Source organism: Pseudomonas sp. MG-9, assembly GCF_018729515.1.
Classification (GTDB): Bacteria; Pseudomonadota; Gammaproteobacteria; order Pseudomonadales; family Pseudomonadaceae; genus Aquipseudomonas; species Aquipseudomonas serboccidentalis.
Genome location: NZ_JAHHZH010000006.1, coordinates 56,900 through 114,260 on the forward strand (window position 1 = coordinate 56,900; position 57,361 = coordinate 114,260).

The following is a 57,361-nucleotide window of genomic DNA, read 5'->3' on the forward strand; positions in this document are numbered from 1 at the left end:
GCTCGCCTTGACCATTTCCTGGCAGTCATCGAAGTTGCCTTCGATGGCGATGTTGTGGATGTTCTCGCCGAGAATGGTGGTCATCTGCCGACGCTGCACCTCGGACACACGGTTGTGCGGGTGCAGGATGAAGATGTCGACGTTTTCGCAATGCTTGCAGCCTTCGATGGCGGCCGAACCGGTGTCACCGGAGGTGGCGCCGACGATCACCACGCGCTCGCCGCGCTTTTCCAGCACGTAGTCGAGCAGACGACCGAGCAATTGCAGGGCGAAGTCCTTGAACGCCAGAGTCGGGCCGTGGAACAGCTCCATGACCCATTCATTGCCATTCAACTGACGCAGCGGCGCAACGGCGCTGTGCGAGAACACGCCGTAGGTTTCTTCGAGGATCTTTTTGAAATCGGCGTCAGGAATGCTGCCGGTGACAAACGGGCGCATGACGCGGAAAGCCAGCTCGTGATACGGCAGGCCGGCCCAGGAAGCGATTTCTTCCTGGGTGAAACGTGGCAGGTTTTCCGGGACGTACAAACCGCCGTCGGTGGCGAGACCGGCCAGCAGGACATCTTCGAAATTCAGGGCCGGTGCCTGGCCGCGGGTACTGATATAACGCATGAGGGCAAACCTTCGGTTTGAGCTACAAGCTGTGAGCTACAAGCTACAAGTGAAAAGCGGCTCTGCTTTTACTTGCAGCTTGAAGCTGGAAACTTGCCGCTGCTGTTAATTCAAGTGTTCGACGCGGATCCGCACAACCGGACCATTGACGCCGGCCAGTGCTTCGAGGGCGGTGATCGCATCGTTGATGCGCTGCTCGACCACGCGATGGGTCAGCAGGATCATCGGCACCAGGCCGTCGTGCTCTTCGACTTCCTTCTGCATGATCGACTCGATGTTGATGCCACGCTCCGAGAGGATGCTCGCCACCTGAGCCAGTACGCCCGGATGGTCCTTGGCCTGAATGCGCAGGTAGTAGGCGCTTTCGCAGGCTTCGATCGGCAGGATCGGATGGGCCGACAGCGAGTCGGGCTGGAAGGCCAGGTGCGGCACGCGGTTTTCCGGGTCGGAAGTCATCGCGCGAACCACGTCCACCAGGTCGGCGATCACCGACGAGGCGGTCGGCTCCATGCCGGCGCCGGCGCCGTAGAACAGCGTCGAACCCGCGGCGTCACCGTTGACCATCACCGCGTTCATCACGCCGTTGACGTTGGCGATCAGACGATCGGCCGGAATCAGCGTCGGGTGTACGCGCAATTCGATACCGGCCGCAGTGCTGCGGGCCACACCGAGGTGCTTGATGCGGTAGCCCAGCGCTTCGGCGTAGTTCACGTCGGCGGTAGTCAGTTTGGTGATGCCTTCGGTGTAAGCCTTGTCGAATTGCAGCGGAATGCCGAACGCGATCGAAGCCAGAATCGTCAGCTTGTGCGCCGCGTCGATGCCTTCGACGTCGAAGGTCGGATCGGCTTCGGCGTAGCCCAGCGCCTGCGCTTCGGCCAGCACGTCTTCGAAGGTGCGACCCTTCTCGCGCATTTCGGTGAGAATGAAGTTACCGGTGCCGTTGATGATCCCGGCGACCCAGTTGATGCGGTTGGCGGACAGGCCTTCACGGATCGCCTTGATCACCGGAATGCCGCCGGCCACAGCCGCTTCGAATGCCACGATCACGCCTTTCTCGCGTGCCTTGGCGAAAATCTCATTACCGTGAACGGCAATCAGTGCCTTGTTCGCGGTGACCACATGCTTGCCATTCTCGATGGCCTTGAGTACCAGCTCGCGGGCAACGGTGTAGCCGCCCATCAGCTCTATGACGATGTCGATCTCAGGGTTCGTGGCCACTTCGAAGACATCGTTGGTAATCGCAATACCGGTCGTCTGGAACTGAGGCTTTGGCGTGCGCATGGCAATTTGTGCCACTTCGATCCCACGCCCGGCACGACGAGCAATTTCCTCGGCGTTGCGCTGAAGTACGTTGAAGGTACCGCCACCGACGGTCCCTAACCCACAGATGCCTACTTTGACCGGATTCACTGTGAACTCCCCATGAAACGGCCGACGCAAGGTCGGCCGGAAAACAACCGCGTGCTCGCGGCTCTCTATTAATGGCCCGGCGATGTTGCTGCCGGACCATGATCGTCAAGGCTGACCGTGACGATGCGAATTACTTGGCGCCCAGTGCCAGTTTGGCGACTTGTGGCGCCGGCTGGTAGCCCGGAATGACTTGTCCGTCGGCCAAAACGATGGCCGGTGTGCCGTTCACGCCGATCGACTGACCGAGGGCGAACTGTTTGGAAACCGGGTTCGCGCACTTGGCGGCCTTGATTTCCTTGCCATCGACCATCTTGTCCATGGCGGCTTTCTTGTCGGTCGAGCACCACACGGCTTGCAGTTGCTCGTCACCCGGCGAACCGAGGCCCTGACGCGGGAACGCAACATAACGCACTTCGATGCCACGCTTGTTCAGCTCAGGCACTTCGGCGTGCAGCTTGTGGCAGTACGGGCAGGTGGTGTCGGTGAACACGGTGATGTGCGATTTGGTCTCGCCCACGGCCGGATAGACCACGGTTTCGGCCACCGGAATGGCGTTGATCAGTTTGGAGATGCCAAGGCGCTCGGTCTTCTCGGTCAGGTTGACCGGTTTGCCGTCCTTGAGCTGGAACAGGTAACCCTGAACGATGTACTGGCCGTCGGCGCTGGCGTACAGCACACGGCTGCCCTTGAGCTTGACTTCATACATGCCCGGCAACGGGCTGGCGCTGATGCTTTCTACCGGAACCTCGAGTTCGAGTTTTTCCAGGCTTTGACGAATGGCTTTGTCGGCCGCGTCATCGGCGACGGCAAAGGTGCTGACCAACGCAATGGCTGCGGCGGCGAAAATCTGGGTCAGACGCATGAGAACTCCTGAAGACGGACAAATGAAACGGTCAGAACGCCCGTGCCGGAACACCGGGTCATAACCGTCCATCGTGCAAACCGGCAAAGCCTAACACATAAGGCCCGCAGGGCCGAATGCGCCTGACACAAGACAGGTAGGAGCTGCCGAAGGCTGCGATCCTTTGACTTTTTTTTGAAATCACAAGCACGATCAAAAGATCGCAGCCTTCGGCAGCTCCTACAGGGATTTGGTTCAGCCTCTAGGGTGGTGTTTGGCATGCAGGTCCTGCAACCGTGCCCGCGCCACATGGGTGTAGATCTGCGTGGTCGACAAATCACTGTGCCCAAGCAGCATCTGCACCACCCGCAAATCCGCGCCGTGGTTGAGCAGGTGCGTGGCAAACGCATGGCGCAAAGTGTGCGGCGACAGCGTTTTGCCGATCCCGGCGACCTTGGCCCAATGCTTGATGCGGTGCCAGAAGGTCTGGCGGGTCATCTGTTCACCGCGCTGGCTGGGGAACAGCACATCACTGGGACGCCCGCCCAGCAGCTCGCTGCGGCCATCGCGCATATAGCGCTCGACCCAGACAATCGCTTCCTCGCCCATCGGCACCAGCCGTTCCTTGCTGCCCTTGCCCATCACCCGCAGCACACCCTGACGCAGGTTGACCTGCTCCAGCGTCAGGCTCACCAGTTCGGTCACCCGCAGACCACAGGCGTACAGCACTTCAAGCATGGCGCGATCACGCTGGCCGATGGTTTCGCTCAGATCCGGTGCCTTGAGCAGCGCCTCGACGTCAGCTTCCGACAGGGATTTGGGCAGCGGCCGACCCAATTGCGGCATGTCGACGCGCAAAGTCGGATCGACCGTAATCAGCTTTTCCCGCAACAGATAGCGATAAAAGCCACGCACGCCCGAGAGAAATCGGGCGGTGGAGCGCGGTTTGTAGTTCTGTTCCAGACGCCAGGCCAGATGGTCGAGGATCAACTCGCGACCGGCATTGATCAACTCCAGGTTCTTGTCCTGCAGCCAGCCGTTGAACAGCGCCAGGTCGCTGCGGTAGGCACCGCGGGTGTTGTCGGACAGGCCTTTTTCCAGCCACAGGGCGTCGAGGAATTGATCAATCAGCGGATGGTCGATGGCAGGCATGGGCGCTCAAGACACGCAGCCTCAGGGACGGCGCGCAAATGTAGAGTGAACTGTAGGAATGGACGCTAGTCTTTCATAGCCCGCAATTTCAAGGAACAGGGAGCATCAATGAACGAGCAGCAAATTCTCTTGGCATTTGGCGGGATCGGTGCCGCGGCGCTGGGTTGCCAATGGCTGGCGTGGCGCTTGAAGCTGCCGGCGATTCTGTTTCTGTTGCTGACCGGGATTCTCGCCGGCCCGATTCTGGGCTGGCTTGATCCGCAGGAAATGTTCGGCCCGCTGCTGATGCCGCTGGTCTCGCTGGCGGTGGCGTTGATCCTGTTCGAGGGCAGCCTGACCCTGCATCTGTCCGAGTGGCGCGAGATCGGCAGCGTCGTGCATCGCCTGGTAACCCTCGGCGCCCTCGTCACATGGGTGGTAATCGCCGTCGCAACGCATTTCTTGCTCGGCTTCGACTGGCTGCTCGCGATCCTCTTCGGCAGCCTGACGCTGGTGACCGGCCCGACCGTGATCGTGCCGATGCTGCGGGTGGTGCGGCCGAAAGCGTCGATTGCCAACATTCTGCGCTGGGAAGGCATCGTCATCGACCCGATCGGTGCCCTGCTCGCGGTGGTGGTCTACAGCTTCATCATCGCCAGCGGCGAGGGCCACGGGCTCAAGCAAAGTCTACTGACCTTCGGTGGCGTGATTCTCTGCGGCAGCGTGTTCGGCATCGTCGGTGGCTGGGTACTGGGCACCATCATCCGCCGCCAGTGGTTGCCGGAATACCTGCACAACCTCGCCTCGCTGGCGGCAGTGCTGGGGATTTTCATTGCGTCCAACGAGGTGATGCACGAGTCCGGCCTGCTCGCGGTGACGCTGATGGGCATGTGGCTGGCGAACATGAAGGGCGTGGATGTACGGCACATTCTGCACTTCAAGGAAAACCTCAGCGTGCTGCTGATTTCCGGGCTGTTCATTCTGCTCGCGGCGCGCCTGGATCTGAATGCGCTGATCGGCCTCGGGCCACTGGTGCTGATTCTGTTGTTGGTGATTCAACTGATCGCCCGCCCGCTGAACGTCTTGCTGAGTACCGCCGGCTCCAGTCTGAGCTGGCGTGAGCGCGCCTTGTTGTGCTGGATCGCCCCGCGCGGGATCGTGGCGGCAGCGGTGTCGGCGATTTTCGCGATTCGCCTGGATGAGGCCGGGCACGAAGGCGCCCTGCTGCTGGTGCCACTGACGTTCGCAGTGATCATCGGCACGGTGGTTCTGCAGAGCGCAACCGCTCGGCCACTGGCCCGCCTGCTGAACGTGGCGGAACCGGCGCCCAGCGGCTTCCTGATCGTCGGCGCCAACGGCCCGGCGCGGGCGCTGGGCAAATCACTGCAACAACTGGGCAGCCGGGTGCTGCTGACCGATTCGAGCTGGGAGAACATCCGCGCCGCGCGCATGGAAGGTTTGCCGACGTATTTCGGCAACCCGGCCTCGCAACATGCGGATGCGCATCTGGACCTGGTCGGGCTGGGGCACCTGCTGGCACTGTCGCCGTCGGGCGAACTCAATACGCTGGCGGCGATGCGCTTTCGCCACGACTTCGGTCATCAGCGCCTGTTTGGTCTGGCCAGCGGGCATGAAAGCCGTCGAAGCGACAAGCACCGCGCGAGCCTTGAGCACCGGGGCAATCAGCTGGGCAGCGATGCTCTCACCTACGCGAAACTGGCCAGCCAGATGGGCCAGGGCGCCGAGTTGTACAGTACGACGCTGACGGACGGGTTCGGTTGGGATGATTACCGCGCGCTACATGGCAATCGCGCCACGTTGCTGTTCATGCGTGATGACAGCGGCTGGGTGCATGTGGTGACGCCGGAGACTACGGTGAAACCGGGATCGGGGTGGACGCTGCTGGCGTTGATTCAGCCTGAGATCAGCGGCGTTTGATCTGGTGCCTTCGCGGGCAGGCTCGCTCCCACAGGTTCTGTGCCGGACACAAATTTGTGTTCACCCAGATCACTGTAGGAGCGAGCCTGCTCGCGAATGGCGCGACTCGGCCCTGAATCAGACTGCAAACCCTGGCAACACCGGCACCGGTCGTTTGTCATCATCAATCGCCACAAAGCTGAACTGTCCGTGGATCGCCTTCTCGCGACCGTCACAGCTCATGCTCTCGACGAACACCTCCACCTCGACCTTGAGGCTGGTGTTACCCACCTTGATCACCCTGCCCACCAGTTCGACGATGGAGCCGGCCGGGATCGCGTGATTGAAGTCGATGCGGTCGGTGGACACCGTCACCAGCGGCAGGCGACAGAAACGTGTTGCAGTGATGAACGACACTTCGTCCATCCACGCCAGCGCGGTGCCGCCGAACAAGGTGTTGTGGTGGTTGGTGGTCGGCGGGAAGACGGCTTTGGTCACGCGGGTCACCGAGAGTTCGGTGCGGCGTTCGATTTCCTGGTCACGGGTGGTCATGAAGAATGGCTCTGATTTCTGGCTGCCGAAACACATGCAGGATCAAAAGATCGCAGCCTTCGGCAGCTCCTACAGGTTGAAGGCGGTAAATGGCAGGCAACAAAAAAGCAGCCCGTAGGCTGCTTTTTTCTGCATCGGAAGCTGGACTTAAGCCAGTTTTTCCTTGATGCGAGCTGCTTTACCCGACAGGTCGCGCAGGTAGTACAGCTTGGCTTTACGTACGTCACCGCGACGTTTAACAGCCATGCTGTCGATCTGCGGGGAGTAGGTCTGGAAAGTACGTTCTACGCCAACACCGTTGGAGATTTTACGAACGGTGAACGCACTGTTCACGCCGCGGTTACGCTTGGCGATTACAACGCCTTCGAACGCTTGCAGACGGGAACGATCGCCTTCCTTCACTTTCACCTGAACGACAATGGTGTCGCCCGGGGCAAAGGTAGGGATTTCTTTGGTCATCTGCTCTGCTTCGAGTGCAAGGATGATTTTGTTGGTCATGCTGTGCTCCTAAGGTAAATCAACTGATCTACCATCGATACGTTGTTAACTATCGTCCCGCTCGCGGATGTATTCCTCGAGCAGCTTCTTCTCTTCTCCAGAAAGCGAGCGGCTTTCCAGAAGATCGGCGCGTCGTTCATAGGTCCGACCAAGGGACTGCTGTAAACGCCAACGCCGGATATGCGCGTGATTGCCACTTAGCAACACGTCGGGAACACGCTGATCCGCATACACCTCAGGTCGGGTGTAGTGCGGGCAATCCAGCAGACCATCCGTAAAGGAATCTTCCTCAGCGGAATCCGCATGCCCTAAAGCTCCAGGCAGCAGTCGTGTAACCGCATCGATCATGACCATGGCCGGCAGCTCGCCGCCAGACAGTACATAGTCACCAATCGACCACTCTTCATCGACATGAGCCTCAATAAAGCGCTCGTCAATGCCTTCATAGCGGCCGGCAATCAGGATCAATGCATCCGATTTTGCCAACTCGCGTACCGCCGACTGAGTCAGTTGACGGCCTTGGGGGGACAGGTAAATCACCTTCGCCGCCTCCCCGGCTGCTGCCTTGGCCTGAACCAGAGCATCTTCCAGGGGCTTGATCTTCATCACCATGCCCGGACCACCGCCAAACGGGCGATCGTCCACAGTGTGATGCCGATCCGTCGTGTAATCCCGCGGATTCCAACAGGTCAGCTGCAACAGCCCCTGTTTGACCGCACGACTGGTAATGCCGTACTCACTGATGGCCGAGAACATCTCGGGGAACAGCGTAATGACGTCTACGCGCAGGCTGGCCATTGCTTAGAAGTCCGCGTCCCATTCCACCCTCATCACGCCTGCATCCAGGTCAATTGCCAGCACGCATTGCTCTGTGTAGGGCAACAACCGCTCGCGATCATCCAGGCTGCCCGCGCAGGGCTTGACCACCAATACATCGTTCGCGCCGGTCTCCAACAGGTGATCAACCTTGCCGAACAATTGCTCGTCCTGGTTGATGACGCTCAGACCCTGCAACTGGTACCAGTAGTACTCGTCGCCTGTCAGGTTGGGCAAAAGGCTTCGCGAGATGCAAATCTCATAACCGCTCAGAAGACGGGCTTCATCGCGATCATCGAGGCCTTTGAGCTTGGCAACCAGATCCTTTTGAGTGGATCGGCCGCTGACCAGCTCGACCTGTTTCACCACGCCTTCGCGCCGAAGCGTCCAGTTGCGGTAGTCCAACAGGTTTTCAATCGGATCGGTAAAGGAAAAGACCTTCACCTCGCCGCGAACGCCGTGAACCGAAAAAATCTTGCCGACAACGATCAGGTCATCAGCTTTTTCTGGCGTCGCGCTCATACTGCTCAGGCTGCAGCCTTGGCAGATTCCTTCAGCAACTGAGCAACACGCTCAGAAGGCTGTGCACCAACGCTCAGCCAGTAGGCTACGCGCTCTTGGTTCACGGACAGACGGATTTCCTGACCACGGGCAACAGGGTTGAAGAAGCCAACCTGTTCTTTGTGGGAGCCGTCACGCGGGTTACGCGAGTCGGTTACGGTCAGGTGGTAAAACGGGCGCTTTTTGGAGCCGCCAAGGGCAAGACGGATTGTTAGCATGTGAACATCGTTCCTGTAGTCGGTGCTGCAAATCTAAATGCACAGCGGGCATGGGTGCCCGAAAGGCCGCATATTCTAAGGAATATCCGGACTTTTGCAAATGACTTTTTCCGGCGCCTATGGCATGCCGTGCGGATTTGCATATAGAGCCGTCGATGAAAACGGCCAGTAGCTCCCGCCGAGTGCGGGTTTGCTGTTGATCCCGCGTCCTTGCGGGGTCTGCGCCGGTGCGACGACCGGCGAAGTCTTTGTGTCCTGTCTCACCCATTTCGCTCACTTTTGGCGAGTGACTGATGCCCTCAAGCAAGGCGCCGCAACGAGTCATTGCCCGCTATGGCGAGGAACAGCAACGCAGCATGAGGGCATCAGGCGCCGCCATAAGTGAGCAGAATGGGCGAGAGGGGACACCTCACATCTTTGGCATGCCGCCGCCGGGCAACATACCGCCCATGCCGCGCATCATTTTTGCCATACCGCCTTTGGCGGAGAATTTCTTCATCATCTTCTGCATCTGCTTGTGCTGCTTGATCAAGCGACCGATGTCCTGCACCTGGGTGCCGGAACCCATGGCGATCCGGCGCTTGCGCGAACCGCTGATCAGCTCAGGGTCGCGGCGCTCGGCCGGGGTCATGGAGTTGATGATGGCTTCCATCTGCTTGAACTGCTTCTCTGCCGCATTCTGGGCATTGCCCATCTGCGACAGGTTGACGCCGCCGATGCTCGGCAGTTTGTCCATGAGGCCGCCGAGGCCACCCATGTTCTTCATCTGTTGCAACTGATCGCGGAAGTCTTCGAGGTCGAAGCCCTTACCCTTCTTCAGCTTCTTGGCCAGTTTATCGGCCTTGTCCTTGTCGAGGGTCGCTTCGGCCTGTTCGATCAGGCTGAGCACGTCGCCCATGCCGAGGATCCGCGAAGCGATACGCTCAGGGTGGAAAGGCTCGAGCGCTTCGCTCTTCTCACCCATACCGATGAACTTGATCGGCTTGCCGGTGATTGCACGTACCGACAGTGCGGCACCGCCACGGGCGTCGCCGTCGACCTTGGTCAGGATCACACCGGTCAGCGGCAGTGCATCGCCGAAGGCCTTGGCCGTGTTGGCGGCGTCCTGGCCGGTCATGGCATCAACCACGAACAGGGTTTCGACCGGGTTGATCGCGGCATGCAATGCCTTGATCTCGCCCATCATCTCTTCGTCGATGTGCAGACGACCGGCGGTGTCGACGATGACCACGTCGATGAATTTCAGTTTTGCTTCTTTAATAGCCGCGTTGGCGATGTCGACCGGCTTCTGGCTCAGGTCGGACGGGAAGAACGTCACGCCGATGTCGTTGGCCAGGGTTTCCAGCTGCTTGATCGCGGCCGGACGGTAAACGTCCGCCGATACGACCATCACCGACTTCTTCTTGCGCTCTTTAAGGAAGCGCGCCAGTTTGCCGGCGGTGGTGGTTTTACCGGCACCCTGCAAACCCGCCATCAGCACAACGGCAGGCGGCACGGCGCTCAGGTTCAGGTCTTCGTTGGCCGCGCCCATCAGGCTTTCGAGTTCGGCCTGGACGATCTTCACGAATGCCTGGCCCGGCGTCAGGCTGCGCGACACCTCGGTGCCGACAGCGCGCTCCTTGACCGAGTTGACGAAGTCCTTGACCACCGGCAGGGCGACGTCGGCTTCGAGCAACGCCATGCGCACTTCACGCAGGGTGTCTTTGATATTGTCTTCAGTCAGCTTCGCCTTGCCGGTGACATGGCGCAGCGTCTGCGAGAGACGGTCGGTTAAGTTTTCAAACATTGCGCGATCCTTTCAGGCCCTGTGTAGACCGGGATAATGGCGGCCCAGACCGGATTCAACATGTGCTCGGCGAGCCTGCGGCGTGGGCAGGTCGCGGATTATAGCGAAGACTGCGTCGGGCGGACACCTCGCACTTTCGTGGTGTGGCGGTTCTATGCCAAACTCAGCGCCTTTCGGGCCTGCCTAACAGGATTTATGCTCCCCTTGTCACCCAGTTTGCTGACCACGCTCGCCGCCGCTCTTCTTTATGCCGCTGCGACCCTTTATCAGGGCACCCGTCTGGCCTCCGGCGCCAAGGCGAACAAGCGCCTGCTGGTTACGCTCGGCATCCTTGCCGTGCTGGCCCACAGCGCCAGCCTGCTCACCCACCTGCTGACGCCGATCGGCCTGGGCCTGGACTTCTTCAGCGCCGCCAGCCTGATTGCCGCAGCGGTCATTGCCCTTACATTGCTGGCCTGCTCGCGGATCCCGGTGGAAAACCTGCTGGTGCTGCTGTTCCCGCTGGGCGCCGCGACGGTGCTGCTGGCGCAGTTCGCGCCCGCCGGCACGGTGCAGATCATCGACGAAGAGCCGGGCATCCTCGCCCATATCCTGCTGTCGATCCTGGCCTACGGCATGTTTACCATCGCGGTGTTCCAGGCCTTGCTGCTGCTGGTGCAGGATCACCAGCTCAAGCACAAGCACCCGTCCGGGCTGATCAAGAACTTCCCGCCGCTGCAAACCATGGAAAGCCTGCTGTTCGGCTTTCTCTGGGCCGGCTGGACGCTGCTGTCGCTGTCGCTGATCTCCGGCTGGCTGTTCGTCGAGAACCTATTCGCCCAGCATCTGGTGCACAAGACCCTGCTGGCGTGCCTGGCGTGGGTGGTGTTCAGCGTGCTGTTGTGGGGCCGTAATCGCCTCGGCTGGCGTGGTCACAAGGCGATTCGCTGGACCCTCGCCGGTTTCTGCCTGCTGATGTTGGCGTATTTCGGCAGCAAACTGGTTCGTGAATACATCCTGCACATCTGACGGGCGGCATAAATGGACGGTTTGCCCATAGGGCCGATGCTCGCGGTATTTGTCCTGCTGATTTTATGGTCGGGGCTGTTTACCGCCGTCGAAATCGCGCAGCAGCACCTGCTCGCGCAGCGCGCCGCGTCGCGCGCCAGCGATAAACCACTGGCGAAGCTGAGCTTCCCGCTCGACAGCCTGATTCTCTGCAACACCCTGTGCCGCGCCCTCGCAGTGGTCATCGCCACGCTGCTGGCGATCTTCCTGTGCGAAGAAAACGGCCCGTGGGTAGCCTGCCTCGGCGCCGCTGCCGTGTTGCTGGTGTTTGCCGATTACTTCCCGCGCACCGTTGCCCATCGCTATCCAGACGCCGTGCTGTCCTTCGGCAATACCCTGCTGGCCGTACCACTGAAAATCCTTTACCCGCTGGCCTGGCTGCTGAGCAGCATCAGCGGCTTGCTGCTGCGTCCCTTCGCCCGCAAGGCCCAAGTGGTGCAGCAGAGCGAAGACGAAGAGCCTGCCGATCGCCACGATGACCCGGAACATCCGTCCCGCACGCACCCGGTTTCGGGGATCCACGCGCTGGACAACATCACGGTCAATGACATTCTGGTGCCGCGCAGCGATGTCGACGGCATCAATCTCGATGACTCGATCGAAGAAATCATCGAACAACTGCGCCACAACAAGCGCACGCGCCTGCCGGTGTTCCACAGCGACATCAACCAGGTCGAAGCGGTGCTCAACACCCGGCAAATCCGCCATCTGCTCAACGATGACAAGCTGACCCGCGAAGCGCTGCTGGCTGCCAGCTACGAACCGTATTTCGTTCCGGAAAGCACGCCACTGCAGCTGCAACTGCTGAATTTCCACAAACAGCAGCGCCGCTTGGGCATGGTGGTGGACGAGTACGGTGAGGTGCTGGGCATCGTCACTCTGGAAGACATTCTCGAAGAAATCGTCGGCGAATTCGAAAGCGAGCACAGCCTCGACAATCCGCACATCCACCCACAGGCTGACGGGCGCATGGTGATCGACGGTACCGCGTCGATTCGCGAACTGAATAAATGCCTGGGCTGGCACCTGCCCAGCGACGGGCCGAAAACCCTCAACGGCCTGGTGACCGAAGCGCTGGAGACCATTCCAGAAAGCGCGGTGTGCCTGAAGATCGGGCGATACCGGCTGGAGATTCTCGAGACCGAGGAGAACCGGGTGAGCAAGGTGTTGATCTGGCATACCACTTCGGTACCGGCCATCATCTAAAGCCTTCACCATTCCCTGTGGCGAGGGGGCTTGCCCCCGTTTGGCTGCGCAGCAGTCGCATTTGCCTAAACAAAGCGCTAGCCGAGATATTTTGATTGAAGCGTCGGCACTGCTGCGCAGTGCAACGGGGGCAAGCCCCCTCGCCACAAAAGCCATGCCCTCGCCTCCTTTTTAGCGCTTGTTCATTCGTTAGCCCCCTTCCTATAATCGAACCGCTTACCCAAGCACCGCCTGGCCTTGTGCTTACCCGCACGCCTACGGCTTCGGCTATTTCCGCATCATCCCGGCGACTGTTCCTACTCGAAACAGCGACCGCGCCTCATCCCACATCCCTGGGTGCTCGACCATAATAATTCGCTCCAACGGAGCTCATGACTGTCAGGGATCACCGCATGACGACCAGTACCGCTTACAGCGCCACCACGCCTGCCCAGCCGACCAACTCCGCCACCCGTGTGGCAACGGCGAGTTTCATCGGCACTGCCATCGAATTCTACGATTTCTACGTGTATGCCACCGCCGCCGCGCTGGTGATCGGGCCGGTATTCTTTCCGCAGACTTCCGGCACCGCGCAGATGCTCTCGGCATTTCTCACCTTCGGCATCGCCTTCCTCGCCCGACCGCTGGGTTCGGCGTTGTTCGGCCATTTCGGTGACCGCATCGGACGCAAATCGACCTTGGTCGCTTCGCTGCTGCTGATGGGCGTGTGTACCACGCTGATTGGCGTGCTGCCGGGTTACGACAGCATCGGGGCCTGGGCGCCGATCCTGTTGTGCGTGTTGCGCTTCGGACAAGGTCTGGGCCTGGGCGGCGAATGGGGTGGCGCGGCGCTGCTGGCCACGGAAAACGCGCCCAAGGGCAAACGGGCGTGGTTCGGCATGTTCCCGCAACTTGGCCCGTCGATCGGTTTTCTCGCGGCCAACGGGCTGTTCCTGACCCTGGCCATGACCCTCAACGACGAACAGTTCCGCAGTTGGGGCTGGCGGATTCCGTTTCTGCTCAGCGCGGCACTGGTGATGGTCGGCCTGTACGTGCGCCTCAAGCTCCACGAAACCCCGGTCTTCGCCAACGCCATTGCCCGTCAGGAGCGGGTGAAAGTGCCGCTGGTCGAGCTGTTCAGCCAATACTGGGCGCCAACCCTGCTCGGCGCGGCGGCAATGGTGGTCTGCTATGCGCTGTTTTACATCTCGACGGTATTTTCCCTGAGCTACGGCGTGTCCACCCTCGGCTACAGCCGTGAGACGTTCCTTGGATTGCTGTGCTTTGCCGTACTGTTCATGGCCGCAGCGACGCCATTGTCCGCCTGGGCCAGCGACCGTTACGGGCGCAAACCGGTGCTGATCATTGGCGGGGTGCTGGCGATTCTGTCCGGATTCCTGATGGAGCCGTTGCTGACACAGGGTTCGACCTGGGGCGTGGCGCTGTTCCTGTGCATCGAACTGTTCTTGATGGGCGTGACGTTTGCGCCCATGGGTGCGCTGCTGCCGGAGCTTTTTCCGACCCATGTGCGCTATACCGGGGCATCAGCCGCCTACAACCTGGGTGGGATCGTCGGCGCCTCGGCGGCACCGTTCTTCGCGCAGAAACTGGTGGCGATGGGCGGTTTGAGTTATGTCGGCGGGTATGTGTCGGGGGCGGCGGTGCTCAGCCTGATTGCAGTGCTGTGCCTGAAGGAGACGAGGAATAACGATCTGAATCAGATTGCCTGACAGAGCGAATCGCGAGCAGGCTCACTCCTACAAGGGAACGCATTCCAATTGTAGGAGTGAGCCTGCTCGCAATAGGGGCGCCTCGGTTTACAGCTCTACAACAACCGCCTGAGCAGCGCGGGTCGCCTTGGCACGCGCAGCCTCGATCGACTCATCCCGCGCCAAGGCCACGCCCATACGGCGCTGACCGTTGACTTCAGGCTTGCCGAACAGACGCAACGCCGTATCCGGCTCGCTCAGTGCGGCACCGAGGTTGGCGAAGGCGGTCTGGGTCGACTGCCCTTCCACCAGAATCACCGCCGAAGCCGACGGGCCGAACTGACGGATCAGCGGCACCGGCAGACCGAGAATGGCGCGGGCATGCAGCGCGAACTGCGAGAGGTCCTGGGAGATCAGGGTTACCAGACCGGTGTCGTGCGGGCGCGGCGAAACTTCGCTGAACCACACCTGATCACCCTTGATGAACAACTCGACGCCGAACAGACCACGGCCACCCAGGGCCTCGGTCACGGCCTTGGCCACGCGCTCGGACTCCGCCAGGGCAGTCGGGCTCATGGCTTGCGGCTGCCAGGACTCCTGATAGTCGCCCTTCTCCTGACGGTGACCGACCGGTGCGCAGAACGTGGTGCCACCGATGTGGCGCACGGTCAGCAGGGTGATTTCGTAGTCGAAATCGATGAAGCCTTCGATGATCACCCGGCCCTTGCCGGCGCGACCGCCTTCTTGCGCGTAATCCCAGGCCTTCTGCACGTCATCGACGCTGCGCAGCAGGCTCTGGCCTTTGCCCGAAGAACTCATCACTGGCTTGACCACGCACGGGAAGCCCAGGTCCTGAACGGCTTTGCTGTAGTCCTCGAAGGTGTCGGCAAAGTGGTACGGCGAGGTCGGCAGGTCCAGCTCTTCAGCAGCCAGACGACGGATGCCTTCACGGTTCATGGTCAGTTGCGCGGCACGGGCGGTCGGGATCACGGTGAATCCTTCGGCTTCCAGCTCGACCAGGGTGGCGGTGGCGATCGCTTCGATTTCCGGCACGATGAAGTGCGGCTTCTCGGCTTCGATCACCGCACGCAGCGCGGCGCCGTCGAGCATGTTGATCACATGGCTGCGGTGGGCAACCTGCATGGCCGGCGCGTTGGCGTAACGGTCGACGGCAATCACTTCAACGCCCAGGCGTTGCAGCTCGATCACCACTTCCTTGCCCAACTCACCACAGCCACACAGCAATACGCGGGTCGCGGTCGGCGACAATGGAGTTCCGATACGGGTCATCTCAGGTCCTCAAAGAAGCGGATCATCGAGGAAAGCAACGCCAGACGCGCTTTCCATGGGGAGAAAGCGCGGCATTTTACATGAACCCGAGGGTTTGGCTTCAGCTGGCGACAGCCTGTTTGCGCTCGCGCCAGGCCATGATCAGCCAAACGGCGGTCACGCCGGCGAACTTCGAGGCCAGCGCGGTGATGATCACCGGTGGCGTCATCAGGTCGATCATGCCGAAGAAGATGAAGGTATCGATGGGAATGCTCAGCGCCGAGCTGATCCACAAACGGTCACGCAACGGACGTTTGGTGACGCTGAACACCAGCCAGTCGATGCATTCGGAGATCGCGAACGCCGTGGCGCTGGCTAGGGCGATGGACGGATCGGACGTAACGTAGGACAGAACCAGCGCGACCAGCATTGCCACGATGGCACCGTGACCGAAACGGGTCTGCACCATATCGCGCAATACGAACACCAACCCGCCCCAGGCCGACCAGATGATGTCCAGGTGTGGCGCGGTGGAGAAGGCGAAGTTGATCAGCACGACGCTGCTGATGTAGGCGATGAGGAAAATCATGGGAGCGACCTGTCAGATTGGCGCACAGGTTACTTCAGCCAAAGCAGAATCAAAAGATCGCAGCCTGCGGTAGCTCCTACAGGAGAACGCACTCCAAATGCAGGAGCTGCCGCAGGCTGCGATCTTTTTGCTCTTCGCTACTTGTTCGGGGTCGCCCCAATCATCCAGATCAACCCACTCGCCTTCGCCCGCTCATGACACAACCCGAGCACCACCCGTCGCTCGTCGTTGCTCATGCGGCTCCAACGGGTGATCTCTTCCACAGTGCGCTGGCAGCCGGTGCAGATGTCATCCTCATCCAGCGCACAAATGCTCACGCACGGCGAGGCGACCGGTCTTTCGGGTGTGTTCATTCCTCTTGCTCAACCAGATCCCGCGCGTAACGCTGCGAGTTATGCACATAGTGCGCGGCGCTGGCTTCGAGCATCTTCTTCTGCGGCTCGGTCAGTTCACGCACGACCTTGCCCGGCGAGCCCATGACCAGCGAGCCATCGGGGATTTCCTTGCCTTCGCCGATCAGCGAATTGGCGCCGATGATGCAGTTCTTGCCGATCTTTGCGCCATTGAGGATCACCGCGTTGATGCCGATCAGGCTGTAATCGCCGACGGTGCAGCCATGCAACATGGCGTTATGACCGATGGTCACGCCGGTGCCGATGGTCAGTGGATAGCCCATGTCGGTGTGCATCACCGTGCCGTCCTGAACGTTGCTGTTCTTGCCGATCAGGATCAGTTCGTTGTCGCCACGCAGCACGGCGTTGAACCAGACGTTGGCGCCCTCTTCCAGTTTGACCTTGCCCACCAGCACGGCATTGGGCGCAACCCAGCTCTGCGGATGGGTGTCGACGCGGGCGTCGCCCAGGCGGTATTTCATCTTGTTTTCCTCAGGGCTCACGATGACGGGCCATTCGAACGATGGCTTCAGGTATTGATATAGCTTTTGGGGGGATGGTGCAGGCTGATCTGTTCGTCATAGAGCAGATTGATCAACTCGACGATCATGATCGCCGTCAGCCCCCAGATCTTGAATTCACCGTAACGATAACTCGGCACATACCAGCTGCGGCCCTGATAATCGATACGGTGCGTGTGTTCACGCGGGTCTTTGCGGAAGAATTCCAGCGGTACGTTGAATACCGCAGCGATCTCGGCATCGTTGGCCAGGTATTCGACGAAGTCAGGTATCACCCCGACATAAGGCGTGACCTTGATGCCATGCAGCGAAATCAGCGGGCTGAGCGGACCAATCACCTCGACCAGCCCCGGTGGCAGGCCGATTTCTTCTTCGGCTTCGCGCAGGGCGGTGAAAATCAGGTCAGGGTCTTCCGGATCGCGGCGTCCGCCGGGAAAGGCCACTTCGCCGCCATGGGTCGAGAGGCCGCTGGCGCGCAGGGTCAGTACCAGCTCGGGTTCGTCACTGCGGGTGATCGGCACCAGAACAGCAGCCTCGGGGAAACGTTTATCGGTCTCCAGCGTGCGCGGTGTGTGGTTGCTTACCCTATGCAGTAGCTCGTCCAGCATGAGTGTTCTCGATCTGTGCCTTACCCTGCATCATGCACCAATCATGGCAGCCGCCCAAGCCCCTCGCCAGGCCATGTCGCGAAACGACAACTTGCCGACCGACACCGCTGCACGCCAAGATAGGCGCAGCATTCAGGAACCCCAGCATGAAATTTTGCAGCCAGTGCGGCAACCCGGTGACCCAGCGCATTCCCGAAGGCGATTCGCGGCTGCGTTTTGTCTGTGACAGCTGTCAGACCATTCACTATCAAAACCCCAACATCGTGGCCGGTTGCGTTGCGACCTGGGGCAGTAAAGTGCTGCTCTGCCGCCGCGCCATCGAGCCCCGGCTCGGTTACTGGACGCTGCCTGCCGGTTTCATGGAAAACGGCGAGACCATCGAGCAGGCCGCGACCCGCGAAACCGCCGAGGAAGCCTGCGCACGGGTGCGCAACCTGAGCATCTATACGTTGATCGACGTACCGCACATCAGCCAGGTGCATGTGTTCTTTCGCGCCGAACTGGCCGACCTGGATTTTGCCGCCGGCCCCGAGAGCCTCGAGGTGCAACTATTCGACGAAGCCGACATTCCATGGGACGAGCTGGCTTTCCGCACGGTGGGGCGTACCTTAGAATGCTTCTTCGCTGACCGCCGCACCGAAACCTACCCGGTGCGCTCCGAATCGATACCGCCGCTGGCGCAGGCTGCCATTAGCTGACTTAAAAGATCAGAAGATCAAAAGATCGCAGCCTTCGGCAGCGCCTACACTTAACATTGCGTCATTTTGGGGAATTGTTTCAATGCGCTGGTTGCTTGCTCTGTTTTGCCTGTCGTTCGTCTCACTCTCCCAAGCGTCCTTCGTGACTACCGTGACGCCGTCGAATACGCCACTGATCGAAAAAATCCTGGTGCTCAAATCGGCGCATCAACTGCAGTTGATCGCCGACGGCAAGCCGATCAAGACCTACCGCATTTCCTTGGGCAAGGGCGCAAAAAAGGGTCCGAAACTGATTGAAGGCGACAAACGCACCCCGGAAGGCTTCTATTGGATCGACTGGCGCAAGGTCAGCGACAAATTCAACCTGGCGATGCACATTTCCTACCCGAACATCAGCGATTCGGCGCGCGCCCGGCGTGAAGGCGTCGAGCCAGGCGGGATGATCATGATCCACGGCACGCCGGATTCGGAAGAAACCCCGGAAAACCTGTTCCACACCCTGGACTGGACCGATGGCTGCATCGCCATGCGCAACATGGACATGCGCGAAGTCTGGGGCCTGGTACCGGACGGTACGATGATCGAGATTCGCCCCTAGTCCCTGACCACTGGTCACCTGCAAAAAAATAAATCAAAAGATCGCAGCCTGCGGCAGCTCCTACAGAGGTGATACCACTCTCAACTGTAGGAGCTGCCGCAGGCTGCGATCTTTCGCGTTTTAAAGCCCACCTTTAATACCACTCAAGACAACCATCTCAAGAAACCGCCATTTCATTGGGCCAACGGCCATTTCCCCGCGTTGACATGGTATTCAAGTGGTATTAATTTCCGTCCCACAAGCGAGCCACAACAATCCTATACTCGCGTCGGAAATGACCTACATGAACGACCTCCAGGCCCTACGCCCAGATGACTCTCAGCCGACGCCGCTGTACCTGCAGCTGGCGCGCAATCTGGAATCGGCGATCCATGCCGGGCAGTGGAAAGCCGAGCAGGCGATGCCGTCCGAGCGCAACCTCAGCGAGCAACTCGGTATCTCCCGGGTCACCGCCCGCAAGGCGCTGGAAGTGCTGCTTGATCAAGGTCTGATCCGCCGCCTGCAAGGTTCCGGCACGTTCATCACACCACGCCTGGAACAACCGCTGTCGCGCCTCTCGGGCTTCAGCGAAATGCTCCGCCTCAAGGGTTTCGTCCCCAGCTCGCAGTGGCTGGAGCGCGAAGTCACCCTGCCGACTCACGAAGAACTGATCCGCCTGAGCCTGTCGCCGAACGACAAGGTTGCGCGCATGAAGCGCTTGCGCAAGGCCGATGACACCGTGATGGCCATCGAGATGAGCACCCTGCCCGCCTCGATCATGCCCAAGCCGCAACTGGTCGGCGATTCGCTCTACGAATACCTCGATGGCATCGGCAAACCGATCGTTCGCGCCCTGCAGCACATTCAAGCGATCAACGCCTCGGACGAATTCGCCGCGCTGGTCGGCATCGCCCCCGGCACAGCGATGCTGCTGATGACCCGGGTCGGCTATCTGGAAGACAACACGCCGATCGAAGTCACCGACACCTATTGCCGCAACGACTACTACGACTTTGTTGCAGAGCTTCGAAGATAAAGAGCTGCGTCGATAAACAGCTGCGCCACTAAACGGGCGAAGCCGTCAAACAGCGAGAACCGAAATGTCCGAAGACAACATCCTCACCACTCACGGCTGGGTTCGCGGCCGGCTGATCCACGAACACGGCAAAGTCGTGTCGATCGAAGGCGTACCCTGCGATCCGGCCGACAATGACCTGCCGTATCTGCTGCCGGGCTTCATCGACCTGCACGTTCACGGCGGTGGCGGCAAAGACATCATGGAAGGCGCCAGCGCCTTCGAAACCATCACCAAAACCCACGTGCGCTTCGGCACCACCTCGCTGCTGGCCACCACCATGACCGCACCGAGCGCCGAGATCTCCAGCGTCCTGAAGGATGTCGGAACATTCTGCGAACAGCGTCCGAAAGGCGCCGCCCGGGTACTCGGCGTGCATCTTGAAGGCCCGTACATCAATCCCGGCAAACTCGGCGCACAACCAAATTTCGCCCACACCGCGTTGATGGCCGAAGTTGAGGAATACCTGGCGCTGGCGCCGATCCGCGTGATCACCATCGCCCCGGAAATCGCCGGCCACGACGGATTGATCCGCGAACTGAGCAGCCGCGGCATCCGCATGCAGATCGGCCACACCCTGGGCAGCTATGAAGAAGGCGTCGCCGCCCTGGATGCCGGCGCCACCAGCTTCACCCATTTGTACAACGCCATGAGCCCGCTGCATCACCGCGAACCGGGGATCGTCGGCGCGGCACTGGCCCACGCCAAATTCGCCGAGCTGATCCCGGATTTGCTGCACGTGCACCCCGGCGCGATCCGCGTGGCCCTGCGTTCGATCCCGTGCCTGTATTGCGTCACCGATTCGACCGCTGCCGCCGGCATGCCCGACGGTGAATACAAGCTTGGCAGCCACACCGTGACCAAATGCCTGGGCGGCGTGCGCCTGCCCGACGGCACGCTGGCCGGCAGCACCCTGACCATGGATCAGGCCCTGCGCAACCTGGTGAAGATCGGTTTGCCGATCGCCGAGGCCTCGCAGCGTCTGTCGCAATTTCCCGCCGACTACCTCGGCATCACCGAACGCGGGCGCCTTGCACCTGGGGCCTGGGCCGACTGCGTGCAGCTGGATCGCTCACTCACACTGACCGCCGTCATGGTCGAAGGAGAAGACATTGACTTCAAAAATGCTTGAAGAGGCGCTGTCCTCGTTCGAGGCCGTGCAAGCCCAACTGCAACAGCTCGACCCGCAGATGATCGAGATCGCCGGGCGCCTGCGCCGTCAGCCGCCGCAAGTGGCGATGACCGTCGCGCGCGGCAGCTCCGACCACGCGGCGAGCTACTTCGCCTACCTGACCATGCAGCAACTGGGCGTGCCGGTGGCGTCGTTGCCGATGTCGGTGGTGACCATGCAGCAGGCGCCGTTGAAGGTCAGCGGTCAGGTCGCGTTTGCGTTCTCGCAATCGGGTCAGAGCCCGGATCTGGTCAACAGTCTGCGACTGCTACGCAAGCGCGGCGCACTCAGTGTTTCGATGGTCAACGCCGCCGATTCGCCATTGGAAGCTGCGTGTGAGTTCAGCGTGCCGCTGCTCGCCGGCACTGAGAGCAGCGTCGCCGCGACCAAAAGTTTTATCGCCACCCTCAGCGCCAGCGCCCGGCTGATCGCGCACTGGAAAGAAGACAGCGAACTGCTGGAAGCGCACAACGCCCTGCCCGAAGGCCTGCGCGAAGCGGCAAAGCAGGACTGGAGCGCGGCCATCGACGCGCTGCGCGATTGCGAACGGCTGATGGTCATCGGCCGTGGTGCCGGTTTTGCCATCGCCCAGGAAGCCGCGCTGAAATTCAAGGAGACCTCGGCGATTCAGGCCGAAGCTTTCAGCAGCGCCGAAGTGCGTCACGGCCCGATGGCGCTGATTGACGAGCACTACCCGCTGCTGGTGTTCGCGCCACGCGGCGCCGAGCAGGCCGGGCTGTTGAGCCTCGCGGCGGAAATGCGTCAACGCGGCGCCCGTGTATTGCTGGCCGCACCGGACGATGTCAGCGAGCGCGACCTGACCCTGACCCGCGCCGAGCACCCGGCCCTTGATCCGATTCTGGCGATCCAGAGCTTCTACGTGATGGCCGCAGGTTTGGCCGTGGCCCGGGGCATGGACCCGGATCAGCCGCGCCACCTGAGCAAAGTGACCCGTACACACTGACAACGGCTGAACGATGCACAACCCTGTCGGCGGACGTGAAACCCGTTGATTGATGCACAACCCTGTAGGAGCTGCCGCAGGCTGCGATCTTTTGATTTTGATTCACATAAAAACAAGATCAAAGATCGCAGCCTTCGGCAGTTCCTACACAGGGACACCGAACCGAGATTTAACCGATGAGACCGAGCCATGCACAACAACAATAAAGAGCTGACCCTCAGCGCCCCGCTCAGCGGCCCGGTGCTCACGCTCGCCAAAGTCCCGGACGCGGTGTTCGCCAGCGGCGCGATGGGCGATGGCATTGCCATCGACCCGTTGAACGACACCCTGTATTCGCCCTGCGCCGGCGTGATCATCCATGTCGCCCGCACCGGCCATGCACTGACCGTGCGCGCCGACAACGGCGCAGAAATCCTCCTGCACCTGGGCCTCGACACCGTTGAACTGAACGGCGAAGGCTTCTCGATGCTGGTCAAGGAAGGCGCGCGCGTCAGCAAGGGCCAGCCGTTGCTGCACTACGACCTGGACAAGGTCGGCCTGCAGTGCAAAAGCCTGGTCAGCCTGTTGATCCTGACCAACAGTCAGGACTTCCAGGTACGCCCGATCACCCTCAAGGCGGTGAAAGTCGGCGAGCCATTGCTGCACATCGTCGCGCTCTCAGGTTCCGCGGCAAGCGCTGAAGCCGTCGGTGGCCCGCAGGTGCACGGGCAGGTGCTGGTCGCACATCGCGGCGGTTTGCACGCGCGTCCCGCGGCGCTGATTCGTCAGACCGCGCAAGGCTTCAAAAGCCAGGCGCAACTGCACTTCGCTGGTAAATCGGCACCGTGCAACAGCCTGATCGGGCTGATGGGGCTGGCCATCGGCGAGCAGGATGAAGTGCAAGTCAGCTGTCAGGGCCCTGACGCCGAAGCCGCGCTGCAAGCCTTGCTCAGCGCATTGGCCACCGCCCTGCCGGAGGATCATCACGCCGCCGCACCGGTCAGCGCTGCACCGCGCAAACGCCCGGCCGAGGCAGGCGTGCTGCAAGGTGTGTGCGCCGCACCGGGCCTGGTCGGCGGGCCGCTGTTTCGCCTGAACGCGATCAGCCTGCCGGCGGATGCGGGCAATCATGATCCGCTGGGGCAGCAGCAGATTCTTGAGTCGGCATTGAATCAGGTTCGCAGCGAAATCCACACCACCCTCACCCAAGCGAAAAAGCACAAGAGCGCCGACGAAGAAGCGATCTTCGCCGCGCACCTGGCGTTGCTCGAAGACCCGGCCCTGCTCGACGCCGCGCAGCAATCCATCGATAAAGGCACTGCTGCAACCCACGCCTGGAGTCAGTCGATCGATGTGCAGTGCGAGGTGCTGCAACACACCGGCAGCGCGCTGTTGGCCGAGCGCGCCAATGACCTGCGCGACCTCAAGCAACGGGTGCTGCGCGCCCTGCTCGGCGAAGCCTGGCATTACGAGGTGCCGGCCGGCGCCATCGTCGCTGCGCATGAACTGACCCCTTCTGATCTGCTGCAACTCAGCGCCCAAGGTGTCGCCGGATTGTGCATGGCCGAAGGTGGCGCAACATCGCACGTAGCGATTCTGGCGCGAGGCAAAGGTCTGCCATGCATGGTCGCGTTGGGTTCGGCTTTGCTCGACCAGCCGCAAGGGCAATCGGTGGTGCTCGATGCTGACGGCGGTCGCCTTGAACTGACGCCGAGCGCTCAGCGCCTGGCCGAGGTCCAGCAAGCGCAAATCGATCGTCAGCAACGTCGCGATGCGCAACAAGCCAAAGCGCATCTGCCAGCAGAAACGCGCAATGGCGTGACCATCGAAGTGGTCGCCAACGTCGCCTCAAGTGGTGAGGCGGCGGACGCGTTTGCCAACGGCGCCGACGGTGTCGGCCTGCTGCGCACCGAGTTCCTGTTCGTTGATCGCCAGACCGCGCCGGACGTTGAAGAACAGCGCAGCGCCTATCAAGCCGTGCTCGATGCGATGGGCGACAAATCGGTGATCATCCGTACCATCGACGTCGGTGGCGACAAACAACTCGACTACCTGCCGCTGCCCACCGAAGCCAACCCGGTGCTCGGCTTGCGCGGCATTCGCCTGGCTCAGGCCCGTCCGGAAATCCTCGAGCAGCAACTGCGCGCGCTGCTGCAAGTCAGCCCGTTGCAACGCTGCCGGATCCTGCTGCCGATGGTCACCGAGGTCGATGAGCTGCTGCACATCCGTCAGCGTGTCGATGCGCTGTGCCTGGAACTGAACATCAGCCAGCGCCCGGAAATCGGCGTGATGATCGAAGTCCCGGCCGCCGCGCTACAAGCCGAGCAACTGGCCGAACACGCCGACTTCCTGTCGATCGGCACCAACGATCTGTCGCAATACACGCTGGCCATGGACCGCGACCACGCCGGCCTCGCCGCCCGGGTCGATGCCCTGCACCCGGCGCTGCTGCGTTTGATTGCCATGACCTGCGCAGGCGCGGCGGTGCACAAGCGCTGGGTCGGCGTCTGCGGTGCCCTCGCCTCCGATCCGCTGGCGACGCCGGTGCTGATCGGCCTGGGCGTCACGGAGCTGTCGGTCAGCCCGGTGCAGATCGGTGAAATCAAGGACCGCGTGCGCCAGTTGCACGAGGCTGAATGTCAACACCTCAGCCATGATCTGCTCAAACTGAACAGCGCCGCTGCGGTGCGTCTCGCCTGCCACCAGCATTGGCCTCTGCACTAACAACAAGCTCTCTATAAAGAGCAGGGAGAACCACCATGTATCAACTCTTCATCGAAGGCCTGCAACGCCTCGGCCGTGCGCTGATGCTGCCGATCGCGATCCTGCCGATTGCCGGCCTGCTGCTGCGTCTGGGTGACACCGACCTGCTGAACATCGCGATCATCCACGATGCCGGGCAAGTGATCTTCGCCAACCTGGCGATGATTTTCGCCATCGGCATCGCCGTCGGTTTCGCCAAGGACAACAACGGCACCGCCGGTCTGGCCGGGGTGATCGGTTATCTGGTGATGATCTCCACGCTCAAGGTGCTCGACGCGAGCATCAACATGGGCATGCTCGCCGGGATCGTCAGCGGCCTGATGGCCGGCGCGCTGTACAACCGCTTCAAGGACATCAAGCTGCCGGAGTATCTGGCGTTCTTCGGCGGCCGGCGCTTCGTGCCGATCGTCACAGGTTTTGCCGCGGTCGCTCTGGGCGTGGTGTTCGGCTACATCTGGCCGCCGATCCAGCACGGCATCAACAGCTTCGGCGCCTTGATGATGGAAAGCGGCAGCCTCGGTGCCTTCGTCTTTGGCGTGTTCAACCGCCTGCTGATCGTCACCGGCCTGCACCACATCCTCAACAACATGGCGTGGTTCGTGTTCGGCAACTTCACCGACCCGACCACCGGCGCACTGGTCACTGGCGACCTGTCGCGCTACTTCGCCGGCGATCCGAAGGGCGGCCAGTTCATGACCGGCATGTTCCCGATGATGATCTTCGGCCTGCCCGCTGCATGCCTGGCGATGTACCGCAACGCCCTGCCAGAGCGCCGCAGGGTCATGGGCGGGATCTTCCTGTCGATGGCGCTGACATCGTTCCTCACCGGCGTGACCGAACCCATCGAATTCGCCTTCATGTTTTTAGCGCCGCTGCTGTTTCTGCTGCATGCGTTGCTGACCGGGTTGTCGATGGCGATCACCAATGCGCTGAACATCCATCTGGGCTTTACCTTCTCGGGCGGGTTCATCGACATGGTGCTGGGCTGGGGACGCTCGACCAATGGCTGGTTGGTGATTCCGGTCGGGCTGGCTTACGCCGTGGTGTATTACGCGGTGTTTGATTTCTGTATTCGTCGTTTCAATCTGAAGACGCCGGGGCGTGAGGATGTAGCCACTGCCGAGAAATCGGTGCTGACAGAAAACGAACGTGCGGCTGCGTACATCAAGGCCTTGGGCGGTGCCGAGAACCTGGTCACCGTCGGCGCCTGCACGACCCGTCTGCGCCTGGAGATGGTGGATCGCAACAAAGCATCCGATGCCGATCTGAAAGCGCTGGGTGCGATGGCGGTTGTGCGTCCGGGCAAGGGCGGCAGTTTACAGGTGGTGGTCGGGCCGATGGCCGACAGCATTGCTGATGAGATTCGCCTGGCGATGCCGGCGTTGGGGCGTGCGTTGGTGGCTGCGCCAGCGGTGGTCGTAGAGGAATCGAAAGCTGCATTGGTCACTGCACCGCAAGCCCAGCAATGGCTGACAGCACTGGGTGGTAGCGAGAATGTACTGCAACTGGACTGCATCGCCCTGACCCGTATTCGTCTGCGACTGGCGGACGGCAAAGTTTTGTCCGAGGCTCGGTTGAAAGACTTGGGGTGTCAGGGCGTCAGTCAGTTGGAAGGCGGGGTCTGGCATTTGTTAATTGGCGAGAAAGCGGCGGGTTTGAGTGGGGCGATTGAGGCGTTGGTGAACCGGAGTAAAATCAGCGCCAAGGTCTGAACCGTCCACTGTAGGAGCTGCCGAAGGCTGCGATCTTTTGACTTTGGCTTTCCACAATCAAAGGCAAGATCAAAAGATCGCAGCCTTCGGCAGCTCCTACAGGTGAGTACTGCATCAGCTAGAGATTGGTCGGCTGTCAGGCCGCCATCGCTGGCAAACCAGCTCCCACAGAAATCAACAGCAGACCGCATCCACCTCTCACCACTCAACAGGATGAGCGTTAGCTCGGCTGCAGCTCTTGATCTTGATCCACGGGCGACGTCGGAAGGCTGAGTGGAGGGATTGATCCGGGCGTGGGAGCGCAGCGACCGTTTGGCGCAGCCAAACACAGCGAGAGGAGGTGCAGCGAAGCAAACCGTAGACGCTGCGCCCGGATGGATCCCGGAGCGAAGAAACCCCGAGCCCCAGCGAGCGGGCCGTACGTAGGAGCAAGCGTTTTTTGCTTACTTTTTTTGGCGTTTGAAAAAAAGTGAGTCGCCGTAAGGGCGAAACCGCCAGCCGCAGCACCCGAAGAAACGGATATTCACTCAATCAGACAGAGCATGGTCGTCTGTCAGGGCGCCATCGCGAGCAGGCTCACTCCTACAGAAAAGCAAATCGCAGGCAACAAAAAACCCGCAGACAATCACTCATCTGCGGGTTTCTTGTAATAAGCGGTTATCAGAAATCTTCCAACCGCCACACCTCATAAGCCGGCGTCTCGTAAGGGTGGCTCAACTTCAAAGCCGCCACCACATCACGAATCAACTCGTCACAAACGACAAGCTCAACCTTCCATTCCTCAACTTGCTCGACCTGCCCTGCTTGCCCAATAAACGGCTGACTGCCGTCCAACGGACGAAACTGGCCCAGACCGAGCACCTGCCACGCACAGTGGTCATAGTCACCGATCCGCCCACCACCCGCAGCGAACACAGCCCCTTTGACCACCTCGACATGACTGTCAGGAACAAAAAACGCCAGCTTGTACACAGGCCTTAGTTCACCCAGACGCGCGCATTACGGAACATGCGCATCCAAGGAGCGTCCTCGGTCCAGTCTTCCGAACGCCACGAGTTCTGCACGGCGCGGAACACACGCTCCGGGTGCGGCATCATGATCGTCACACGGCCATCACGGCTGGTGAGACCGGTGATCCCGCGCGGCGAACCGTTCGGGTTGGCCGGGTAGGCTTCGGTGACCTTGCCGTGGTTGTCGACGAAACGCATCGCCACGCAACCGGACAGATCGGCTTCCAGCAGTGCTTCTTCGCTGGAGAATTCGGCATGACCTTCACCGTGAGCAATGGCGATCGGCATGCGCGAACCGGCCATACCCTGCAGGAAGATCGAGTTCGATTCCTGGATCTGCACCATCGCCACACGCGCTTCGAACTGCTCGGAGCGGTTGCGCACGAAGTGCGGCCAGAACTCACTGCCCGGGATCAGCTCGTGCAGGTTGGACATCATCTGGCAACCGTTGCACACGCCGAGGGTGAAGCTGTCATTACGTTCGAAGAAGCCCTGGAAGGCATCGCGAGCGCGGCTGTTGAACAGCGCGGACTTGGCCCAGCCCTCACCGGCGCCGAGCACGTCGCCGTAGGAGAAACCACCGCACGCCACCAGACCTTTGAACTCGTTCAGGTCGACGCGGCCGGCCAGAATGTCGCTCATGTGCACGTCGATCGCGTTGAAACCGGCGCGGTCGAATGCGGCCGCCATTTCCACCTGACCGTTGACGCCCTGCTCACGCAGCACGGCCACCTGTGGGCGGATGCCTTTCTTGATGTAAGGCGCGGCGATGTCTTGGTTGACGTCGTAGCTCAGCTTGACGCTCAGGCCCGGGTTGTCTTCTTCCAGCAGCGCGTCGAACTCTTGCTCGGCGCAGTCGGCGTTGTCGCGCAGACGCTGGATCTGGTAGCTGGTCTCGGCCCACTGACGTTGCAGCAGACGACGCTGGCCTTCGAACACGGTGTCACCGTTGAAGGTGATGTTGATCTGGCCGTTGTTGATCGGCTGACCGATCACCGACACGCAGTCGCCCAGACCGGCCGCGCTGAACTGCGCGAGAATGTCCGGGGTGGCGTCCTGACGAACCTGGATGACCGCACCCAGCTCTTCGTTGAACAGGATCGCAGCGATTTCTGCCGAGTTTTCGGCAACGCTGTCCAGGTTCAGGCTCAGACCGCAGTGACCGGCGAAGGCCATTTCCACCACGGAGGTCAGCAGACCACCGTCGGAACGGTCGTGGTAAGCCAGCAGGTGACCGTCGGCGTTGAGGCCCTGAATGACAGCGAAGAAGGCTTTCAGGTCTTCGGCGTCATCGACGTCCGGCGCCTGCTTGCCGAGCTTGCCGTGTACCTGAGCAAGGATCGAGGCACCCATGCGGTTCTGGCCGCGACCGAGGTCGATCAGGATCAGGTCGGTGGTGCCCTTGTCCATGCGCAGTTCCGGCGTCAGGGTCTGACGCACGTCAGCCACTGGGGCGAAACCGGTCACGATCAGCGACATCGGCGAGGTCACGGTTTTTTCTTCACCGTTGTCGTTCCAGCGGGTGGCCATGGACATCGAGTCCTTGCCCACCGGGATGGTGATGCCCAGCTCAGGGCACAGTTCCATACCGACCGCTTTCACGGTGTCGTACAGACGTGCGTCTTCACCCGGGTGACCGGCGGCGGACATCCAGTTCGCCGACAGTTTGATGTCGGAGATCTTGTTGATGCGCGAAGCGGCGATGTTGGTCAGGGTTTCGCCAATGGCCATGCGGCCCGACGCCGGGGCGTCCAGCAGTGCCAGCGGAGTACGCTCGCCCATTGCCATCGCTTCACCGGTGTAAACGTCGAAGCTGGTGGCGGTGACGGCCACGTCGGCCACCGGAACCTGCCATGGGCCAACCATCTGGTCACGGGCCACGAGGCCGGTGATGGTGCGGTCGCCAATGGTGATCAGGAAGCTCTTGCTCGCCACGGCCGGGTGATGCAGAACGCGTTCGATGGACTCGGTGATGTCGAGGTTCGACGGATCGAAGTCATCGCCCAGTTCTGCTTCACGAACCACCGAACGGTGCATGCGCGGGGCCTTGCCCAGCAACACTTCCAGCGGCATGTCCACCGGGTTGTTGCCGAAGTGGCTGTCGGTCACGGTCAGTTGCGGCTCGGCAGTGGCTTCGCCGACCACGGCGAACGGGCAGCGCTCACGTTCGCAGATCGCCTTGAAGCGCTCGAAGTCGGCCGGGCCGACCGCCAGAACGTAACGTTCCTGGGATTCGTTGGACCAGATTTCGTGCGGGGCCATGCCCGGCTCGTCGTTGGGAATGTTGCGCAGTTCGAAACGGCCACCGCGGTCGCCGTCGTTGACCAGTTCCGGGAAGGCGTTGGACAGACCGCCCGCACCCACGTCGTGGATGAAGCTGATCGGGTTCTTGTCGCCCAGTTGCCAGCAACGGTCGATGACTTCCTGGCAACGACGCTCCATCTCAGGGTTTTCACGCTGTACGGAAGCGAAGTCCAGATCCGCCGAGCTGGTGCCGGTGGCCATGGAGGAAGCGGCGCCGCCGCCCAGACCGATCAGCATCGCCGGGCCGCCGAGCACGATCAGCTTGGAGCCGACCACGATCTCGCCTTTCTTGACGTGTTCTTCGCGGATGTTGCCCATGCCGCCAGCCAGCATGATCGGCTTGTGGTAACCACGAACTTCGTCGCCGTGCGGGGTGGTGATCGACTGTTCGAAGGTACGGAAGTAGCCGGTCAGGGCCGGACGGCCGAATTCGTTGTTGAACGCGGCGCCGCCGAGCGGGCCTTCGATCATGATGTCCAGCGCGGTGACGATGCGCTCAGGCTTGCCGTACGGCACTTCCCACGGCTGTTCGAAGCCAGGGATCTGCAGGTTGGACACGGTGAAACCGGTCAGGCCGGCCTTTGGCTTGGCGCCACGACCGGTTGCACCTTCGTCGCGGATCTCGCCACCGGAACCGGTGGAGGCGCCCGGGAACGGGGCAATCGCCGTCGGGTGGTTGTGGGTCTCGACCTTCATCAGAATGTGCACCGGCTCTTGCACCGCGCCGTACTGGCGGGTTTCCGGATCCGGGAAGAAGCGGCCGGCGACGTTGCCGACGATCACCGAAGCGTTGTCCTTATAAGCGGACAGCACGCCTTCGCTGTGCATCTGATAGGTGTTCTTGATCATGCCGAACAGGCTTTTTTCCTGGCTCTGGCCGTCAATATCCCAACTGGCGTTAAAGATCTTGTGGCGGCAGTGCTCGGAGTTGGCCTGGGCGAACATCATCAGTTCGATGTCGTGCGGGTTGCGCTTGAGACCGTTGAAGGCGTTGACCAGGTAGTCGATCTCGTCTTCGGCCAGGGCCAGGCCCAGCTCGGTGTTGGCCTTTTCCAGCGCGGCGCGGCCGCCACCGAGGATGTCGATCGCGGTCAGCGGCTTCGGCTCGGCGTGGCTGAACAGACCGGCGGCCTGCTCCAGATTGCCCAGCACGATCTGGGTCATGCGGTCATGCAGCACGTCGGCGATTTGCTGGGCTTCGGTGTCGCTGAACTGACCGGCCACGTAGAACGCGATACCGCGCTCCAGGCGCTGGATCTTGCTCAGGCCGCAGTTGCGGGCGATGTCGCTGGCCTTGCTCGACCATGGCGAGATGGTGCCGAAACGCGGCAACACCAGAAACAGACGGCCGGTCGGCTCTTGTACCGGAACGCTTGGGCCGTACTTCAGAAGGCGCGCAAGCACCTGCTGTTCGTCGCCGGTCAGGACGCCGGTGACTTCGGCGAAGTGAGCGAATTCAGCATACAGGCCACTGACAGCTGGAACCTTCTGGCTCAGTTGCTCAAGGAGTTTGCTGTGGCGAAAGGCAGAAAGGGCAGGAGCGCCGCGCAGGATCAACATCTTCGGGACAGCCTCGGGAAGGGGTGTGCTTTGAGGCCGTGCATTCTAGCCTAAACCGCCCTCAACATCACCCGAAACGCTACGCACGGTTGCACTCGGATATCAATCTGTGTTTCTGCCTTTGAAGTCAGATTTAACGGGGGCCTGATGCAGGCTTATTTTTACTGTAACAAAATGCCGTCAAGCCCCATTTCTGCGGGGTTTCAGCCAGTTTTGTGATCTCTAGCAGACAAGCCCTTCACTGTCGAGATATGGCGCCCGTGGCCGTTTGCGTATACTGCGCAGATGTTTTTCCCAACGGCTTTGCGTCCGCGGTACGCCAAATGGCTGATCGCAACCGGACTCTTCCTGATGCTCGGTGGCTGTGTTGATAAACCCAACACACTCGAGCGCGTAAAGGAGGATGGTGTGCTGCGGGTGATTACCCGTAACAGCCCCGCCACCTACTTTCAGGATCGCAGCGGTGAAACCGGCTTCGAATACGAGCTGGTGAAGCGCTTCGCCGACGATTTGGGGGTCGAGCTGAAGATCGAGACCGCCGACAACCTCGACGACCTGTTCAACCAGATCGGCAAGCCGAACGGCCCGGTGCTGGCGGCGGCCGGCCTGGTCAGCAGTGAAGATCGCAAGAAGCAGGTGCGGTTCTCCCACTCCTACCTCGAAGTCACCCCGCAGATCATCTACCGCAACGGCCAGTCTCGCCCGACCGATCCCGGCGATCTGGTCGGCAAGAAGATCATGGTGCTCAAGGGCAGCACTCACGCCGAACAACTGGCCGAGCTGAAAAAGAAATTTCCCGGCATCGAGTACGAAGAATCCGACGCCGTTGAAGTGGTCGACCTGTTGCGCATGGTCGATGAAGGCCAGATCGACCTGACCTTGGTCGATTCCAACGAAGTGGCGATGAACCAGGTGTATTTCACCAATATCCGCGTAGCCTTCGACCTCGGCGATGCACGCAGCCAGAGCTGGGCGGTGGCCGCCGGCGAAGACAACAGCCTGCTCAATGAGATCAACGCGTATCTGGACAAAGTACAGAAGAACGGCACCCTGCAACGCCTGAAGGACCGTTACTACGGCCACGTCGATGTTCTCGGCTACATGGGCGCGACCACCTTCGCCCAGCACTTGCAGCAGCGCCTGCCCAAATACGAACAGCACTTCAAGACCTACGCCAAGAAAGAGAAAGTCGACTGGCGCCTGCTCGCGGCCATCGGCTATCAGGAATCGCTGTGGCAACCGGCCGTCACCTCGAAAACCGGCGTGCGCGGCTTGATGATGCTGACCCAGAACACCGCCCAGGCCATGGGTGTGTCGAACCGTCTCGATCCCAAGCAAAGCATCATGGGCGGCGCCAAGTACCTGGCCTACATGAAGGATCAGCTCGACGATTCGATTCAGGAGCCGGACCGCACCTGGTTCGCGCTGGCGGCTTACAACGTCGGCAGCGGCCACCTCGATGACGCGCGCAAACTGGCGTCCCGCGAAGGTCTGAACCCGGACAAATGGCTGGACGTGAAGAAGATGCTGCCACGCCTGTCGCAAAAGCAGTGGTACAGCAAAACCCGCTACGGCTACGCCAGGGGCGGCGAGCCGGTGCATTTCGTGGCGAACATCCGTCGCTACTACGACATCCTGACCTGGGTGACCCAGCCGCAGCTTGAAGGCGATCAGGTGGCTGAAGGCAATCTGCACGTGCCAGGGATCGACAAATCCAAACCGGCGCAAGAGCCTGCCCCGCTTTAACCAACACCCCAAATCAATTGTAGGAGTGAGCCTGCTCGCGATAGCGGTGTGTCAGCCAACCTGATGTTGTCTGACACACCGCTATCGCGAGCAGGCTCACTCCTACAGGGGTTTGTGTTGTTGCTTAGTGCTTGGCGGCAGCCAGAATCAGCGCTTTCATCTCGGACACTGCCGACTTGAAGCCCACGAACAACGCATGCGCCACCAACGCATGGCCGATGTTCAGTTCGTTGATGCCCTTGATCGCCGCCACGGCTTCGACGTTGTGGTAGTGCAGGCCATGCCCGGCGTTGACGATCAGGCCTTGGGCCAGACCGAACGCCACGCCGTCCGCCACACGCTTGAGCTCTTCGGCGACTTCGGTCGGAGTCTCGGCATCAGCGTAACGCCCGGTGTGCAGCTCGATGGACGGTGCGCCGACGCGCTTGGACGCGGCGATCTGCCGCTCGTCGGCATCGATGAACAGCGACACTTCGCTGCCGATCTTCGACAGGCGCTCGACCGCCGCCTTGATGCGCTCTTCCTGCCCCGCTACATCCAGACCGCCTTCAGTGGTCAGTTCCTGACGGGTTTCCGGCACCAGGCAGATGTGCGCCGGGCGGATACGCTCGGCGAACGCCATCATTTCTTCGGTGACGCCCATTTCGAAGTTCATGCGGGTCTGCAGCACGTCCTTGAGCAGCAGCACGTCGCGCTCCTGAATGTGCCGACGGTCTTCGCGCAGGTGCACGGTAATGCCGTCGGCACCCGCCTCTTCCGCGTCCAGCGCCGCCTTGACCGGATCCGGATAGCGCGTGCCACGGGCCTGACGCAGGGTGGCGACGTGGTCGATGTTCACGCCAAGAAGAATGCGATTGCTGGTGGTCACGGATGCGCTCCTGAAGGGAAAGATTCGGCGCACAGCATATCAGGGCTTGCGAAATAGCTCGCGGCTGACGAGGGGGCGACCACCCAGATGAACGGCCAGTGCCTGACGCATCAGACGCTTGGCCGCCGACAGCGCGCCGGGAGCTGTCCAATCGGCTTCGGCCATGGCCAGTAATTCAACGCCGTTGAACAAGCCCGGTTGCAGCAGGTAGACGCGCTCAAGTCCGGCATCCACTTGCAGGCGATAGAGACCGTCCGGGGCGACGGGTTCGCTGTGGATGTCGGTGTTCAGGGAAAAGCCATAGCCGAGATCGTCCAGCAAGCGCCATTCGAAGGAACGCAGCAGCGGTTCCAATGGCCGACCTTCGGCCAGGGCCAGCAGCGTCGCGGCGTAATGATCGAACACCGCCGGGTGCGGATCTTCGGCGGGCAGCAGGCGGATCAGCAGTTCATTGAGATAGAGGCCGCTGAACAGCGCCTCACCGACCATCCAGGTCGCGTTACCGGCACTTTCCATGCGCCCGACATTCTTCAGCTCACCCTTGCCACGAAACTCCACTTCCAGCGGCACGAACGGTCGCGCCAGTGTCCCGGCCTTGCCCCGCGCACTGCGCAACACCGCCCGCAGCCGACCTTGCGGCGTGAGGAAGTCGACCAGCGCGCTGGTTTCGCGGTAGGCACGCGAATGCAGGACGTAGGCGAGTTGGGCGGGAGGTGGGGTTTGCGACATGAGGCGAAAGATCTCTGAAGATCATCAATTGTGGCGAGGGGGCTTGCCCCCGTTCGGCTGCGAAGCAGTCGTCAGGCCATTCTGTGCGGATTGACTGACGCCCCGCGTCGAATGGTTCAGGGCTGCTTCGCAGCCCAACGGGGGCAAGCCCCCTCGCCACAGAAGCCCGCCCGCACAGTGAAACCGTGTATTACAGGTCGCCGTAACCCAGCGAACGCAGCGCACGCTCGTCGTCGGACCAGCCGCCCTTCACCTTGACCCACAGGTTGAGCATGATCTTGGAGTCGAACAGCAGCTCCATGTCCTTGCGCGCTTCGGTGCCGATGCGCTTGATGCGCTCGCCCTTGTCGCCAATGATGATCTTCTTCTGACCGTCACGCTCGACGAGGATCAGCGCGTGAATATGCAAGGTCTTGCCCTGCTGCTTGAACTCTTCGATCTCGACGGTGATCTGGTACGGCAGCTCGGCGCCCATCTGGCGCATGATTTTCTCACGCACCAGTTCGGCGGCGAGGAAACGGCTGCTGCGGTCGGTGATCTGGTCTTCCGGGAAGAAGTGATCATTCTCCGGCAAATGATCAGCGATGACCTTTTCCAGTGCTTCGAGGTTGTGCCCGTGCTGCGCCGAAATCGGGATGATCTGCGCGTTCGGCAGCTGTTCCTGCAACCACGACAGGTGCGGCATCAGCTCGGCCTTGTCTTCGATGCGGTCGGTCTTGTTCAGCGCGACGATCAGCGGGCCGGTCACGTACTGCACGCGCTCCAGGACCATCTGGTCTTCTTCGGTCCACTTGGTGCGGTCGACCACGAAGATCACCACGTCGACGTCTTTCAACGCCGCCGAAGCGGTCTTGTTCATGTAGCGGTTCAGGGCCTTTTCGCCCCCCTTGTGCATGCCGGGGGTGTCGACGTAGATCGCCTGCACGTCACCCTCGGTCTTGATCCCGAGCATGTTGTGGCGGGTGGTCTGCGGCTTGCGCGAGGTGATCGCCAGCTTCTGACCCAGAATATGGTTCAGCAGCGTGGACTTGCCCACGTTGGGACGGCCGACGATGGCAACGTAGCCACAGCGAGTTGCGTTTGTATCAGTCATTGCCATTCTCCACGCCCAGGGCAATCAGTGCTGCGGCGGCCGCTACCTGTTCGGCAATACGACGGCTCACACCCTGACCTCGGCTTTTTTCATTCAGTAAAACCACTTCGCACTCGACGAAGAAGGTACGGCAGTGCGGTTCGCCCTGGATATCCACCACTTCGTAGCGTGGCAGTTCGCAACCGCGCGATTGCAGGTGTTCCTGCAGACGGGTTTTGGGATCCTTGTTGGTGTCGACCAGCGTCAGGCCTTCGAACTCGCCGGCCAGCCAGGCCAGTACGCGTTCGCGGGCGACGTCCATGCCGGCATCGAGGTAGATCGCACCGATCAACGCTTCGAGGGCATCAGCCAGAATCGACTCGCGACGGAAGCCGCCGCTTTTCAGTTCGCCCGACCCCAGACGCAGGTAATCACCCAGGTCGAAACCACGGGCCAGCACGGCCAGTGTCTCACCCTTGACCAGACGTGCGCGCAAACGCGACAACTGGCCTTCGCGGGCCAGCGGGAAGCGATCGAACAGCGCCTCGCCAGCCACGAAGTTGAGGATGGCATCGCCGAGGAATTCCAGGCGTTCGTTGTTACGCCCGGCAAAGCTGCGGTGCGTGAGGGCCAGCAGCATCAGCTCCTGATCCTTGAAGGTGTAACCGAGCTGGCGCTCGAGACGGCTTAGAGAAACGCTCACGGTTTACCCACGCTGAGTTCGTGGCTGGATTCCACCGCCATCGCCGGGATACGGCGCAGGCCTGGGACAATTAACGCTGTGTTCAAAAATGACGTCCTGAGTATCGTGGCTTCATGCCCTGGCGCCGATTTGTGTCGACTCCAGAAATGCATTCGGCGCTGTGGTCAACAGCGCCGTGATTGTTTACTTGATCAGGCCAACCCGCGAGAAATTCGGCAGGTGGCTGAGTTTCGGTTCCGGCCAGCTCATCCAGACAGCGAAGGCTTTACCGACGATGTTCTGATCGGGAACCATGCCCAGCAGATCCTTGGGAATGTTCGGGTCATCCCAATAGCGACTGTCGTTGGAGTTGTCGCGGTTGTCGCCCATCATGAAGTAATGGCCGGCCGGCACGGTCCAGGTATGGTCCGGGGTGGCGCGGTAGCGGCTCATTTCCTTGCGGATCAGGTGCTCGGCAGCGCCGAGTTTTTCCTTGTAGAGCTCAGCACTGCCCAGCGTACCCGGCTCGGAACCGACCAGTTGCTCGGCAATCGATTCGCCATTGACCAACAGACGCTTGTCGACGGTGTAACGCACCGTGTCGCCCGGCAGGCCGACTACACGCTTGATGTAGTTGACGTTCGGGTCGCTCGGGTAGCGGAACACCATCACATCGCCACGCTGCGGATCACCGACTTCGATGATTTTCTTGTCGATCACCGGCAGGCGGATCCCGTAAGAAAACTTGTTCACCAGAATGAAGTCGCCGACATCCAGGGTCGGCTTCATCGAGCCGGACGGAATCTGGAACGGTTCCACCAGGAACGAACGCAGCACCAGCACGATGAACAGCACCGGAAAGAACGACTTGCCGTACTCAACCAGCAACGGCTCTTTGTTCAGTTTCTCGACCACCACGGCTTCGGGCTGGCTGACACTGCCTTGATAAGAGGCAATGGCAGCACGCCGACGCGGCGCCAGGAACAGCAGATCGAGCAACGCCAACAGGCCGCAGACGAACACGGCGATGACCAGCAACAGCGGGAAATTTAGTGACATAGGACCTGACTATTCCAACCTGAGCACGGCAAGGAAGGCTTCTTGTGGAATTTCCACGTTGCCGACCTGCTTCATGCGTTTCTTACCGGCCTTCTGCTTTTCCAACAGTTTTTTCTTACGGCTTACGTCACCGCCGTAGCATTTGGCCAATACGTTCTTTCTGAGTGCCTTGACGGTTGTCCGGGCAACGATCTGACCGCCAATGGCAGCCTGGATCGCCACGTCGAACATCTGACGAGGAATCAGTTCTTTCATCTTCTCGGTCAACTGGCGACCTTTGAAGTGCGAATTGTCGCGGTGCACGATCAACGCCAGGGCGTCGACCTTGTCACCGTTGATCAGCACGTCCAGTTTCACCAGATTAGCCGATTGGTAACGATCGAAATGGTAATCCAGCGAAGCATAGCCGCGGCTGGTGGATTTGAGGCGGTCGAAGAAGTCCAGGACCACTTCGTTCATCGGCAGGTCGTAAGTGACCTGCACCTGATTGCCGAGGAACAGCATGTCGACCTGCACACCGCGTTTCTCGATGCACAGGGTGATGACGTTGCCCAGGTGTTCCTGCGGAACCAGGATGTTGGCACGCACGATGGGCTCGCGCATGTCTTCGATGGCCGACACATCCGGAAGCTTGGATGGGTTGTCGACGTAAATCGTTTCACCGGTTTTCAGCACCAGTTCGAAAATCACCGTTGGCGCGGTGGTGATCAGGTCCAGGTCGTATTCGCGCTCCAGGCGCTCCTGGATGATCTCCATGTGCAGCATGCCGAGGAACCCGCAACGGAAGCCGAAGCCCAGTGCGTCGGAGCTTTCCGGGGTGTACTGCAGCGACGAGTCGTTCAGGGTCAGTTTCTGCAGCGCTTCGCGGAAGTCCTCGAAGTCGTCGGAGCTGACCGGGAACAGACCGGCGTAAACCTGTGGCTGGATGCGTTTGAAGCCAGGCAGCACTTCAACGTCCGGGGTCGAGCTCAGGGTCAGGGTGTCACCGACCGGTGCACCGTGAATGTCCTTGATGCTGGCGATGATGAAGCCCACTTCGCCGGCCTTCAGGTCTGCGGTGGCGGTATGTTTCGGGTTGAACACACCGACGCTGTCGACCAGGTGGATCTTGCCGGTGGACTTGACCAGGATCTTGTCGCCCTTCTTCACGCGGCCATGACGCACGCGTACCAGGGAGACAACGCCCAGGTAGTTGTCGAACCAGGAGTCGATGATCAACGCTTGCAGCGGATCCTCGATGTTGCCGGTTGGCGCAGGAATGGTCGCGACCAGGCGCTCGAGCACTTCGTCGACGCCCAGGCCAGTCTTGGCACTGCAGGTGACGGCGTCGGTGGCGTCGATGCCGATGATCTTCTCGATCTCGTCCTTGACGCGGTCCGGCTCGGCCTGTGGCAGGTCGATCTTGTTCAGGACCGGCATGACCTCGAGGCCCTGCTCGATCGCGGTGTAGCAGTTGGCCACGGACTGGGCTTCAACACCCTGACCGGCATCGACCACCAGCAAGGCACCTTCACACGCGGCCAGGGAACGGCTGACTTCGTAGGTGAAGTCAACGTGGCCCGGGGTGTCAATGAAGTTCAGCTGGTAGGTGACGCCGTCTTTGGCTTTGTAATAGAGGGTAACGCTGTGGGCCTTGATGGTGATCCCGCGTTCGCGCTCCAGATCCATGGAATCCAGTACCTGGGCTTCCATTTCACGCTCGGCCAGGCCACCGCACATCTGGATGAAACGGTCAGCCAGCGTCGACTTGCCATGGTCAATGTGGGCGATGATGGAGAAATTGCGGATATGACTCAAATCACTCACGGATCAACACTCAAAAAGGCTGCAGGCTTGGCCCGCCGAAAAATAGCCGGGAATTGTACCTGATACACGGCGCAAGCGTCACGTTCGCCTGTCACCCGGATTGCATACGAAAACGCCCCGATCTGTCGACCGAGGCGTTTTCGAGGTTAAAGCGCTAGCAACCACGCGGCCATCAACCGGCCCGTCGCAGCAACCAGACCCCGCCCAGCGCACAGACACCGGCCGGCACCAGCACCGCGAACAGCGGCGAGAAGCCGAATACCAGGCTCGATGGGCCGAGCAAATCCTGGACGATGCGGAAGGTGAAGCCCACCAGCACACCGGTGAACACCCGCTGACCGAGGGTCACCGAGCGCAAAGGACCGAAGATGAAGGAGATCGCCATCAGCACCAGCGCGGCGGTGACCAGCGGCTGCAACACCTTGACCCAAAATGCCAGCCAGTAGCGGCCGTTGCTCAGGCCCTGGTCCGCCAGATAGTGGATGTAGCCCCACAGACCGGAAATCGACAGCGCCTCGGGGGCCATCACTACCGTGTTGAGCAGTTGCGGGCTCAGCGACACGTCCCACTGCTCGCTCGGCGCGTTCAATACTTCGGTGCTGCGTTCATGGAACACCGTGGTAGTCACATCGGAAAGCAGCCAGCGGTTGCCGTCGAACTCCGCACGCTTGGCGAAACTGGAGCTCAGCAGGTGGCGTTCCTTGTCGAAGTGATAGCGGGTCACGCCATACAACAGGCCGTCGGGTTGCACGGCGTTGATATGGATGAACTCCTCGCCCTGACGGTGCCACATGCCATGCTTGGCGCTCTGCGCGTCACCGCTGCCTTGTGCCAGCGAGCGATTGGCCTGGGCCATGCTTTCGGTGGCCGGGGCCACGTACTCGCCGATCAGCACGCCGGCCAGCATCAGTACCAGCATCGGTTTCATGACCGCCCAGACGATACGTCCGATGGACACGCCAGCGGCCCGCATGACGGTCAGCTCGCTGCTGCTGGCCAGACTGCCGAGGCCGATCAGACAGCCGATCAGCGCGGCCATCGGCAGCATTTCATAGAGGCGACGTGGCGCGGTGAGGACGACGAAGCTCAGAACGTCTGTCAGCGTGTAGGTATCGCTGACGTCACTCATCTCGTCGATAAAGGCAAACAGGGTCGCCAGACCCAGAATGATCGCCAGCACGGCGATGATCGCCACGAATACGCTGCTGCCGATGTAGCGGTCGAGTTTAACCACGGGCCACCTCCAGCGCAGCGCTGCGACGGCTGGCCAGCTTCAGGCGCAACGGCTCCCAGTACAGCAGCCCCAGACCAATGACCAGGAAGATCCCGTGCACCCACCACAGGCCAAGGGCCGGCGGGATCTTGCCTTTTTCGAGGGCGCCGCGGGCGGCAATCAGGATGGTCAGATAAGCCATATAAAGAAGAATCGCCGGCAGCAGCTTCAGGAAACGCCCCTGACGCGGGTTGACCCGCGACAGCGGCACCGCCATCAGAGTCACGATGAATACCAGCAACGGCAACGAAATACGCCATTGCAGTTCAGCCTTGGAACGCTCGTCGTCGCTGCTCAGCAAGGTCGATGTCGGAATCGCATCACGGTCGGTGACTTCGTCGCTGGCATCGGGCTTGGGCAGCAATACGCCATAGGTGTCGTATTTGATTGCACGGTAATCGGCCTGGCCTGGGCTGCCGTCATAACGATAGCCATTGTGCAGGATCAGGTAGCGATTGCCGTCCGAGTGAATCTCCTGACGACCATTCTCGGCCACCAGCACGGAAATCCCGCGGTCTTTCTGATTGGCCCCCAGGTTCTTCTGCGAGATGAACACGCCGCTGAGGTTGACACGATCATCGGTCAGGGTTTCGGTGTAGGTCACCCGGGTACCGTCACGCAGGGCCTGGAAGCGGCCGGGTTCGAGGGTATCGAACTCGGTCAGGGCGTCCTGCTTGTTCAGCAGCAGTTGGAACTGATTGGCGCCCTGCGGGGCCAGGCTCAGGCTCAACCACGCCACCACCAGCGCGACCAGCGTCGCCGGGAACAGGGTCATGCGCAGCAGACGCTGCTGACTCATGCCGGTGGCCGAAAGCACGGTCATTTCGCTTTCGAGGTACAACCGGCCGTAAGCCAGCAGGATCCCGAGAAACAGCCCCAGCGGCAGGATCAGTTGCATGAACCCCGGCAGACGGTAACCCATGATCAGGAACAGCGATCCCGGATCGAGTTGGCCCGCAGCAGCCTGGGCAAGGTATTTGATGAAGCGACCGCTCATGATGATGACCAACAGCACGGCGCTGACGGCGCTCAGGGTCAACATCACTTCACGGGACAGATAACGGAAGACGATCAAACCAGACACTCCAGGGTTGTCAGGCTAAGGCGGCCAAACAAGCAAACGTCTCGACCGGCCCGCAAGGCAGAGCCGTCGAAAAAAGATGCGGCATTATCCTGTGATTGAGGGCGCCTGTCACTGCGCACACTCACCCAAGCGTGCAATCGGTTGAAGATCGTGCCACCGAGGGTTGTCAGGCGCAGGGAGCGAGGTTCAAACTGCCGCCTTTGTCGCAGGCACTGGCCTGCGTCTCTTCTATCTATAAGCAGGCGACTGCGGACACCGTCGAACGCCTGCATGTTGACCATTCATTCAGGGATCCGGACATGGAACTGGTTGTAAAAAGCGTTAGCCCAGAAACGTTGAAAACCGCCACCCTGGTGGTTGCCGTCGGCGAAGGCCGCAAACTCGGCGTTGCCGCCAAACAGGTCGACGAGTTGAGCGGCGGCGCGATCAGCGCCGTACTCAAACGTGGCGACCTGGCCGGCAAGGTCGGTCAGAGCCTGCTGCTGCACAGCCTGCCGAACCTGAAAGCCGAACGCGTGCTGCTGGTCGGCGTGGGCAAGGATGAAGAACTGGGCGACCGTCCGTTCCGCAAAATCGTTGCAGGCATCCTCAACACGCTCAAAGGCCTGGGCGGCAGCGATGCCGTGCTGGCCCTGGATGAAATCATCGTCAAGAATCGCGACAGCTACGGCAAAACCCGTCTGCTGGCCGAAACCCTGGTAGACGGCGAATACACCTTCGACCAGTTCAAGAGCCAGAAAGCCGAACCGCGCGCCCTGAAGAAAGTCACCCTGCTGACCATCAAGGCCGCTCAGGCCGAAGTGCAGCGCGCGGTGAACCACGCCACGGCAATCGCCAACGGCATGGCCTTCACCCGCACTCTGGGCAACCTGCCGCCGAACATCTGCCACCCGACCTTCCTCGGTGAACAGGCGAAAAACCTCGGCAAAGAGTTCAAGGATCTGAAAGTCGAAGTGCTCGACGAGAAGAAGATCAAATCCCTGGGCATGGGCTCGTTCTACGCCGTCGGCCAGGGCAGCGCCCAGCCGCCGCGCCTGATCGTCATGCAGTACAACGGTGGCAAGAAGTCCGAGAAGCCTTACGCGCTGGTCGGCAAAGGCATCACCTTCGACACCGGCGGCATCAGCCTGAAGCCAGGCGCCGGCATGGACGAAATGAAATACGACATGGGCGGCGCGGCCTCCGTGTTCGGTACCCTGCGTGCCGTGCTTGAGCTGAAACTGCCGATCAACCTGGTGTGCATCCTCGCCTGCGCCGAAAACATGCCGAGCGGCACCGCTTCGCGTCCGGGCGACATCGTCACCACCATGAGCGGCCAGACCGTGGAAATCCTCAACACCGACGCCGAAGGCCGCCTGGTGCTGTGCGACGCCCTGACCTACTCCGAGCGCTTCAGGCCGCAAGCGGTGATCGACATCGCCACCCTGACCGGCGCCTGCGTCGTGGCACTGGGTGCACACACTTCCGGCCTGCTGGGCAACAACGACGAACTGATCGAGCAACTGCTCAGCGCCGGCAAGGCGGCTGACGACCGCGCCTGGCAACTGCCGCTGTTCGACGAATACCAGGAGCAACTGGACAGCCCGTTCGCCGACATCGCCAACATCGGCGGGCCGAAGGCCGGCACCATCACCGCCGCGTGCTTCCTGTCGCGCTTCACCAAGAACCTGAACTGGGCGCACCTGGACATCGCGGGCACTGCCTGGACCAGTGGCGGCAAGGACAAGGGCGCCACCGGCCGTCCGGTTCCGCTGCTGACCCAATACCTGCTGGACCGCGCCAAAGCCTGAAACCGATGAACCTGAGCGGCGCTGCTAGCCGGCGGCGCCGTTCAAGGCTCAGGAACCGCAATGACCAAAGTCGACTTCTATATCCTGCCCAGCGCCGATCCTTCGGCTCGCCTGGACTTTGCCTGCAAGCTCACCGAGAAAGCCTGGCGCATGGGCCACCGCATCTACCTGCATTGCAGCGATGTAGCCCAGCGTGACGATCTTGATGCGCGTCTGTGGGCGTTCAAGGGCGAAACCTTCGTGCCTCACGGCCCTGCCGACAGCGAACCGGACGGTTTGATCGTGCTGGGGGTGGGCGCTGATTGTGGCGCGCACCAGGATCTGCTGGTCAACCTCGACCTGAAAGTCCCGGCCTTCGCCAACAAATTCGCCCGCGTGGCGGAAGTGGTGGTGGAAGATCCGACGATTCGCGCGGCGGCACGGGAGAGTTTCCGTTTCTACCGCGAACAGGGCTATCCTCTGCAAGATCACCGTTTACAGCGACTCTGAGTACGCCGATGGACACTCCAAAACCGCTGCAAAAGCCTGCGCACCTGCTGGACGATCTCGAATCGATCCGTCAGTTGCTCGGCGATGACAACCTGCAACCGCCACTGCTGACCGACACGGTCGATGAAGGCGAACAGGAACAGATTCCGATGTTGTTCGAGGCCGTCGACGCCACGCCGCCCGCCATCGAACCGCCACCCGCGTCGCCCCCTATACCTGCGGCGCAACCTGCTGCAGCGCCTGTGGATAAAGGCCCGGACGCCCTGCTGCACCTGGACAGCGAACTGCGCGCCGCCGCGCAATTGATCATGCAGGACGTGATCGACGACTTCGCGCCGCACATCGAAACCGAAATCAAACGCCGCCTCGAGGCGCGAATGGAACGGCTGCTCAGCCAATACGAATAATGTCCCCTGTAGGAGCTGCCGAAGGCTGCGATCTTTTGATCTTGTTTTTTAAAAAGCAACATCAAAAGATCGCAGCCTTCGGCAGCTCCTACAGAAAGCTTTCTCCAGCCGGTCCCGCCCCGCTCGCCCTCGGCCCCATGCCCCGCTATACTTCCCGGCTTTTCCTGAACAAATGCCAATAGGGTCCCGCCGCGCATGGATAAGACCTACCAGCCGCACGCCATTGAAACTTCCTGGTACAACACCTGGGAGTCCGAGAACTATTTCGCACCGCAAGGCGCGGGCGATTCCTACACCATCATGATCCCGCCGCCGAACGTCACCGGCAGCCTGCACATGGGTCACGGTTTCAACAACGCGATCATGGACGCCCTGATCCGTTTCCGCCGCATGCAGGGTCGCAACACCCTGTGGCAGCCAGGCACCGACCACGCCGGTATCGCCACGCAGATGCTGGTGGAGCGTCAATTGGAAGCCACCGGCCAGAACCGTCATGACCTGGGTCGCGAGAAATTCCTCGAAAAAGTCTGGGAGTGGAAGGATCAGTCCGGCGGCAACATCAGCCGTCAGATCCGCCGCCTCGGCTCGTCCGTGGACTGGAGCCGCGAGCGCTTCACCATGGACGACGGCCTCTCGGAAGCGGTCAAGGAAGCGTTCGTACGCCTGCACGAAGACGGCCTGATCTACCGCGGCAAGCGTCTGGTCAACTGGGACACCAAGTTGCACACAGCGATTTCCGACCTCGAAGTGGAAAACCACGACGAGAAAGGGTTCCTGTGGAACCTCAAATACCCGCTGGCCGACGGCGCGAAAACCGCTGAAGGCAACGATTTCCTGATCGTCGCGACCACCCGTCCGGAAACCATGCTCGGCGATTCCGCCGTGGCCGTTAACCCGAACGATGAGCGCTACAAAGCCTTGATCGGCAAGTTTGTCGAGCTGCCACTGGTTGGCCGCCGCATCCCGATCATCGCCGACGATTACTGCGATCCTGAATTCGGCACCGGCTGCGTGAAAATCACCCCGGCCCACGATTTCAACGACTACGAAGTCGGCAAACGCCACAACCTGCCGCTGCTGAACATCTTCGACAAGAACGCCAATGTGCTGCCAGCCGCCCAGGTGTTCAACCTCGACGGCACGCTGAACGACAGCATCGACGGCAAGATCCCGGCTGAATACGCCGGCCTTGAGCGTTTCGAAGCGCGCAAGCAGATCGTGGCTGCGTTCGACGCCGCCGGCCTGCTGGTCAGCGTCGACGATCACAACCTGAAAGTGCCGAAAGGCGACCGCTCCGGCACCATTATCGAGCCGTGGCTGACCGACCAGTGGTACGTGTCGACCAAGCCTTTGGCTGAGCCGGCGATTGCTGCCGTTGAAGACGGCCGTATCCAGTTCGTGCCGAAGCAGTACGAAAACATGTACTTCTCGTGGATGCGCGACATCCAGGACTGGTGCATCAGCCGTCAGCTGTGGTGGGGCCACCGGATTCCGGCCTGGTACGACGAGTCGGGCAAGGTCTACGTCGGTCGCGACGAAGCCGAAGTGCGCGCCAAGCACAACCTCGGCCCGAACGTTGCGTTGCAACAAGACAACGACGTGCTCGACACCTGGTTCAGTTCGGGCCTGTGGACGTTCTCCACCCTGGGCTGGCCGGAAAAGACCGAGTTCCTTAAGAAATTCCACTCCACCGACGTGCTGGTCACCGGTTTCGACATCATTTTCTTCTGGGTTGCCCGGATGATCATGCTGACGATGCACCTGATCAAGAACGAGGACGGCACGCCGCAGGTTCCGTTCAAGACCGTTTACGTGCACGGTCTGGTGCGTGATGGCCAGGGCCAGAAGATGTCCAAGTCCAAGGGCAACGTCCTTGACCCGCTGGACATCATCGACGGTATCGAGCTGGAAGAACTGGTGCGCAAGCGCACCTCCGGCCTGATGCAGCCGAAACTGGCGAAGAAGATCGAGAAGCAGACCCGCGACGAGTTCGCTGACGGTATCGCCAGCTATGGCACCGACGCCCTGCGCTTCACGTTCTGCTCGCTGGCCTCCACCGGTCGTGACATCAAGTTCGACATGGGCCGCGTTGAAGGCTATCGCAACTTCTGCAACAAGATCTGGAACGCCGCGCGTTATGTTCTGGACAAGGGCGAAGACTGCGGCCAGAACGGCGAAGCCTACGAGCTGTCGCTGGCGGATCGCTGGATCATCTCGCAGCTGCAACGCACCGAAGCCGAAGTGACCCGTCAACTGGATCAGTTCCGTTTCGACCTCGCCGCGCAAGCGCTGTACGAGTTCATCTGGAACCAGTACTGCGACTGGTACCTGGAACTGTCCAAGCCAGTGCTGTGGGACGAGAACGCGCCGGTCGAGCGTCAGCGCGGCACCCGTCGCACACTGGTTCGCGTTCTGGAAGTAGCGTTGCGACTGGCGCACCCGTTCATGCCGTTCATCACTGAAGAAATCTGGCAGCGCATCGCGCCGCTGGCCGGCATTCAGGGCAAGACGATCATGCTGCAACCCTGGCCGGTGGCCAACGAAGAGCGCATCGATCCGGCGGCCGAAGACGACATCGAATGGCTCAAGGGCCTGATGCTCGGCACGCGTAACATCCGTGGCGAAATGAACATCGGCCCGGGCAAACCGCTGCCGATCTACCTGAAGAACGTCAGCGCTGAAGACCAGCGTCGCCTGACCGAGAACGAAGCGCTGCTGAAGAAGCTGGCGCGTCTGGAATCGATCACCGTGCTGGCGGCCGGCGAAGAAGCACCGCTGTCCGCGACCGCGCTGGTTGGCGAGATGGAAGTGCTGGTGCCAATGGCCGGCCTGATCGACAAGGGCGCTGAGCTGGCGCGTCTGGACAAGGAGATCCTGCGTCTGCAGGGCGAAGTCCAGCGGGTGGGCGGCAAGCTGTCGAACGCCGGTTTCGTTGACAAGGCCCCGGCCGAAGTCATCGAGAAGGAACGCGCCAAACTGGCCGAGGCTGAACAGGCCCTGGGCAAGCTGGCCGAGCAGCACGCGCGGATTTCGAGCCTGTAAGGGCAAGCAGCAATGAAAGAGGGAGGCCCTGGTGGCCTCCCTTTTTTATGGTTCCCGCCACCTTCCCCTACATAAATCAAAATCCCCAAGTCCAAGGTCATGGGTCACAGGTTCGGCGCATGACTCACCAATGTGGGACAATACCCGCCACTTTCAGCCATACCCGAATCGATCACACCCATGAACGCCCCCCGCACACCCAAACCTGCGCGCAAGAAGCCTGATGTCGCGACCCCGGCCAAAGCCGTCGAGCCGCGTGAAAAGGCCAGCCTGCACCCGCGCAATCGCCATCAGGGTCGCTACGACTTCCCGGCGCTGATCAAGACCACGCCGGAACTGGCGAAGTTCGTGATCACCAACCCGTACGGCAAGGAAAGCATCGACTTCGCCAGCCCCGACGCGGTGCGCGTGTTCAACCGGGCGCTGCTCAAGGCGTTCTACGGCATCGAACACTGGGACATCCCGGCGGATTACCTCTGCCCACCGGTCCCGGGCCGTGCCGATTACGTGCACTTCCTCGCCGACCTGCTGGCCAGCATGAACGACGGCAAGGTCCCGCGTGGCGCGATCGTCAATGTGCTGGACATCGGCATGGGCGCCAACTGCGTGTATCCGCTGATCGGTAACAGCGAATACCGCTGGCATTTCCTCGGTTCGGAGATCGATCCGACCGCCGTGGCTGCCGCCAGAGCCATCGTCCAGTCCAACGACCTGAACAAGGTCATCAAGCTGCGCCAGCAGGAAAACCGCAAGCACATCCTGATCGGTTTGCTGGAGCCGGGTGAGCGCTTTGACCTGACCATGTGCAACCCGCCATTCCACGCTTCGATGGACGAAGCGACCAAGGGCAGCGAGCGCAAATGGCGCGCACTGGGCAAAGCCGACCCGAAGCGCAAGCTGCCGGTGCTGAACTTCGGTGGCCAGTCGGCAGAGCTGTGGTGTGAGGGTGGCGAAGCGCGTTTCGTGACGCAACTGATCGCCGAGAGCGCGAACTTCCAGCACAAGGTGCTGTGGTTCAGCACGCTGGTGTCGAAAGCTTCGAACCTGCCCGCCATCGAAACCGCGCTGAAGAAGGCCGGCGTGCTGGAAAGCCAGGTGGTGGAGATGTCGCAAGGGCAGAAACAGAGTCGCTTCGTGGCCTGGACCTTCCAGACCAAGTCCGAACAGCAGATCTGGCGTCGCGAGCGCTGGACGCGCTAACGCCTGCGCCGGCGAACCTGTAGGAGCTGCGGTACGCTGCGATCTTTTGATCTTGATCCTGAAGAACAAGATCAAAAGATCGCAGCCTCGTTTCACTCGACAGCTCCTACAAGGCGGCGTAACTCCTCGCCAAATCGCAGGCACAAAAAAACCGTGCCCGGATCGCTCCGGTGCACGGTTTTTTTATCGCTGCGTCTTACTTGTTCACAGCGTCGGTCAGGCCTTTGGCCACAACCAGCTTGATCACTTTCTTGGCAGGGATTTCGATGGCAGCGCCAGTCGAAGGGTTACGGCCAGTGCGGGCAGGACGCTCGGTCACTTTCAGCTTGCCGATACCTGGCAAGGTGATTTCGCCGCCGTTTTCCAGCTGATCGGCAACGATTTGGCCCAGTTGGTCCAGAGCGTTACGCGCGGTGGTTTTCGGCGCGTCGATAGCTTCAGCGATGTCGGCGATCAGTTGGTCTTTAGTAAGAGCCATGTAGTGTTCCTTCCCTATCAAATTCATATGGATTGCAGAGTGCAGTGTCAGCCATCGAGCCCGATCTTCTGGATCTGGCACCCTCGGCGATAACCACGACGAGTCGGGGTTATAGATACCGAAATCAGGGTTTGGTTCGACCTGACAAATGCTGAATGCACGCTTAACGCAGTGACTTCGCGTAAGACCGGGCAAAACTAGCACAGAGACGGGGAAATATCCGCCTCTAGCTACCCATTTGGTCAGCTTTATTGCTCTAAATCGGTAAAAAACTGCACAAGGCCGGGCGTTAGCCCCGGATTTGCCCTTCCACCCCCTGTTTACGCTGCCGCCGGCCACAATTTTCTGCTGCATCCTCATCATGCAGGAGCTGCCGAAGGCTGCGATCTTTTGACGTTGATTTTTTAAAAGCCAGATCAAAAGATCGCAGCCTTCGGCAGCTCCTGAAGGGGGACGGTTGCATCGTCCCAGGTGGAGAATCGGGTACACTGGGCGCTTTTTCGGGGGAGCCTGCCCTCCTCCCTTCCAACAGCCGAGAAGCCCATGCCGATCCGTCATTGCATCGTCCACCTGATCGACAAAAAACCCGACGGCACGCCCGCAGTTCTGCACGCCCGTGACTCTGAACTGGCTGAGTCCGCGGCCATCGAAAACATGCTCGCCGACCTCAACGAAAGCTATAACGCCAAACAGGGCAAAGCCTGGGGCCTGTTCCATCCGGAATCCGGCGCGTTCCCGTTCAGCGGCTGGCTGAAGGAATACATGGACGGCGGCAAGGACTTCGCGGCGTTCAGCAAAGTCGCGGTCGAGCACTTGCAGAAGCTGATGGAAGAGTCGAACCTGTCAGTCGGCGGCCACGTGCTGTTCGCCCACTACCAGCAAGGCATGACCGATTACCTGGCCATCGCCCTGCTGCACCACAGCGAAGGCGTGGCGGTGACCGACGAGCTGGACGTGACCCCGTCGCGCCACCTCGACCTCGGCCAACTGCACCTGGCGGCGCGGATCAACGTGTCCGAGTGGCAGAACAACAAGCAGTCCAAGCAGTACATCTCGTTCATCAAGGGCAAGAACGGCAAGAAGGTCTCGGAATACTTCCGCGACTTCATCGGCTGCCAGGAAGGCGTCGACGGCCCGGGCGAAACCCGCACCCTGCTCAAGGCCTTCAGCGACTTCGTCGAAAGCGAAGACCTGCCGGAAGACTCCGCCCGCGAGAAAACCAAGACCCTGGTCGATTACGCCAGCAGCCAGGCCAAACTCGGCGAGCCGATGGGTCTGGAAGAGCTGTCGGAGCTGATCGACGAGGAGCGCCCGAAGGCCTTCTACGACCACATCCGCAACAAGGATTACGGCCTGTCGCCAGAGATTCCGGCGGACAAACGCACCCTCAACCAGTTCCGCCGCTTCACCGGGCGCGCCGAAGGTCTGTCGATCAGCTTTGAAGCGCACCTGCTGGGCTCCAAGATCGAGTACGACGAAGAAGCCGGCACCCTGATCATCAAGGGCCTGCCGACCTCGCTCACCGATCAGCTCAAGCGCCGCAACTGATGTTGGGCAATGTGCTGAAGAAAGTCGCGCTGGTGCTACTGGTGGTGGTGGTCTATCAGAACTGGGGCAAGATCGAGCGGGTGTTCAACCCGTCGCAGATGGTCTCGGAGCAGACAAGGGCGCAGGCCAATGTTGTGTTGTATGCCACCGACTGGTGCGGCTACTGCAAGCAGACCAAACGCTTTCTCGACAGCAAGGGCATTGCGTTCAAAGAGTTCGACATCGAGAAGGATGCCGAGGCACGCAAGGTGTATGAGGCACTGGGCGGGCGCGGGATTCCGTTGATCGATGTAAACGGCACGTTGATTCGCGGGTTTGACCCGGATGAGATCCTCGCGGCCCTGAAGTAACACCAAGATCAAAAGATCGCAGGCTGCGGCAGCTCCTACACATGTCTCATGTAGGCGCTGCCGAAGGCTGCGATCTTTTGCCTTTAGCGCGCTTCGATGCGGAAGCCGAAGCGCGGGAAATGCACATGCACCACGCCGCCACGCGGGTCTTCGCGACGCAGGATCAGCTCTTCACGGCCGGCAAACAGCAACTCGCCCTCCACCGGATCCACACCGTAATCGATGGCCGCAATCGCCACCTGCTGCCCGGCCTTGAACCCGTTCGGATCAACAAACTGCTCATCGGGCAACGCGGCCGGCGTCGAGTTGCGCGCCACGTCCAGCGCCTCCTCGGCGGTCATCGCGCTCGCGGCGCCATGACCAAAACCCAGCACACGCCCCAGCCATGCGGTCACGGCCGGATACTCATCGACCAATGGTGCGGTGACGTGCGTCGCCTTGAGGAACCACAGCGAATGCGCCAGGGCGAAGTCGGCAATCGACGGCTCACCGAACAGGAAGTCGCCCTGCTCGCGCTGCAACTGCAGCTCCAGGCGCGCCATGATCGTTGGCCATTGATGCTTGGCCTGTTCGGCCGACGGCCGGGTGGCGCTACCACCACTGAACAAACCGGCACGGTCCGCGAGGAACGCCTTGATCGCTTCCGGCGGCAACTTGCCGAAGCGCACCGCCACCGACTCCGGCTGGAACACCAGGCTGACGGCATGCTGGAACACCACAGAGTCGGCCCACGCCGCGAAACTGGCGGTGGTCATTTCCTGACCTTCAGGAAAAAACGCCGGCAGGGCTTTTTCCTGCTCCAGACGGCGAGCGATCAACGACGTGTCGCAATAGATGTCGGCACCGACCTGCAACACCGGGGTCTTGCGATAGCCGCCGGTCAGGGCAGTCAGATCAGGTTTCGGCATCACCGGCGAAATGTGCACCGAGCGCCAGGACAAGCCTTTGAACCCCAGGAGCAGGCGGGCCTTCTCAGCAAATGGAGAAGTCGGGTAATGATGCAGAATCAACTCGGACATGCTCGGCTCCGCCGCTCAAATAGTGAGTCGGCAGCTTAGCGCGCATTCGATTAGCAGCCTACAGATCCGGCTGATGGGAACCGATCAATCAGATTGATAAGACGCGACCAGGCATTCCTTGGCGCTTTTGCGCAGTTTCTTGATCAGGCGTTCCTGGCGCAGCGCATCGCTCTTGTCGCGGCAGCGCTCGGTGTAGACCAGCGCCATGGCCGGGCTGGACAGAAAGAACCGCGCGCCCTTGCCGCTCTGATGCTTGGCGAAACGGCGCACCGGGTCGTCGCTGATCCCGCAATACAGCGAACCGTTGGCTGCGCGCACGAGGTAGACGAACCAGGACTTGCTCACTGGCTCGACAACATCAACCGATTTTTCGCTAAGGTTGGTCACTTCGGGATCAAGGTGTGTAGGAAACAGGCCGCGATCTTATCAGCGACCGGCCTGAAATGCCTTCAGTCCCTTCAGCGCCTGCGCGCGTACCGCGTTGCGCACCAGCGGCGTCCAGCCCAGCAGCAAGCCCTTGAAACCCAGGGCCTGACGCGACCAGCGCCACAGGTCGAAGTGATCGTGGTGCTCGCAGATCTTGCCGTCACGGAACACGAAACGCGCCTGGATATCGTTGATCACCACGTTGCCGGTCTGGCTGAACAGATACGTCGCCACCCAGTGCGCACCGCCGCTGCGCTCGTCAGCGCGAACATTGTCGAAGGTCAGGGAAAAGTCCTTGGCGCGGGTGGTGAGCATACGCCACATGTCGCCGGCATCGCGTCCACGCAGTTCACCGAAGGCCGGATCGCTGAACACTACGTCGTCGGTATAACAGGCAGCCATGCCTTCGGCGTCGAGGCGCTGGAAGGCCTGGTAGAAGCGGGTGATCAGGGCGGCGTGGGCTTCGCTCATGGGCAAACTCCAGGGAATGGACAGATTGCCAGCACCATAAGCTGCAAAGCGAAGAAACACTATCGGCATTCGCGCACCGAATACCCGCAGTACACAAAACCTGTAGGAGCTGCGGCACGCTGCGGTCTTTTGATCTTTAAGATTTTCAAGATCAACATCAAAGGATCGCAGCGTGCCGCAGCGCCTACAGCTATCAGATTTTTTCGCTTTGCACCTGCACGTACAACGCACGCCCGGCACCCAGCCCGGCGATGATCGCACCGGTGCCGATGATGCCGAAGATCCAGCCCACCGCATTCCAGCCGCCGGTCCAGTCATGCACCACGCCGACCGCGAACGGGCCCATCGAGGCCAGGGTGTAGCCGAAGCCCTGCGACATGCTCGACAGATTCGCCGCGACGTGCGAATCCCGCGAACGCAGCACGATCAGGGTCAATGCCAGGCTAAAAGTACCGCCCTGCCCCAGACCCAGCAGAATCGCCCAGCCCCACAGGCCGTCGAGCGGTGCATACAGGCAACCGAACAAACCCGCGAGGGTCAGCGCCATCACCACCACGATCGCCAGACGCTGATCCTTGCCACGGGTCGCCAGCCACGGCGCCGCGAGAGAACTGGCCAGCTGGATGATCACCGAACCGGACAGCACCAGACCGGCCTGGGTCGGGGTTAGTCCGCGACCGATCAGGATCGACGGCAACCAGCCGAACACGATGTACGCCAGCGACGATTGCAGGCCCATGTACAAGGTCACCTGCCAGGCCAGCGGATCGCGCAGCAAGCCGCGTACCCGATAGGCCACATTGTGCGCGCCGTGTTTTTGCCCGACTTGCGGCAGCCAGAACACCGCCGCCGCCAGCGCCGGGATCACCCAGAAGCCCAGGCCCAGCGCCCAGCTGTTGTCGAAGTGCTCGCTCAACGGCACGGTCGAACCCGCCGCCATCGCCGCGCCCAGACACAGCGCCATGGTGTAGACGCCGGTCATGGTTCCCGCGTGTCTGGCGAAGTCGCGTTTGACAATGCCCGGCAGCAGTACGCCGATAATGCCGATGCTCGCCCCGCCCAGCACGCTGCCGGCGAACAAGCCGATCTCACCGAAATTGCTGCGCAGGATGATCCCGCCGGCCAGGGTCAGCAGGATGCCGAGCACCACGCGTTCGGCGCCGAAACGCCGCGCCAGAATCGGCGCCAGCGGTGCGAACAAACCGAGGCACAGCACCGGCAAAGTGGTCAGCAGACCGGCCTGAGCCGCAGACAGCCCAAGGCTTTTCGACACTTCGCTGAGCAGCGGCGCCATGCTCGACAGCGCCGGACGCAGGTTCAGCGCGACCAGAATCAACCCCAGCAGCAACAGCCACGGCCGGCGCACCAGCGGATGACTTTGCTGCACTTGCTCGTCATCGGCCTCGGCGTCGATCAGCAGCTCTTCGAGCTCTGCCGTGCGCTTGAGGGTTGAGACGTTTTTCTCGGTTTCAAGGTTCATTGATCAACTGCCTCGATATGGCTTTGGCCCGCTCCGGGTCGCGTTGTTCGACGGCATCGAGCAACGCGATGTGCAGGTCGAACACTTCCTGACGGCGCGGGACGATGTTCAGGGTCTGACGCAATTGGGCGCCGACGATGCTGGAGAAATAGCGATACAACTCGCTGAGGGTCGGGTTATGCGCGGCATCCACCAGACGGCGGTGGAACACCAGATCGCAGGCAATGTAAGTGTCGAGATCGCCGTGGTAATGGCTGCCGCTGGTGCCCAGTGCTTCACGCAAGGCGACGAGGTCTTCATCGGTGCGGCGCAACGCGGCCAGGCCGATCGCTTCGACTTCGAGGATGTGCCGGGTCTCGCGCGCTTGCTCCAGCGAACAGCGAGACAGCGCCTTGAGCGTGTCCATCGGATCGACCACCGCGCGCAAATAACTGCCGTCGCCCTGGCGGATCTCGATCAGCCCGGAGAACGCCAGCACACGCATGGCTTCACGCACGGTATTGCGGCTGATGCCCAGCTCGGTACTCAGCTCCGGCTCGGTCGGCAGACGTTCGCCGACCTGCCACACGCCATCGGTAATGCGCTGACGCAATTGATCCAGGGCCTGATCGACCAGGGATCGCTTAACCAGTGGAGAAATATCTGACATAGGATTCGCCCTGTCATCCAATCATAGGATGAATTTCCTGACAGGGTAGTCAGCTACGCGCAGGACGGCAACCTCCTATGGTCAGAAGAAGGCCGCGCAACCATCAACTCCGACCACTCTGCGGATTGCAGAAGACTCGTTCCTACTCAATGAGTCGAAGAATCAGCGATCCGAAAAGTGATTTCCCACATTGCAGAGAAATGTTTGCCGACATCACTCACCGCCACCGGACTTCAGACTCTGGAAATTATCCTCGGACGTTTTCGTCCGTCATTTAGTCAACGGAAGATGAAAAAATCATGGTGGAAATCAACTTCGGCAAGCAGCACAGCCGCCCTTTTGCTCTGGAGAAAAACCGACAATTGCTGGCGGTCCGCGGCTGCGCGGGAAAGCCGCTGACGCACGCGCTTTGCTGCGAGTCCGCCGACACCGCACTGCAAGGCTGCGAGTTGGTGCTGCATATCGAGGACGCTGATGTGCAGGTCTATAAACTGCCGCAGCATTCGGTTCCATCGCAACGCAAGGCTCTGTTGCGTGAGTTGCCCGACGTACGCTTCGCCGGCAGCGTGTTGATGGACCCCATCACTCAGGATCCGGTGCTCTATACCGAGAATGTGTTTCTAAAGTTCATCGATTCACTGCGCGCCACCCAGTGCATGGCGATTCTCGAAGAGCTGGGCGTGATGATCAAACAACAGGCGCCTTACGCATCAAACGCCTTTTTCGTTCATCACCCCGCCGTCCAGGGAACCGACATTTTCACACTCGCCGCTGAATGGTTGAAGCGCGACGAGATTGAGTACTGTCACCCCGAATTGCTGCGCCAGGGGCAACGTCGAGCGATCCATGCCAATCAGTGGCACCTGAAGAAAACCACCGTGACCTATCGGGTCGACATCGATGCCAGCGCCAATGTCGAAGCCGCGCATGAACTCGCGCAGGGCGAGGGCGTGGTGATAGCGGTCATCGACGATGCCTTTGATATCGACCATCCCGAGTTCGCCGGAGAAGGCAAAATCGTCGGCGCGCAGAACTTTGACCGACGTAACGCCAAACAGGGCCCACGCCCGAAAAACGCCCTGGAACGCCATGGCACAGCCGCCGCCGGAGTGGCTTGCGCCAATGGCAAGGTCGGCGCCAGTGGCGTCGCTCCGCGGGCCAGCCTGATGCCGTTGAAACTCACCAAGCCCTTGGGGGCTCGCGCCGAGGCCGACGCTTTCTACTGGGCCGCCGATCAGGGGGCCGACATCATTTCCTGCAGTTGGGGGCCGGCCGAAGGTCATTGGGCCGACCCCGCCGACCCGCGTCACAGCCAAGTGTTTCCCCTGGCGGCGAGCACTCGGCTGGCAATCGAGTATGCAGCCACCAAGGGCCGCAATGGCAAAGGGTGTGTGATCTTTTTTGGCGCAGGAAACGGTAACGAATGCGCCGACAATGATGGCTACTCCAGCCACCCCCATGTGATTGCCGTAGGTGCCTGCAACGACCAGAACCGGCGCAGTGCCTACAGCGATTTTGGCAAAGTGCTCTGGTGCTGTTTCCCCAGCGGCGATCAGCAGCACCCTGATCCGAAGTTCAAACCTGCCACCTCGACTCCACAGACCCGTGGCATCCGCACCACGGACTTGAGCACGCGCTTCGTCGCCCAAACATTGCCGGCCTACACCGATTCATTCAGCGGCACCTCCAGCGCCTGCCCCGGCGCTGCGGGCGTCGCAGCGCTGGTGCTCGGAGTCAATCCCGGCCTCGATCGTCTGGCCGTGCGGCAGATACTCGCCGATTGCTGCGACAAGATCGGCCATGCCGACGACGGGCCACTCGGTCAATACGATGAAAACGGACACAGTCATTACTACGGACACGGACGCCTCAACGCGATGCGGGCCGTGCAACGGGCACTTGAGCTCAAAGCAAACGCGGGTTGATTCACCGCCCATGAAAAAAGCCCCGCCGGGCATCCGGCAGGGCTTTGTGGTTAAACGGGCCTCTCAAGCCATCAATGCAAAATCTGGCTCAGGAACAGCTTCGTCCGGTCATTCTGCGGATTGTCGAAGAAGTCATTCGGCGCCGCCTGCTCAACGATTTCGCCCTTGTCCATGAAGATCACGCGATTGGCCACGGTGCGGGCGAAGCCCATTTCGTGGGTCACGCACAACATGGTCATGCCGTCTTCAGCGAGGCCGATCATGGTGTCCAGCACTTCTTTCACCATCTCCGG

Annotated in this window: 52 protein-coding genes (2 of these 52 cut by a window edge); 20 read left to right on the forward strand and 32 right to left on the reverse strand. The window is 60.9% G+C overall.

Annotated features, from left to right (window positions below; genetic code table 11):
* The 4 genes from thrC to xerD form a co-directional block, all read right to left on the reverse strand.
* Positions 1–612, reverse strand: partial view of a threonine synthase gene (gene thrC, locus KKQ10_RS16845; RefSeq protein ID WP_127650825.1) — the 5' portion only. The gene continues 798 nt to the left of window position 1, outside the view; only the first 612 of its 1,410 coding nucleotides appear in the window; its start codon is at positions 610–612; its stop codon lies beyond the left edge, outside the window.
* 105 nt (positions 613–717) lie between these two features.
* Complete coding sequence (locus KKQ10_RS16850) at positions 718–2,022, reverse strand: homoserine dehydrogenase (RefSeq protein WP_064586124.1); 1,305 nt, start codon at positions 2,020–2,022, stop codon at positions 718–720.
* Between the two features lie 130 nt (positions 2,023–2,152).
* Positions 2,153–2,884, reverse strand: coding sequence for a bifunctional protein-disulfide isomerase/oxidoreductase DsbC (gene dsbC / locus KKQ10_RS16855; RefSeq protein ID WP_007967782.1), 732 nt, complete (start codon positions 2,882–2,884; stop codon positions 2,153–2,155).
* A gap of 234 nt (positions 2,885–3,118) precedes the next feature.
* The gene (xerD, locus tag KKQ10_RS16860) at positions 3,119–4,015 is read right to left on the reverse strand and encodes a site-specific tyrosine recombinase XerD (RefSeq protein ID WP_215501734.1); all 897 of its coding nucleotides are present in this window, start codon (positions 4,013–4,015) and stop codon (positions 3,119–3,121) included.
* A gap of 108 nt (positions 4,016–4,123) precedes the next feature.
* Here xerD and KKQ10_RS16865 point away from each other — a divergent pair, with 108 nt between their 5' ends.
* Positions 4,124–5,932, forward strand: coding sequence for a cation:proton antiporter (locus KKQ10_RS16865; protein ID WP_215501735.1), 1,809 nt, complete (start codon positions 4,124–4,126; stop codon positions 5,930–5,932).
* A 117-nt stretch (positions 5,933–6,049) separates the two neighbouring features.
* Here the strand turns inward: KKQ10_RS16865 and KKQ10_RS16870 are convergent, their stop codons facing one another.
* From KKQ10_RS16870 to ffh, 6 genes are all read right to left on the reverse strand, one after another.
* Positions 6,050–6,463, reverse strand: coding sequence for an acyl-CoA thioesterase (locus KKQ10_RS16870; RefSeq protein WP_127650831.1), 414 nt, complete (start codon positions 6,461–6,463; stop codon positions 6,050–6,052).
* A 147-nt stretch (positions 6,464–6,610) separates the two neighbouring features.
* On the reverse strand, positions 6,611–6,961 hold the full coding sequence (gene rplS, locus KKQ10_RS16875; protein ID WP_003175895.1) for a 50S ribosomal protein L19: 351 nt from the start codon (positions 6,959–6,961) through the stop codon (positions 6,611–6,613).
* A gap of 45 nt (positions 6,962–7,006) precedes the next feature.
* Positions 7,007–7,759, reverse strand: a complete 753-nt coding sequence (trmD, locus tag KKQ10_RS16880; RefSeq protein ID WP_003221981.1) for a tRNA (guanosine(37)-N1)-methyltransferase TrmD — start codon at positions 7,757–7,759, stop codon at positions 7,007–7,009.
* 3 nt (positions 7,760–7,762) lie between these two features.
* On the reverse strand, positions 7,763–8,299 hold the full coding sequence (gene rimM / locus KKQ10_RS16885) for a ribosome maturation factor RimM (RefSeq protein ID WP_003221979.1): 537 nt from the start codon (positions 8,297–8,299) through the stop codon (positions 7,763–7,765).
* 5 nt (positions 8,300–8,304) lie between these two features.
* Positions 8,305–8,556 (reverse strand): 30S ribosomal protein S16, encoded by a 252-nt coding sequence (rpsP, locus tag KKQ10_RS16890; protein WP_003185073.1) that lies wholly within the window; start codon positions 8,554–8,556, stop codon positions 8,305–8,307.
* Between the two features lie 409 nt (positions 8,557–8,965).
* Positions 8,966–10,342 (reverse strand): signal recognition particle protein, encoded by a 1,377-nt coding sequence (ffh, locus tag KKQ10_RS16895; RefSeq protein ID WP_127650833.1) that lies wholly within the window; start codon positions 10,340–10,342, stop codon positions 8,966–8,968.
* 195 nt (positions 10,343–10,537) lie between these two features.
* Between ffh and KKQ10_RS16900 the strand changes: the two genes are divergently transcribed.
* From KKQ10_RS16900 to KKQ10_RS16910, 3 genes are all read left to right on the forward strand, one after another.
* Positions 10,538–11,350, forward strand: a complete 813-nt coding sequence (locus KKQ10_RS16900; protein WP_025112187.1) for a cytochrome C assembly family protein — start codon at positions 10,538–10,540, stop codon at positions 11,348–11,350.
* Between the two features lie 12 nt (positions 11,351–11,362).
* Entirely contained in the window at positions 11,363–12,595 is a 1,233-nt protein-coding gene (locus tag KKQ10_RS16905) for a CNNM domain-containing protein (protein ID WP_215501736.1), read from the forward strand.
* A gap of 392 nt (positions 12,596–12,987) precedes the next feature.
* Complete coding sequence (locus KKQ10_RS16910) at positions 12,988–14,304, forward strand: MFS transporter (protein ID WP_215501737.1); 1,317 nt, start codon at positions 12,988–12,990, stop codon at positions 14,302–14,304.
* Positions 14,305–14,391: 87 nt separating this feature from the next.
* Here the strand turns inward: KKQ10_RS16910 and purT are convergent, their stop codons facing one another.
* The 5 genes from purT to KKQ10_RS16935 all read right to left on the reverse strand — a co-directional run bounded on the left by purT (position 14,392) and on the right by KKQ10_RS16935 (position 17,662).
* The gene (gene purT, locus KKQ10_RS16915) at positions 14,392–15,573 is read right to left on the reverse strand and encodes a formate-dependent phosphoribosylglycinamide formyltransferase (RefSeq protein ID WP_215501738.1); all 1,182 of its coding nucleotides are present in this window, start codon (positions 15,571–15,573) and stop codon (positions 14,392–14,394) included.
* Between the two features lie 100 nt (positions 15,574–15,673).
* On the reverse strand, positions 15,674–16,141 hold the full coding sequence (locus KKQ10_RS16920; RefSeq protein ID WP_215501739.1) for a preQ0 transporter: 468 nt from the start codon (positions 16,139–16,141) through the stop codon (positions 15,674–15,676).
* 137 nt (positions 16,142–16,278) lie between these two features.
* Positions 16,279–16,494 carry a DUF1289 domain-containing protein gene (locus KKQ10_RS16925; RefSeq protein WP_127650843.1) on the reverse strand — a complete coding sequence of 72 codons (216 nt, stop codon included), beginning with the start codon at positions 16,492–16,494 and terminating at the stop codon, positions 16,279–16,281.
* Positions 16,491–17,015 carry a gamma carbonic anhydrase family protein gene (locus KKQ10_RS16930; protein WP_003221962.1) on the reverse strand — a complete coding sequence of 175 codons (525 nt, stop codon included), beginning with the start codon at positions 17,013–17,015 and terminating at the stop codon, positions 16,491–16,493. The genes KKQ10_RS16925 and KKQ10_RS16930 overlap by 4 nt, the downstream gene beginning before the upstream one ends.
* Before the next feature lie 47 nt (positions 17,016–17,062).
* Complete coding sequence (locus KKQ10_RS16935) at positions 17,063–17,662, reverse strand: CoA pyrophosphatase (protein ID WP_127650847.1); 600 nt, start codon at positions 17,660–17,662, stop codon at positions 17,063–17,065.
* A 146-nt stretch (positions 17,663–17,808) separates the two neighbouring features.
* Here KKQ10_RS16935 and KKQ10_RS16940 point away from each other — a divergent pair, with 146 nt between their 5' ends.
* The 7 genes from KKQ10_RS16940 (at position 17,809) to nagE (ending at position 26,601) form a co-directional block, all read left to right on the forward strand.
* Entirely contained in the window at positions 17,809–18,360 is a 552-nt protein-coding gene (locus KKQ10_RS16940; protein ID WP_215501740.1) for an NUDIX hydrolase, read from the forward strand.
* A gap of 82 nt (positions 18,361–18,442) precedes the next feature.
* On the forward strand, positions 18,443–18,958 hold the full coding sequence (locus KKQ10_RS16945) for a L,D-transpeptidase family protein (protein ID WP_127650851.1): 516 nt from the start codon (positions 18,443–18,445) through the stop codon (positions 18,956–18,958).
* A gap of 283 nt (positions 18,959–19,241) precedes the next feature.
* Positions 19,242–19,973 (forward strand): GntR family transcriptional regulator, encoded by a 732-nt coding sequence (locus KKQ10_RS16950; protein WP_102357580.1) that lies wholly within the window; start codon positions 19,242–19,244, stop codon positions 19,971–19,973.
* Between the two features lie 64 nt (positions 19,974–20,037).
* A complete protein-coding gene (gene nagA, locus KKQ10_RS16955; RefSeq protein ID WP_215501741.1) occupies positions 20,038–21,144 on the forward strand; it encodes an N-acetylglucosamine-6-phosphate deacetylase in 1,107 nt (368 codons plus the stop codon).
* Complete coding sequence (locus tag KKQ10_RS16960; RefSeq protein ID WP_215501742.1) at positions 21,125–22,147, forward strand: SIS domain-containing protein; 1,023 nt, start codon at positions 21,125–21,127, stop codon at positions 22,145–22,147. Before nagA ends, KKQ10_RS16960 begins: the two co-directional genes overlap by 20 nt.
* 189 nt (positions 22,148–22,336) lie before the next feature.
* Positions 22,337–24,850 (forward strand): phosphoenolpyruvate--protein phosphotransferase, encoded by a 2,514-nt coding sequence (gene ptsP, locus KKQ10_RS16965; protein WP_215501743.1) that lies wholly within the window; start codon positions 22,337–22,339, stop codon positions 24,848–24,850.
* Positions 24,851–24,885: 35 nt separating this feature from the next.
* Positions 24,886–26,601 (forward strand): N-acetylglucosamine-specific PTS transporter subunit IIBC, encoded by a 1,716-nt coding sequence (gene nagE, locus KKQ10_RS16970; protein WP_215501744.1) that lies wholly within the window; start codon positions 24,886–24,888, stop codon positions 26,599–26,601.
* A 660-nt stretch (positions 26,602–27,261) separates the two neighbouring features.
* Here the strand turns inward: nagE and KKQ10_RS16975 are convergent.
* The gene (locus KKQ10_RS16975) at positions 27,262–27,573 is read right to left on the reverse strand and encodes a YqfO family protein (RefSeq protein WP_064586102.1); all 312 of its coding nucleotides are present in this window, start codon (positions 27,571–27,573) and stop codon (positions 27,262–27,264) included.
* A gap of 5 nt (positions 27,574–27,578) precedes the next feature.
* Entirely contained in the window at positions 27,579–31,475 is a 3,897-nt protein-coding gene (gene purL, locus KKQ10_RS16980) for a phosphoribosylformylglycinamidine synthase (protein ID WP_215501745.1), read from the reverse strand.
* 285 nt (positions 31,476–31,760) lie between these two features.
* Here purL and mltF point away from each other — a divergent pair, with 285 nt between their 5' ends.
* Positions 31,761–33,221: a membrane-bound lytic murein transglycosylase MltF gene (gene mltF / locus KKQ10_RS16985; protein ID WP_127650866.1), complete on the forward strand. Its 1,461-nt coding sequence runs from the start codon at positions 31,761–31,763 to the stop codon at positions 33,219–33,221.
* 124 nt (positions 33,222–33,345) lie between these two features.
* Here the strand turns inward: mltF and pdxJ are convergent, their stop codons facing one another.
* The 8 genes from pdxJ to lptF form a co-directional block, all read right to left on the reverse strand.
* On the reverse strand, positions 33,346–34,089 hold the full coding sequence (gene pdxJ / locus KKQ10_RS16990) for a pyridoxine 5'-phosphate synthase (RefSeq protein WP_215501746.1): 744 nt from the start codon (positions 34,087–34,089) through the stop codon (positions 33,346–33,348).
* Positions 34,090–34,128: 39 nt separating this feature from the next.
* Positions 34,129–34,818, reverse strand: coding sequence for a DNA repair protein RecO (recO, locus tag KKQ10_RS16995; RefSeq protein WP_003221937.1), 690 nt, complete (start codon positions 34,816–34,818; stop codon positions 34,129–34,131).
* Between the two features lie 190 nt (positions 34,819–35,008).
* A complete protein-coding gene (era, locus tag KKQ10_RS17000; RefSeq protein ID WP_064586098.1) occupies positions 35,009–35,911 on the reverse strand; it encodes a GTPase Era in 903 nt (300 codons plus the stop codon).
* Positions 35,904–36,593: a ribonuclease III gene (gene rnc, locus KKQ10_RS17005; protein WP_024011703.1), complete on the reverse strand. Its 690-nt coding sequence runs from the start codon at positions 36,591–36,593 to the stop codon at positions 35,904–35,906. The genes era and rnc overlap by 8 nt, the downstream gene beginning before the upstream one ends.
* Positions 36,594–36,776: 183 nt before the next feature.
* Complete coding sequence (lepB, locus tag KKQ10_RS17010) at positions 36,777–37,631, reverse strand: signal peptidase I (RefSeq protein ID WP_215501747.1); 855 nt, start codon at positions 37,629–37,631, stop codon at positions 36,777–36,779.
* Positions 37,632–37,640: 9 nt separating this feature from the next.
* The gene (gene lepA / locus KKQ10_RS17015; RefSeq protein ID WP_041064736.1) at positions 37,641–39,437 is read right to left on the reverse strand and encodes a translation elongation factor 4; all 1,797 of its coding nucleotides are present in this window, start codon (positions 39,435–39,437) and stop codon (positions 37,641–37,643) included.
* A 172-nt stretch (positions 39,438–39,609) separates the two neighbouring features.
* Positions 39,610–40,671: an LPS export ABC transporter permease LptG gene (lptG, locus tag KKQ10_RS17020; protein ID WP_215501748.1), complete on the reverse strand. Its 1,062-nt coding sequence runs from the start codon at positions 40,669–40,671 to the stop codon at positions 39,610–39,612.
* Positions 40,664–41,785 carry an LPS export ABC transporter permease LptF gene (gene lptF, locus KKQ10_RS17025; RefSeq protein ID WP_215501749.1) on the reverse strand — a complete coding sequence of 374 codons (1,122 nt, stop codon included), beginning with the start codon at positions 41,783–41,785 and terminating at the stop codon, positions 40,664–40,666. The genes lptG and lptF overlap by 8 nt, the downstream gene beginning before the upstream one ends.
* A 308-nt stretch (positions 41,786–42,093) precedes the next feature.
* Here lptF and KKQ10_RS17030 point away from each other — a divergent pair, with 308 nt between their 5' ends.
* The 5 genes from KKQ10_RS17030 (at position 42,094) to rlmF (ending at position 48,722) form a co-directional block, all read left to right on the forward strand.
* Positions 42,094–43,584 (forward strand): leucyl aminopeptidase, encoded by a 1,491-nt coding sequence (locus KKQ10_RS17030; RefSeq protein WP_215501750.1) that lies wholly within the window; start codon positions 42,094–42,096, stop codon positions 43,582–43,584.
* A gap of 60 nt (positions 43,585–43,644) precedes the next feature.
* Complete coding sequence (locus tag KKQ10_RS17035; RefSeq protein ID WP_215501751.1) at positions 43,645–44,073, forward strand: DNA polymerase III subunit chi; 429 nt, start codon at positions 43,645–43,647, stop codon at positions 44,071–44,073.
* An 8-nt stretch (positions 44,074–44,081) separates the two neighbouring features.
* Complete coding sequence (locus tag KKQ10_RS17040; protein WP_127650878.1) at positions 44,082–44,480, forward strand: DNA polymerase III subunit chi; 399 nt, start codon at positions 44,082–44,084, stop codon at positions 44,478–44,480.
* Between the two features lie 195 nt (positions 44,481–44,675).
* Positions 44,676–47,522, forward strand: coding sequence for a valine--tRNA ligase (locus KKQ10_RS17045; RefSeq protein ID WP_215501752.1), 2,847 nt, complete (start codon positions 44,676–44,678; stop codon positions 47,520–47,522).
* 180 nt (positions 47,523–47,702) lie between these two features.
* On the forward strand, positions 47,703–48,722 hold the full coding sequence (gene rlmF / locus KKQ10_RS17050; RefSeq protein ID WP_127650881.1) for a 23S rRNA (adenine(1618)-N(6))-methyltransferase RlmF: 1,020 nt from the start codon (positions 47,703–47,705) through the stop codon (positions 48,720–48,722).
* A 196-nt stretch (positions 48,723–48,918) separates the two neighbouring features.
* Here rlmF and KKQ10_RS17055 read toward each other — a convergent pair whose 3' ends face one another.
* The gene (locus tag KKQ10_RS17055; protein ID WP_003221909.1) at positions 48,919–49,200 is read right to left on the reverse strand and encodes an HU family DNA-binding protein; all 282 of its coding nucleotides are present in this window, start codon (positions 49,198–49,200) and stop codon (positions 48,919–48,921) included.
* 543 nt (positions 49,201–49,743) lie between these two features.
* Here KKQ10_RS17055 and yejK point away from each other — a divergent pair.
* Positions 49,744–50,748: a nucleoid-associated protein YejK gene (gene yejK, locus KKQ10_RS17060; RefSeq protein WP_003221908.1), complete on the forward strand. Its 1,005-nt coding sequence runs from the start codon at positions 49,744–49,746 to the stop codon at positions 50,746–50,748.
* Positions 50,748–51,098, forward strand: a complete 351-nt coding sequence (locus KKQ10_RS17065) for a glutaredoxin family protein (protein WP_215501753.1) — start codon at positions 50,748–50,750, stop codon at positions 51,096–51,098. The genes yejK and KKQ10_RS17065 overlap by 1 nt, the downstream gene beginning before the upstream one ends.
* A gap of 83 nt (positions 51,099–51,181) precedes the next feature.
* Here the strand turns inward: KKQ10_RS17065 and KKQ10_RS17070 are convergent, their stop codons facing one another.
* The 5 genes from KKQ10_RS17070 to KKQ10_RS17090 form a co-directional block, all read right to left on the reverse strand.
* Entirely contained in the window at positions 51,182–52,117 is a 936-nt protein-coding gene (locus tag KKQ10_RS17070; RefSeq protein WP_215501754.1) for a glutathione S-transferase family protein, read from the reverse strand.
* Positions 52,118–52,201: 84 nt separating this feature from the next.
* Positions 52,202–52,504 (reverse strand): GIY-YIG nuclease family protein, encoded by a 303-nt coding sequence (locus KKQ10_RS17075; protein ID WP_215501755.1) that lies wholly within the window; start codon positions 52,502–52,504, stop codon positions 52,202–52,204.
* A gap of 39 nt (positions 52,505–52,543) precedes the next feature.
* Positions 52,544–53,014 (reverse strand): nuclear transport factor 2 family protein, encoded by a 471-nt coding sequence (locus KKQ10_RS17080; protein ID WP_127650887.1) that lies wholly within the window; start codon positions 53,012–53,014, stop codon positions 52,544–52,546.
* Between the two features lie 193 nt (positions 53,015–53,207).
* Positions 53,208–54,494: a CynX/NimT family MFS transporter gene (locus tag KKQ10_RS17085; RefSeq protein WP_215501756.1), complete on the reverse strand. Its 1,287-nt coding sequence runs from the start codon at positions 54,492–54,494 to the stop codon at positions 53,208–53,210.
* The gene (locus KKQ10_RS17090; RefSeq protein WP_127650891.1) at positions 54,484–55,143 is read right to left on the reverse strand and encodes a FadR/GntR family transcriptional regulator; all 660 of its coding nucleotides are present in this window, start codon (positions 55,141–55,143) and stop codon (positions 54,484–54,486) included. The genes KKQ10_RS17085 and KKQ10_RS17090 overlap by 11 nt, the downstream gene beginning before the upstream one ends.
* A gap of 299 nt (positions 55,144–55,442) precedes the next feature.
* Here KKQ10_RS17090 and KKQ10_RS17095 point away from each other — a divergent pair, with 299 nt between their 5' ends.
* Positions 55,443–57,068, forward strand: coding sequence for a S8 family peptidase (locus tag KKQ10_RS17095; protein WP_215501757.1), 1,626 nt, complete (start codon positions 55,443–55,445; stop codon positions 57,066–57,068).
* A gap of 71 nt (positions 57,069–57,139) precedes the next feature.
* On the opposite strand, the gene KKQ10_RS17100 is transcribed toward KKQ10_RS17095, so the two are convergent.
* Positions 57,140–57,361, reverse strand: the end of a protein-coding gene (locus KKQ10_RS17100) for an amino acid ABC transporter ATP-binding protein (protein WP_003221897.1). The gene runs 543 nt beyond the window's last position; 222 of the gene's 765 nt are visible here — the last part of the coding sequence; its start codon lies off the right edge, out of view; it ends in the stop codon at positions 57,140–57,142.

Bases quoted from the DNA above. Each gene is read 5' to 3' on its own strand.
- dsbC (WP_007967782.1), bottom strand. From the start codon at position 2,884: ATGCGTCTGACCCAGATTTTCGCCGCCGCAGCCATTGCGTTGGTCAGC.
- xerD (WP_215501734.1), bottom strand. From the start codon at position 4,015: ATGCCTGCCATCGACCATCCGCTGATTGATCAATTCCTCGACGCCCTG.
- KKQ10_RS16865 (WP_215501735.1), top strand. From the start codon at position 4,124: ATGAACGAGCAGCAAATTCTCTTGGCATTTGGCGGGATCGGTGCCGCG.
- KKQ10_RS16870 (WP_127650831.1), bottom strand. From the start codon at position 6,463: ATGACCACCCGTGACCAGGAAATCGAACGCCGCACCGAACTCTCGGTG.
- rplS (WP_003175895.1), bottom strand. From the start codon at position 6,961: ATGACCAACAAAATCATCCTTGCACTCGAAGCAGAGCAGATGACCAAA.
- trmD (WP_003221981.1), bottom strand. From the start codon at position 7,759: ATGGCCAGCCTGCGCGTAGACGTCATTACGCTGTTCCCCGAGATGTTC.
- rimM (WP_003221979.1), bottom strand. From the start codon at position 8,299: ATGAGCGCGACGCCAGAAAAAGCTGATGACCTGATCGTTGTCGGCAAG.
- rpsP (WP_003185073.1), bottom strand. From the start codon at position 8,556: ATGCTAACAATCCGTCTTGCCCTTGGCGGCTCCAAAAAGCGCCCGTTT.
- ffh (WP_127650833.1), bottom strand. From the start codon at position 10,342: ATGTTTGAAAACTTAACCGACCGTCTCTCGCAGACGCTGCGCCATGTC.
- KKQ10_RS16900 (WP_025112187.1), top strand. From the start codon at position 10,538: ATGCTCCCCTTGTCACCCAGTTTGCTGACCACGCTCGCCGCCGCTCTT.
- KKQ10_RS16905 (WP_215501736.1), top strand. From the start codon at position 11,363: ATGGACGGTTTGCCCATAGGGCCGATGCTCGCGGTATTTGTCCTGCTG.
- KKQ10_RS16910 (WP_215501737.1), top strand. From the start codon at position 12,988: ATGACGACCAGTACCGCTTACAGCGCCACCACGCCTGCCCAGCCGACC.
- purT (WP_215501738.1), bottom strand. From the start codon at position 15,573: ATGACCCGTATCGGAACTCCATTGTCGCCGACCGCGACCCGCGTATTG.
- KKQ10_RS16920 (WP_215501739.1), bottom strand. From the start codon at position 16,141: ATGATTTTCCTCATCGCCTACATCAGCAGCGTCGTGCTGATCAACTTC.
- KKQ10_RS16925 (WP_127650843.1), bottom strand. From the start codon at position 16,494: ATGAACACACCCGAAAGACCGGTCGCCTCGCCGTGCGTGAGCATTTGT.
- KKQ10_RS16930 (WP_003221962.1), bottom strand. From the start codon at position 17,015: ATGAAATACCGCCTGGGCGACGCCCGCGTCGACACCCATCCGCAGAGC.
- KKQ10_RS16935 (WP_127650847.1), bottom strand. From the start codon at position 17,662: ATGCTGGACGAGCTACTGCATAGGGTAAGCAACCACACACCGCGCACG.
- KKQ10_RS16940 (WP_215501740.1), top strand. From the start codon at position 17,809: ATGAAATTTTGCAGCCAGTGCGGCAACCCGGTGACCCAGCGCATTCCC.
- KKQ10_RS16945 (WP_127650851.1), top strand. From the start codon at position 18,443: ATGCGCTGGTTGCTTGCTCTGTTTTGCCTGTCGTTCGTCTCACTCTCC.
- KKQ10_RS16950 (WP_102357580.1), top strand. From the start codon at position 19,242: ATGAACGACCTCCAGGCCCTACGCCCAGATGACTCTCAGCCGACGCCG.
- nagA (WP_215501741.1), top strand. From the start codon at position 20,038: ATGTCCGAAGACAACATCCTCACCACTCACGGCTGGGTTCGCGGCCGG.
- ptsP (WP_215501743.1), top strand. From the start codon at position 22,337: ATGCACAACAACAATAAAGAGCTGACCCTCAGCGCCCCGCTCAGCGGC.
- nagE (WP_215501744.1), top strand. From the start codon at position 24,886: ATGTATCAACTCTTCATCGAAGGCCTGCAACGCCTCGGCCGTGCGCTG.
- purL (WP_215501745.1), bottom strand. From the start codon at position 31,475: ATGTTGATCCTGCGCGGCGCTCCTGCCCTTTCTGCCTTTCGCCACAGC.
- mltF (WP_127650866.1), top strand. From the start codon at position 31,761: ATGTTTTTCCCAACGGCTTTGCGTCCGCGGTACGCCAAATGGCTGATC.
- recO (WP_003221937.1), bottom strand. From the start codon at position 34,818: ATGTCGCAAACCCCACCTCCCGCCCAACTCGCCTACGTCCTGCATTCG.
- era (WP_064586098.1), bottom strand. From the start codon at position 35,911: ATGACTGATACAAACGCAACTCGCTGTGGCTACGTTGCCATCGTCGGC.
- lepB (WP_215501747.1), bottom strand. From the start codon at position 37,631: ATGTCACTAAATTTCCCGCTGTTGCTGGTCATCGCCGTGTTCGTCTGC.
- KKQ10_RS17030 (WP_215501750.1), top strand. From the start codon at position 42,094: ATGGAACTGGTTGTAAAAAGCGTTAGCCCAGAAACGTTGAAAACCGCC.
- KKQ10_RS17035 (WP_215501751.1), top strand. From the start codon at position 43,645: ATGACCAAAGTCGACTTCTATATCCTGCCCAGCGCCGATCCTTCGGCT.
- KKQ10_RS17040 (WP_127650878.1), top strand. From the start codon at position 44,082: ATGGACACTCCAAAACCGCTGCAAAAGCCTGCGCACCTGCTGGACGAT.
- KKQ10_RS17045 (WP_215501752.1), top strand. From the start codon at position 44,676: ATGGATAAGACCTACCAGCCGCACGCCATTGAAACTTCCTGGTACAAC.
- rlmF (WP_127650881.1), top strand. From the start codon at position 47,703: ATGAACGCCCCCCGCACACCCAAACCTGCGCGCAAGAAGCCTGATGTC.
- KKQ10_RS17055 (WP_003221909.1), bottom strand. From the start codon at position 49,200: ATGGCTCTTACTAAAGACCAACTGATCGCCGACATCGCTGAAGCTATC.
- yejK (WP_003221908.1), top strand. From the start codon at position 49,744: ATGCCGATCCGTCATTGCATCGTCCACCTGATCGACAAAAAACCCGAC.
- KKQ10_RS17065 (WP_215501753.1), top strand. From the start codon at position 50,748: ATGTTGGGCAATGTGCTGAAGAAAGTCGCGCTGGTGCTACTGGTGGTG.
- KKQ10_RS17070 (WP_215501754.1), bottom strand. From the start codon at position 52,117: ATGTCCGAGTTGATTCTGCATCATTACCCGACTTCTCCATTTGCTGAG.
- KKQ10_RS17080 (WP_127650887.1), bottom strand. From the start codon at position 53,014: ATGAGCGAAGCCCACGCCGCCCTGATCACCCGCTTCTACCAGGCCTTC.
- KKQ10_RS17085 (WP_215501756.1), bottom strand. From the start codon at position 54,494: ATGAACCTTGAAACCGAGAAAAACGTCTCAACCCTCAAGCGCACGGCA.
- KKQ10_RS17090 (WP_127650891.1), bottom strand. From the start codon at position 55,143: ATGTCAGATATTTCTCCACTGGTTAAGCGATCCCTGGTCGATCAGGCC.
- KKQ10_RS17095 (WP_215501757.1), top strand. From the start codon at position 55,443: ATGGTGGAAATCAACTTCGGCAAGCAGCACAGCCGCCCTTTTGCTCTG.